Origin of the sequence: Lentzea sp. NBRC 105346, assembly GCF_030269605.1 — a bacterium.
Classification (GTDB): domain Bacteria; phylum Actinomycetota; class Actinomycetes; order Mycobacteriales; family Pseudonocardiaceae; genus Lentzea.
Map to the genome: position 1 here is coordinate 57672 of NZ_BSTQ01000001.1, position 55514 is coordinate 113185.

59 protein-coding genes (2 of these 59 cut by a window edge) are annotated in these 55514 nt (G+C 69.3%); 28 read left to right on the forward strand and 31 right to left on the reverse strand.

Features of this window, described 5'->3' with window-relative positions; translation table 11 throughout:
• The 5 genes from QSK35_RS00190 to QSK35_RS00210 all read right to left on the reverse strand — a co-directional run.
• Window positions 1-720: the start of a choice-of-anchor B family protein gene (locus QSK35_RS00190; protein WP_285741103.1), read on the reverse strand. The gene continues 1155 nt to the left of window position 1, outside the view; 720 of the gene's 1875 nt are visible here — the first part of the coding sequence; it begins with the start codon at window positions 718-720; the stop codon falls past the left edge of the window.
• Between the two features lie 252 nt (window positions 721-972).
• Window positions 973-3210 (reverse strand): heavy metal translocating P-type ATPase, encoded by a 2238-nt coding sequence (locus tag QSK35_RS00195; RefSeq protein WP_285741104.1) that lies wholly within the window; start codon window positions 3208-3210, stop codon window positions 973-975.
• The gene (locus tag QSK35_RS00200) at window positions 3191-4072 is read right to left on the reverse strand and encodes a DUF8832 domain-containing protein (RefSeq protein ID WP_285741105.1); all 882 of its coding nucleotides are present in this window, start codon (window positions 4070-4072) and stop codon (window positions 3191-3193) included. Before QSK35_RS00200 ends, QSK35_RS00195 begins: the two co-directional genes overlap by 20 nt.
• A 20-nt stretch (window positions 4073-4092) precedes the next feature.
• Window positions 4093-4299 (reverse strand): heavy-metal-associated domain-containing protein, encoded by a 207-nt coding sequence (locus QSK35_RS00205; protein ID WP_285741106.1) that lies wholly within the window; start codon window positions 4297-4299, stop codon window positions 4093-4095.
• Between the two features lie 18 nt (window positions 4300-4317).
• Window positions 4318-4599, reverse strand: a complete 282-nt coding sequence (locus QSK35_RS00210; protein ID WP_285741107.1) for a metal-sensitive transcriptional regulator — start codon at window positions 4597-4599, stop codon at window positions 4318-4320.
• A 204-nt stretch (window positions 4600-4803) separates the two neighbouring features.
• Here QSK35_RS00210 and QSK35_RS00215 point away from each other — a divergent pair, with 204 nt between their 5' ends.
• On the forward strand, window positions 4804-5838 hold the full coding sequence (locus QSK35_RS00215) for a hypothetical protein (RefSeq protein ID WP_285741108.1): 1035 nt from the start codon (window positions 4804-4806) through the stop codon (window positions 5836-5838).
• On the opposite strand, the gene QSK35_RS00220 is transcribed toward QSK35_RS00215, so the two are convergent.
• From QSK35_RS00220 to QSK35_RS00235, 4 genes are all read right to left on the reverse strand, one after another.
• Window positions 5810-6742: a M56 family metallopeptidase gene (locus tag QSK35_RS00220; RefSeq protein ID WP_285741109.1), complete on the reverse strand. Its 933-nt coding sequence runs from the start codon at window positions 6740-6742 to the stop codon at window positions 5810-5812. The genes QSK35_RS00215 and QSK35_RS00220 overlap by 29 nt on opposite strands.
• A 2-nt stretch (window positions 6743-6744) precedes the next feature.
• Complete coding sequence (locus QSK35_RS00225) at window positions 6745-7107, reverse strand: BlaI/MecI/CopY family transcriptional regulator (protein ID WP_285741110.1); 363 nt, start codon at window positions 7105-7107, stop codon at window positions 6745-6747.
• A gap of 66 nt (window positions 7108-7173) precedes the next feature.
• Window positions 7174-7770 (reverse strand): DUF305 domain-containing protein, encoded by a 597-nt coding sequence (locus QSK35_RS00230; protein ID WP_285741111.1) that lies wholly within the window; start codon window positions 7768-7770, stop codon window positions 7174-7176.
• A gap of 54 nt (window positions 7771-7824) precedes the next feature.
• Complete coding sequence (locus tag QSK35_RS00235) at window positions 7825-8199, reverse strand: hypothetical protein (protein WP_285741112.1); 375 nt, start codon at window positions 8197-8199, stop codon at window positions 7825-7827.
• Window positions 8200-8439: 240 nt separating this feature from the next.
• Here QSK35_RS00235 and QSK35_RS00240 point away from each other — a divergent pair, with 240 nt between their 5' ends.
• From QSK35_RS00240 to QSK35_RS00275, 8 genes are all read left to right on the forward strand, one after another.
• Window positions 8440-8649 carry a DUF2933 domain-containing protein gene (locus tag QSK35_RS00240; protein ID WP_285741113.1) on the forward strand — a complete coding sequence of 70 codons (210 nt, stop codon included), beginning with the start codon at window positions 8440-8442 and terminating at the stop codon, window positions 8647-8649.
• Between the two features lie 7 nt (window positions 8650-8656).
• The gene (locus QSK35_RS00245; protein ID WP_285741114.1) at window positions 8657-9298 is read left to right on the forward strand and encodes an ABC transporter ATP-binding protein; all 642 of its coding nucleotides are present in this window, start codon (window positions 8657-8659) and stop codon (window positions 9296-9298) included.
• A complete protein-coding gene (locus tag QSK35_RS00250) occupies window positions 9295-10761 on the forward strand; it encodes an ABC transporter permease (protein WP_285741115.1) in 1467 nt (488 codons plus the stop codon). The genes QSK35_RS00245 and QSK35_RS00250 overlap by 4 nt, the downstream gene beginning before the upstream one ends.
• Window positions 10758-13016: a heavy metal translocating P-type ATPase gene (locus tag QSK35_RS00255; protein ID WP_285741116.1), complete on the forward strand. Its 2259-nt coding sequence runs from the start codon at window positions 10758-10760 to the stop codon at window positions 13014-13016. Before QSK35_RS00250 ends, QSK35_RS00255 begins: the two co-directional genes overlap by 4 nt.
• A 143-nt stretch (window positions 13017-13159) precedes the next feature.
• Entirely contained in the window at window positions 13160-14530 is a 1371-nt protein-coding gene (locus QSK35_RS00260; RefSeq protein ID WP_285741117.1) for an LVIVD repeat-containing protein, read from the forward strand.
• A 13-nt stretch (window positions 14531-14543) separates the two neighbouring features.
• Complete coding sequence (locus QSK35_RS00265) at window positions 14544-15929, forward strand: LVIVD repeat-containing protein (protein ID WP_285741118.1); 1386 nt, start codon at window positions 14544-14546, stop codon at window positions 15927-15929.
• 110 nt (window positions 15930-16039) lie between these two features.
• Window positions 16040-17935 (forward strand): LVIVD repeat-containing protein, encoded by a 1896-nt coding sequence (locus QSK35_RS00270; protein WP_285741119.1) that lies wholly within the window; start codon window positions 16040-16042, stop codon window positions 17933-17935.
• 237 nt (window positions 17936-18172) lie between these two features.
• Window positions 18173-19255: a BtrH N-terminal domain-containing protein gene (locus QSK35_RS00275; protein ID WP_285741120.1), complete on the forward strand. Its 1083-nt coding sequence runs from the start codon at window positions 18173-18175 to the stop codon at window positions 19253-19255.
• 19 nt (window positions 19256-19274) lie between these two features.
• Here QSK35_RS00275 and QSK35_RS00280 read toward each other — a convergent pair whose 3' ends face one another.
• Window positions 19275-20210 (reverse strand): DUF1295 domain-containing protein, encoded by a 936-nt coding sequence (locus QSK35_RS00280; protein ID WP_285741121.1) that lies wholly within the window; start codon window positions 20208-20210, stop codon window positions 19275-19277.
• A 61-nt stretch (window positions 20211-20271) separates the two neighbouring features.
• On the opposite strand from QSK35_RS00280, the gene QSK35_RS00285 reads away from it, so the two are divergent.
• Together QSK35_RS00285 and QSK35_RS00290 are read left to right on the forward strand one after the other, a co-directional pair.
• Window positions 20272-20847 (forward strand): QsdR family transcriptional regulator, encoded by a 576-nt coding sequence (locus QSK35_RS00285; RefSeq protein WP_285741122.1) that lies wholly within the window; start codon window positions 20272-20274, stop codon window positions 20845-20847.
• A gap of 32 nt (window positions 20848-20879) precedes the next feature.
• Window positions 20880-23021, forward strand: a complete 2142-nt coding sequence (locus QSK35_RS00290) for a DEAD/DEAH box helicase (protein WP_285741123.1) — start codon at window positions 20880-20882, stop codon at window positions 23019-23021.
• Here the strand turns inward: QSK35_RS00290 and QSK35_RS00295 are convergent.
• Complete coding sequence (locus QSK35_RS00295; RefSeq protein WP_285741124.1) at window positions 23018-23926, reverse strand: LysR family transcriptional regulator; 909 nt, start codon at window positions 23924-23926, stop codon at window positions 23018-23020. The two genes, QSK35_RS00290 and QSK35_RS00295, sit on opposite strands and share 4 nt — an antisense overlap.
• 109 nt (window positions 23927-24035) lie before the next feature.
• Between QSK35_RS00295 and QSK35_RS00300 the strand changes: the two genes are divergently transcribed.
• The 3 genes from QSK35_RS00300 (at window position 24036) to QSK35_RS00310 (ending at window position 26539) form a co-directional block, all read left to right on the forward strand.
• A complete protein-coding gene (locus tag QSK35_RS00300; RefSeq protein ID WP_285741125.1) occupies window positions 24036-25019 on the forward strand; it encodes a TDT family transporter in 984 nt (327 codons plus the stop codon).
• Between the two features lie 188 nt (window positions 25020-25207).
• The gene (locus QSK35_RS00305; protein WP_285741126.1) at window positions 25208-25834 is read left to right on the forward strand and encodes a LysE family translocator; all 627 of its coding nucleotides are present in this window, start codon (window positions 25208-25210) and stop codon (window positions 25832-25834) included.
• An 84-nt stretch (window positions 25835-25918) separates the two neighbouring features.
• The gene (locus tag QSK35_RS00310) at window positions 25919-26539 is read left to right on the forward strand and encodes a DUF6875 domain-containing protein (protein WP_285741127.1); all 621 of its coding nucleotides are present in this window, start codon (window positions 25919-25921) and stop codon (window positions 26537-26539) included.
• 123 nt (window positions 26540-26662) lie between these two features.
• On the opposite strand, the gene QSK35_RS00315 is transcribed toward QSK35_RS00310, so the two are convergent.
• The gene (locus QSK35_RS00315; RefSeq protein ID WP_285741128.1) at window positions 26663-27382 is read right to left on the reverse strand and encodes an SDR family oxidoreductase; all 720 of its coding nucleotides are present in this window, start codon (window positions 27380-27382) and stop codon (window positions 26663-26665) included.
• A gap of 81 nt (window positions 27383-27463) precedes the next feature.
• Between QSK35_RS00315 and QSK35_RS00320 the strand changes: the two genes are divergently transcribed.
• Window positions 27464-28309: a LysR family transcriptional regulator gene (locus QSK35_RS00320; RefSeq protein ID WP_285741129.1), complete on the forward strand. Its 846-nt coding sequence runs from the start codon at window positions 27464-27466 to the stop codon at window positions 28307-28309.
• Between the two features lie 186 nt (window positions 28310-28495).
• Window positions 28496-29539, forward strand: a complete 1044-nt coding sequence (locus tag QSK35_RS00325; protein WP_285741130.1) for a methyltransferase — start codon at window positions 28496-28498, stop codon at window positions 29537-29539.
• 44 nt (window positions 29540-29583) lie between these two features.
• Here the strand turns inward: QSK35_RS00325 and QSK35_RS00330 are convergent, their stop codons facing one another.
• Window positions 29584-30651, reverse strand: coding sequence for a DUF6282 family protein (locus tag QSK35_RS00330; RefSeq protein WP_285741131.1), 1068 nt, complete (start codon window positions 30649-30651; stop codon window positions 29584-29586).
• Window positions 30652-30939: 288 nt separating this feature from the next.
• On the opposite strand from QSK35_RS00330, the gene QSK35_RS00335 reads away from it, so the two are divergent.
• The 3 genes from QSK35_RS00335 to QSK35_RS00345 are packed head-to-tail and all read left to right on the forward strand — an operon-like array spanning window position 30940 to window position 33109.
• Window positions 30940-31344, forward strand: a complete 405-nt coding sequence (locus tag QSK35_RS00335; RefSeq protein WP_285741132.1) for an STAS domain-containing protein — start codon at window positions 30940-30942, stop codon at window positions 31342-31344.
• A complete protein-coding gene (locus tag QSK35_RS00340) occupies window positions 31341-32549 on the forward strand; it encodes a hypothetical protein (protein WP_285741133.1) in 1209 nt (402 codons plus the stop codon). Before QSK35_RS00335 ends, QSK35_RS00340 begins: the two co-directional genes overlap by 4 nt.
• Window positions 32546-33109 carry a hemerythrin domain-containing protein gene (locus QSK35_RS00345; RefSeq protein WP_285741134.1) on the forward strand — a complete coding sequence of 188 codons (564 nt, stop codon included), beginning with the start codon at window positions 32546-32548 and terminating at the stop codon, window positions 33107-33109. Before QSK35_RS00340 ends, QSK35_RS00345 begins: the two co-directional genes overlap by 4 nt.
• A 12-nt stretch (window positions 33110-33121) precedes the next feature.
• On the opposite strand, the gene QSK35_RS00350 is transcribed toward QSK35_RS00345, so the two are convergent.
• From QSK35_RS00350 to groL, 4 genes are all read right to left on the reverse strand, one after another.
• Window positions 33122-33487 carry an STAS domain-containing protein gene (locus QSK35_RS00350; protein ID WP_285741135.1) on the reverse strand — a complete coding sequence of 122 codons (366 nt, stop codon included), beginning with the start codon at window positions 33485-33487 and terminating at the stop codon, window positions 33122-33124.
• 324 nt (window positions 33488-33811) lie between these two features.
• Window positions 33812-34180 carry a hypothetical protein gene (locus QSK35_RS00355; RefSeq protein WP_285741136.1) on the reverse strand — a complete coding sequence of 123 codons (369 nt, stop codon included), beginning with the start codon at window positions 34178-34180 and terminating at the stop codon, window positions 33812-33814.
• A 355-nt stretch (window positions 34181-34535) separates the two neighbouring features.
• A complete protein-coding gene (locus QSK35_RS00360; RefSeq protein ID WP_285741137.1) occupies window positions 34536-34952 on the reverse strand; it encodes an Hsp20/alpha crystallin family protein in 417 nt (138 codons plus the stop codon).
• Window positions 34953-35072: 120 nt separating this feature from the next.
• Window positions 35073-36689 carry a chaperonin GroEL gene (groL, locus tag QSK35_RS00365; RefSeq protein ID WP_285741138.1) on the reverse strand — a complete coding sequence of 539 codons (1617 nt, stop codon included), beginning with the start codon at window positions 36687-36689 and terminating at the stop codon, window positions 35073-35075.
• A 310-nt stretch (window positions 36690-36999) separates the two neighbouring features.
• Between groL and QSK35_RS00370 the strand changes: the two genes are divergently transcribed.
• The 3 genes from QSK35_RS00370 (at window position 37000) to QSK35_RS00380 (ending at window position 38867) form a co-directional block, all read left to right on the forward strand.
• Entirely contained in the window at window positions 37000-37455 is a 456-nt protein-coding gene (locus QSK35_RS00370) for an Hsp20/alpha crystallin family protein (RefSeq protein WP_285741139.1), read from the forward strand.
• Between the two features lie 73 nt (window positions 37456-37528).
• Window positions 37529-38386, forward strand: coding sequence for a coiled-coil domain-containing protein (locus tag QSK35_RS00375; RefSeq protein WP_285741140.1), 858 nt, complete (start codon window positions 37529-37531; stop codon window positions 38384-38386).
• Window positions 38352-38867, forward strand: a complete 516-nt coding sequence (locus QSK35_RS00380) for a YflT domain-containing protein (RefSeq protein WP_285741141.1) — start codon at window positions 38352-38354, stop codon at window positions 38865-38867. The genes QSK35_RS00375 and QSK35_RS00380 overlap by 35 nt, the downstream gene beginning before the upstream one ends.
• On the opposite strand, the gene QSK35_RS00385 is transcribed toward QSK35_RS00380, so the two are convergent.
• Window positions 38845-39180, reverse strand: coding sequence for a MerR family transcriptional regulator (locus QSK35_RS00385; RefSeq protein ID WP_285741142.1), 336 nt, complete (start codon window positions 39178-39180; stop codon window positions 38845-38847). The two genes, QSK35_RS00380 and QSK35_RS00385, sit on opposite strands and share 23 nt — an antisense overlap.
• A gap of 128 nt (window positions 39181-39308) precedes the next feature.
• Here QSK35_RS00385 and QSK35_RS00390 point away from each other — a divergent pair, with 128 nt between their 5' ends.
• From QSK35_RS00390 to QSK35_RS00410, 5 genes are all read left to right on the forward strand, one after another.
• The gene (locus QSK35_RS00390) at window positions 39309-39647 is read left to right on the forward strand and encodes a hypothetical protein (protein ID WP_285741143.1); all 339 of its coding nucleotides are present in this window, start codon (window positions 39309-39311) and stop codon (window positions 39645-39647) included.
• A gap of 281 nt (window positions 39648-39928) precedes the next feature.
• Complete coding sequence (locus QSK35_RS00395) at window positions 39929-40144, forward strand: Rv3202a family protein (protein ID WP_285741144.1); 216 nt, start codon at window positions 39929-39931, stop codon at window positions 40142-40144.
• Window positions 40141-40491: a hypothetical protein gene (locus tag QSK35_RS00400; RefSeq protein WP_285741145.1), complete on the forward strand. Its 351-nt coding sequence runs from the start codon at window positions 40141-40143 to the stop codon at window positions 40489-40491. The genes QSK35_RS00395 and QSK35_RS00400 overlap by 4 nt, the downstream gene beginning before the upstream one ends.
• A gap of 7 nt (window positions 40492-40498) precedes the next feature.
• Window positions 40499-40840, forward strand: coding sequence for a J domain-containing protein (locus QSK35_RS00405; RefSeq protein ID WP_285741146.1), 342 nt, complete (start codon window positions 40499-40501; stop codon window positions 40838-40840).
• A gap of 345 nt (window positions 40841-41185) precedes the next feature.
• Window positions 41186-41851 carry a CBS domain-containing protein gene (locus QSK35_RS00410; protein WP_285741147.1) on the forward strand — a complete coding sequence of 222 codons (666 nt, stop codon included), beginning with the start codon at window positions 41186-41188 and terminating at the stop codon, window positions 41849-41851.
• 17 nt (window positions 41852-41868) lie between these two features.
• Here QSK35_RS00410 and QSK35_RS00415 read toward each other — a convergent pair whose 3' ends face one another.
• From QSK35_RS00415 to QSK35_RS00470, 12 genes are all read right to left on the reverse strand, one after another.
• Window positions 41869-42237, reverse strand: coding sequence for an ArsR/SmtB family transcription factor (locus QSK35_RS00415; protein ID WP_285741148.1), 369 nt, complete (start codon window positions 42235-42237; stop codon window positions 41869-41871).
• Between the two features lie 173 nt (window positions 42238-42410).
• The gene (locus QSK35_RS00420; protein WP_285741149.1) at window positions 42411-44228 is read right to left on the reverse strand and encodes a phosphoenolpyruvate carboxykinase (GTP); all 1818 of its coding nucleotides are present in this window, start codon (window positions 44226-44228) and stop codon (window positions 42411-42413) included.
• Complete coding sequence (locus QSK35_RS00425) at window positions 44225-44989, reverse strand: hypothetical protein (RefSeq protein ID WP_285741150.1); 765 nt, start codon at window positions 44987-44989, stop codon at window positions 44225-44227. Before QSK35_RS00425 ends, QSK35_RS00420 begins: the two co-directional genes overlap by 4 nt.
• The gene (locus tag QSK35_RS00430) at window positions 44986-45186 is read right to left on the reverse strand and encodes a hypothetical protein (protein ID WP_285741151.1); all 201 of its coding nucleotides are present in this window, start codon (window positions 45184-45186) and stop codon (window positions 44986-44988) included. Before QSK35_RS00430 ends, QSK35_RS00425 begins: the two co-directional genes overlap by 4 nt.
• A gap of 99 nt (window positions 45187-45285) precedes the next feature.
• Complete coding sequence (locus tag QSK35_RS00435) at window positions 45286-46767, reverse strand: hydrogenase large subunit (protein ID WP_285741152.1); 1482 nt, start codon at window positions 46765-46767, stop codon at window positions 45286-45288.
• Window positions 46764-48218: a proton-conducting transporter transmembrane domain-containing protein gene (locus QSK35_RS00440; protein ID WP_285741153.1), complete on the reverse strand. Its 1455-nt coding sequence runs from the start codon at window positions 48216-48218 to the stop codon at window positions 46764-46766. The genes QSK35_RS00435 and QSK35_RS00440 overlap by 4 nt, the downstream gene beginning before the upstream one ends.
• Window positions 48218-48880, reverse strand: a complete 663-nt coding sequence (locus QSK35_RS00445) for a hypothetical protein (RefSeq protein WP_285741154.1) — start codon at window positions 48878-48880, stop codon at window positions 48218-48220. The genes QSK35_RS00440 and QSK35_RS00445 overlap by 1 nt, the downstream gene beginning before the upstream one ends.
• A gap of 25 nt (window positions 48881-48905) precedes the next feature.
• Complete coding sequence (locus tag QSK35_RS00450) at window positions 48906-49853, reverse strand: respiratory chain complex I subunit 1 family protein (RefSeq protein WP_285741155.1); 948 nt, start codon at window positions 49851-49853, stop codon at window positions 48906-48908.
• Window positions 49850-51856 carry a proton-conducting transporter transmembrane domain-containing protein gene (locus tag QSK35_RS00455; RefSeq protein ID WP_285741156.1) on the reverse strand — a complete coding sequence of 669 codons (2007 nt, stop codon included), beginning with the start codon at window positions 51854-51856 and terminating at the stop codon, window positions 49850-49852. Before QSK35_RS00455 ends, QSK35_RS00450 begins: the two co-directional genes overlap by 4 nt.
• Complete coding sequence (locus QSK35_RS00460) at window positions 51853-52299, reverse strand: NADH-quinone oxidoreductase subunit B family protein (RefSeq protein WP_285741157.1); 447 nt, start codon at window positions 52297-52299, stop codon at window positions 51853-51855. The genes QSK35_RS00455 and QSK35_RS00460 overlap by 4 nt, the downstream gene beginning before the upstream one ends.
• An 89-nt stretch (window positions 52300-52388) precedes the next feature.
• The gene (locus QSK35_RS00465; RefSeq protein ID WP_285741158.1) at window positions 52389-52739 is read right to left on the reverse strand and encodes an ArsR/SmtB family transcription factor; all 351 of its coding nucleotides are present in this window, start codon (window positions 52737-52739) and stop codon (window positions 52389-52391) included.
• Between the two features lie 247 nt (window positions 52740-52986).
• A complete protein-coding gene (locus QSK35_RS00470; RefSeq protein ID WP_285741159.1) occupies window positions 52987-53592 on the reverse strand; it encodes a hypothetical protein in 606 nt (201 codons plus the stop codon).
• 108 nt (window positions 53593-53700) lie between these two features.
• Here QSK35_RS00470 and QSK35_RS00475 point away from each other — a divergent pair, with 108 nt between their 5' ends.
• Entirely contained in the window at window positions 53701-54819 is a 1119-nt protein-coding gene (locus tag QSK35_RS00475) for a lycopene cyclase family protein (RefSeq protein ID WP_285741160.1), read from the forward strand.
• Here the strand turns inward: QSK35_RS00475 and QSK35_RS00480 are convergent.
• Window positions 54809-55514, reverse strand: partial view of an ABC transporter permease subunit gene (locus QSK35_RS00480; RefSeq protein ID WP_285741161.1) — the 3' portion only. Its footprint extends 95 nt past the window's final position; the window shows 706 of its 801 coding nt (coding positions 96-801); its start codon lies beyond the right edge, outside the window; the stop codon is at window positions 54809-54811. The two genes, QSK35_RS00475 and QSK35_RS00480, sit on opposite strands and share 11 nt — an antisense overlap.

Genomic DNA, 55514 nt, shown 5'->3' on the forward strand with positions numbered 1-55514 from the left:
GCTGCCGACCAGGATCTCCTTGCCCTGATAACGGGTGTCCGGCCCGTGGTAGACCACGGCCGTCGAGTCGTGCGAGTAGCCGTCGCCGCTGACGCAGCCGACGAACGCCGGCGCGAGGCGGTTCGCGAGGTTGTACATGCGCGGGCCGCCGGAGCACGTGCTCGAACCGTTGACGTACAGGTATCCGGTCTGGGCGTTGACCGAGACCGTGTGGGCCCTGGTGAACGCGGTGTCGCGGGCGTCCGCGCTGAACGTCACCGGCGGGGACGTCACGGTACGCAGCTTGGTGAGGTCGAAGATCTGCAGGCCGTGGCTGCCGTTGTTGTCGGAGATGATGTAGGCGGTGTTGTTGTGCACGGTGAGCTCACGCCAGCTCGACGTGCCGGTGGCGCTGGGCAGGTTGCCGAGGTAGACGGGGCTCGTCGGCGTGGTGATGTCGACGAACGACGTGCCGGTCGAACGGGCGACCAGCGCGTATTCCTTGCCGTTGGACGGGTCGGTCCAGCCCCAGCCGCCGCTGCCCGAACCTCCGCCCATCGCGGACAGCGGCAGGTTCGACTGCAGATCGATGTTGCGACACGGGTAGCTGCCCGCCATGCCGTTGACGCAGGGGGTCGCGGCGGCGGCTACCGGGGCTGCCGCGCTCGACGTGGCGAAGGGTGCGGCGGCCAGGGTGAGAGCGATTGCAGCGAGCGCCGCCAGGACGGATCTCTTCAACATGATCGGTTCTCCCATGCAGGGTTGGTCGAACGTCACGAGATGCGGTTGTAAGGGATGCAACGTCTCATGTGGATTTGACCCGCGGTAGCAACGATGTGCGGGTCTGCGAGCGGCAACCGGGTGATCCCATGTGTCGCACTGGATCGGATGGAGCAGCGGCACTACTGCGTCAGGTCGTACTAATCCGAATAGTGGATCTACCGCGGGATGAAAAGAGATGGCGGGCCACGTGATCACGTGGCCCGCCGAAGGTCAGCCGGTCGAGCTGCGGAAGCCGCGCAGCCGCAGGCTGTTGCTCACCACGAAGACCGACGAGAACGCCATCGCGGCGCCCGCGATCATCGGGTTCAGCAGGCCGACCGCGGCCAGGGGGAGCGCCGCCACGTTGTAGGCGAACGCCCAGAACAGGTTGCCCTTGATCGTGGCCAGCGTCCGGCGCGACAGCCGGATCGCGTCCACCGCGGCTCGCAGGTCGCCGCGGACCAGGGTGAGATCGCTGGCCTCGATGGCGACGTCGGTGCCGGTGCCCATGGCGAGCCCCAGGTCGGCCTGGGCGAGTGCGGCCGCGTCGTTGACCCCGTCACCGACCATCGCGACGACTCGTCCTTCGTCCTGCAGCCGCTTGACCACGTCGACCTTGTCCGCGGGCAGCACCTCGGCGATGACCTCCTCGATGCCGACCTCGGCGGCCACGGCACGAGCCGCGGCCTCGTTGTCGCCGGTCAGCAGGACCGGGCGCAACCCGAGGGAACGCAGTCCGGCGATCGCCTCGGCCGAGGTGGCCTTGACGGTGTCGGACACGACCAACACGCCGCGCGCCCGGCCGTCCCACGCGACCAGCACGGCGGTCCGGCCCTGCTGCTCGGCCTCCTGCTTCGCCGTGGCGAGCTCGGAGCCGAGGTGAACACTCCACTCGGTCATCAGCCGCTCCCGGCCGACCAGCACCGCGTGGTCGTCCACGATCCCCTGCACGCCCAGGCCTTCCAGGTTCTGGAACTCCGAGACGGCGGGCAGTTCACCGGCCCGCTCGGTCGCGCCGGCGGCGATCGCCTTGGCGATCGGGTGCTCCGAGGCGTGCTCCAGCGCTCCGGCCAGGCGCAGCACCTCGAGTTCGTCCTCGCTCTCGGCGGCGTGCACGCTGATCAGGCTCATGTGGCCCGTGGTCACGGTGCCCGTCTTGTCGAGTACCACGGTGTCGATCCCGCGCGTGGACTCGAGGACTTCCGGGCCCTTGATGAGGATGCCGAGCTGCGCGCCGCGTCCCGTGCCGACGAGCAACGCGGTCGGCGTCGCCAGTCCCAGCGCGCACGGGCACGCGATGATCAGCACCGCGACCGCCGCGGTGAACGCCGCCGTCGCACCGGTTCCCGCGCCGAGCCAGAAGGCGAGCGTGCCGACGGCGAGCGCGATGACGATCGGCACGAACACCGCGGACACCCGGTCGGCGAGGCGCTGGATCTCCGCCTTGCCGTTCTGGGCCTCCTCGACCAGCTTCGCCATCTGGGCGAGCTGTGTGTCGGCACCGACGCGCGTGGCGCGCACGACCAGCCGGCCGCCCGCGTTCACCGTCGCGCCGACCACGGCGTCACCCGTCGTCACCTCGACCGGCACCGACTCGCCGGTGAGCATGCTCGCGTCGACGGCCGAGCTGCCCTCCTCGACGACGCCGTCGGTGGCGATCTTCTCGCCCGGACGCACCACGAACCGGTCGCCGGCCTTCAGGTCGTCGACGCCGATCCGGACCTCACGACCGTCGCGCAGCACCGCGACGTCCTTCGCGCCGAGCTCCAGCAGTGCTCGCAGCGCGGCACCGGCCCGGCGCTTGGAACGCGCCTCGAAGTAGCGGCCCGCCAGGATGAACGTGGTCACGCCCGCGGCGACCTCGAGGTAGATGTTGCCGCCACCGGACATCCGCTGGACGGTCAGGTCGAAGCCGTGCGTCATGCCCGGCGTGCCGGCGGTCCCGAGGAACAGCGCGTACAGCGACCACAGGAACGCCGCTCCGACACCGATCGAGATCAGCGTGTCCATGGTCGCGGCGCCGTGGCGGAGGTTGGTCCACGCGGCGTGGTGGAACGGCCACGCGCCCCACACCACGACGGGTGCGGCCAGCGTGAGTGAGAGCCACTGCCAGTAGGTGAACTGCAGCGCCGGGATCATGGCCAGCGCGACCACCGGAACCGACAGCACGGCGGAGACGATCAGCCGCTGCCGCAACGAGCGGGTCGGGTCCTCCTCGGTGTCGTGAACCGGGGGAGCGGGCAGCTCGGCGGTGTAACCCGTGGCCTCGACGACCTTCACCAGGTCGTCGGGCGACAGGCCGTCCGGGTAGTCGACCCGTGCCTTCTCCGTCGCGTAGTTCACCGTGGCGGTCACACCGTCGAGCTTGTTGAGCTTGCGCTCGATGCGCGCGGCACAGGAGGCACACGTCATGCCACCGATCGACAGTTCGATGTGGCTGGTGCGGGCGTCAGCCGCCGTGTCCGGCATGACCTTCCTCCTTGGTCGTCGTGGTGGCGGCGCCGGTGGTGGCGAGGGTGAAGTCCGCCGTGCGGACCTTTCCCTCGTGCTGGAAGTCGAGGAACAGCCGATACGTCCCGGACGTGGGCACCTCGACGACGAACTTCACCTCCGGGCCGCTGCCCGGTGCGTCCTGCGGATGCACGTGCAGGTACGCCAGATCGGTGGACCGCAGCGCGACCAGATGACCGTTGGCCCCCAAGTACTTCTGCAGGTCGGTCACCGGTCGGCCGTCCTTGGTCACCGTCGCGGTCACGGTGGACTCGGCGCCGGCCTTGAGGTCACCGGTGATCGTCACCGCGTAGCCGTCCACAATGGATGAACGCTGGTCCGTTGCGTACTGCCGGGGTTCGTACAACCCCGGCACCTGGATGTTGGCACCGAGTGTCGTCTTGGGACCGCCCTCGGCGCGGAAGTCGGTGAAGACGCGGTAGCTTCCGGCGGCGGACAGCGTCAGGGGAGTGCTCCACGTGCCGTCGGCGGCCATGGTGGGATGCAGGTGCTGGTAGCCGGAGCCGTCGCGGCGGACGAGTACGAGGTGCAGCTTCTTCTCGTGCTCCACGGCGAAGGTGGTCACCGGTGATCCGTCCGGTCCGGTGATCCGGAACCGGATCTCCGGCGTGGCCGAGAGGATCTGCAGGGTGTAGCCGTTCTCCGACACGGACAAGCCCGGCGGAAGCGCGGCTGCCTCCCCGCTGTGTGCCATCGCGCCGGGATCGCTCGACGGTGTTCCGTCGCCGAGCGGGCCGACGGCGGCACCGGCCGCCCAGGCCCCGCCGAAGACGATCACCAGTGCGAGGGCGTAGGCGGCGACCTTGTGGCCGGTCTTCATGATGCTCTCCCCGAGGGTCTTCAGCCGGCGAGGTGGTAGCCGGCCTCGGCGACGGCCGCACGGACCGCGTCCTCGGCGACGGGCTCGTCGCTGGTGATCGTGACCTTGCCGGTGGGCAGGTCGACGTCGACGCTCTGGACACCACTGATCCGGCTGACCTCCTCGGTCACCGAGCCGGCGCAGTGTCCGCAGGTCATGCCCTGGACGGTGTAGGTGGTCTCGGCCATCGGGATCTTCTCCTTGAACTAAGAGCGGACCAGGCGGGCGATGGCGTTGCTGGCTTCGGCGATCTTCTCGTCGGCCGCGTCGCCACCGTCGCTGATGGCCTGGCTCACGCAGTGCTTGAGGTGTTCGTCGAGCAGGCCGAGCGAGACGGCCTGGAGTGCGCGCGTGGCGGCGGAGATCTGGGTGAGGACGTCGATGCAGTAGTCGTCGTTCTCGATCATCCGCTGCAGTCCGCGGACCTGGCCTTCGATGCGGCGCAGCCGGCGCAGGTGGGCGTCCTTGTTCTCGGTGTAGCCGTGCACTTCTCGCTCCTGTCGATCGGTCCGCCGCGCGGCCGATCGCGACTGACCGGGGGAACGGCGGGCTCTTGTTGCATTTATACCCCAGGGGGGTAGGGGTTTACCAGTGGTCTGCCGCACAGTGCGGGGCTTGTTTCGACATACCCAGCCGGGGTATACGTGGATACCCCTACGCCGTATCTGAGGATCGGCGGGAAGGAGGATCCCATGTCAACGTCGGAGAAGGTGCAGGTCGGTGGACGGCACCGCGATCTCGTCACCGGTGTTCTGGGGATCTGGCTCGTCGGCGCGGTACTCAGCGACGGGTGGGCGCATTTCAACGTGCCCGGCCTGGAGAGCTTCTTCACGCCGTGGCACGGGGCGCTCTACGCCGGTCTCGCGGTGACGGCCGGCTGGATCGGGCTGATGGTGTGGCGGACCCGCGCCGCCGGACGCCCGGTTCTCGGCGACCTGCCGCGCGGCTACGCGGGAGGAGCGCTCGGGGTGCTGCTGTTCGGCGTGGGCGGTGTCGCCGACCTGCTCTGGCACGAGGTCTTCGGCATCGAGGTCGCGGTCGACGCGCTGGTGAGTCCCAGCCATCTGCTGCTCGGGGCCGGTGGCCTGCTCATTCTCGGCAGCCCGATGCGTGCGCAAGGAGTTCTCGGTTCGATTCGGCGGTGGACGCCCACCGCGGTGCTGTCGCTCGTGCTGTCCACGGCACTCGTCGCGTTCTTCATGCTCTACACCTCGCCGTTCCCGATGCCGGCGGCGGTCCAGTCGTTCGTGCCCACGCCGGAGGGCACGCCGGGCCACCTGGAGGCCGAGTTGCCGGTCGTCGCGGCGCTGTCCGGCTACCTGGCGACGACGGTGCTGTTCGCCATGCCCCTGCTGCTGATGGTGCGCGGCCGGGCCGGCGTTCCCGCCGGGGCGACGGTGCTGGTCGGGACGATCGCCTGGTTGTCCGTGGGCGTCGTCGGCTTTCCGGCGACCGCGGTGGCCGGTGCCGTGGGTGCCACCGCCGGGGCGGTCATCGCGGACTTCGCCCGGTCACGACTGTCCGGTCACCACGGGGAACGGTGGTTCCTGCCGGTCGTCGCGGGTGGCACGGCACTGCTCGTGTGGGCCGGTCAGCTCGCCGGGCTGGCGATCGCCGACGCAGTGCGCTGGCCGGTGTCGCTGTGGTCCGGTGTCGTCGTGCTCGCCGGATTCGCCGGTGCGGCCGTCGGACTCCTCGCTAGCCGGACGGGCAGGTCAGCAGCATGACCGCGAACAACGCTCCGAACGCCGCGGTGCCGGGCAGGACCAGCGCCGTTGCTCCAGCCAGTCCGCAGGTCAACACCCTGCGTGCCGGGCCGGGCGCGTGAGGTCGCTTCCGCAGCTGGATCAGCCTGTGCTCGACCGCGTCTCCGCTCATCGCCAGCGCGGTGCCCGGAGCGCCGTGCGCGGAAACGCGGACCAACGCTCCCGTCACGGCCTCCACACCGTGGGCGCGCGCGGCCGTCAGGTCCGCCGCCATCTCGACGAACTCCCGGATCGCCGCTGCCGCCCGCTTGAACAGCGGCAGGAACGGCAGCGTGGCGGCCACGGCGTCGGCGATCGTGATCAGCTGGTGGTGCCGTCCGTCGAGGTGTGCGTGTTCGTGGGCGAGAACGGCGTCGACCTGCGCCGGGGTGAGGTGGCGGCGCAGTCCCTCGGTGGCGACCACGACTCCGGGTTTGCCCGCGAGGCTGAACGCGAACGGGTGGTCGTGCTCCAGCCACAACGTCGTGTGCGCACCGGCCTCGCGTCGTCCCGCGACACGAAGCACCGCCAGGTGTTCCTGGCGGGCCGCCGCCCGGCGCCGCGCACTGTGGACACCGACGATGGCCAGGCGCACCAGCAGGCCCGTCAGCAGCGCGATGCCCACGAGACCGCTCATTGCCTCAATGCCCGGAGTGGTGCCGTGCTGCAGCGACTGCCAGCAGTCGTGGACGGCGGTCAGCACGGCGAGCCCAAGTCCGTGATCGGGCAGGAGGAGCAGGAGCATCGCGACCGCGGAGGTGGCCATCACCGCGAGGACCGAGACGAGCCAGGCGACCAGTGCGACGACGGGGTCGGAGAGGCGCAGGAGGTAACGCGGCGCCAGTGCGCCGACCACGCCGCACCCGAGCAACAGGGCCAGCGCCACGGTCACTTCTTCGAGGCCTTCCTGCGCAGAGCCTTGCGCAGCAACTCCGACTCCTCCCGCGTGCCCGACTGCACGAAGTGCATCAGGGCGGCTTGCGGGTCACCGGAGGCGCTGAGCACCTCGCGCAGGGCGTTTGCCGCGGCCTCCGCGCGGCTGAGCGTCGGCTCGTAGAGGTAGGCCTTGCCGTCGAGCTCGCGGCTCACCCAGTTCTTGCGGTGCAGGTTGTCCAGCACCGTCATCACCGTCGTGTACGCCAGCGCCTTGCCCGTGTCCAGCCGTTCCAGCACCTGCCGGACCCTGAGCGGCTCGCCGGCGTGCCAGAGCACGTCCATCACCGCGGCTTCCAGCTCGCCCAGTCCACGCATGTGGCAAGGCTACGCGACCACCCGCGCCGGGCGAGCGGTGAAGCCTCACCGCTCGCCCGGCGGAGATCAGGACGACTTCAGCATTCCCTGCATCTCGGTGATCTCCTTCTGCTGGGCGTCCACGATGTCCTGCGCCAGCTTCTTGGCGTCGGAGCTGCCACCCTTCTGCAGCTCGATCTTCGCCATCTCGACGGCGCCCTCGTGATGCTTGATCATCATCTCGAGCCACACCTTGTCGAACTCGGCGCCCTTGGCCTGCTGGAGCTTGGCCATCTCCTCGGCGCTCATCATGCCCGCCATACCGGGCATCGAGCTGTGGTCCATACCGGGCATCGACGTGGGCGCACCCCACGCCTTGAGCCACTCGTTCATCTTCTGGATCTCGGGATCCTGCGCCCCCTCGATCCGCTTGGCGAGGTCGAGGACCTTCGCGTTCGTGCTGCGGCTCGGCACCAGCTTGGCCATGTCGAGCGCCTGCTGGTGGTGCGGCACCATGCCCTGCGCGAACGTGACATCGTCGGTGTTGTGGCCTGCGGCCTGGCCGGCGCTCGTGGCCGCCGGAGCGGTCGTCGTGCTGTGGTCCATGCCCGCCATGTCGTTGCCGCTACACGCGGTGAGCGCGACCGCGGCGAACGCGACGATCCCGATGAGGGACTTCTTCATGCTGAACTTTCCTTGTCTGTGTTGGGGAACTGTGATCGCCTGCGACCGGGTGGATCACAACCTCAACACGCACAAGGAACCGAGCAGGGCACGACCACCGATGGGCGGCGGACGGGCGGGAGCGCGCGGCCGGGAACTCGATGATCGCCATCGATCGGCGAGCGGCCGAGCGGAACGCAGCAGCAACCAGGTCAGCAGCAACGCCGAGGCGAAGGCACAGAGCACTGCGACGCACAGGTGCAGCATGTCGTGCGCCGGCGGCGGAGCGGGATCGTGTTCGGGCACATGCGGCTCATGTGCCGCGGCGACCATGCCGTGGCCGGGAGGCATGTCGCCGTTCATCGCGACGTGGTGCATCCCCACGACCCCGAGGAACAGCACGCACAGCAGCAGCCACTGGGTGACCGTGCGGCGCGTGCTGTTCGGCATGCAACTACCGTACCTAGTAGATCCCATCACCCCCTTCTACGGGTGCGGGACGTCGACCGGTTCAATTCCCTGGGTGACCGCGCCCGGCGCAGAACCGCCGTCGAACACATCGGCCCGGCCGGAGGGGACCTTGGCCCGGACCGGGCAGGACCTTCGGATTCCGGCGGTCCCGACGACATGCCCTGATGACGACCAGGGCGGGCGTCGATGCTCGAAGCAGGCCAAGGAAATGAGGACGAGATGAAGCGCCAACACTTCGGGCTGTACGCGATCGCCCTCGCGATCCTGATCGTCGGCCTCACGTTCGCCGGAGTTCCCCTTCAGACGATGTTGTTCAGCTTGCTCGTGCTGGCCTGCCCGCTGATGATGATCTTCATGATGGGTGGGCACGGTGATGGCGGCGGATCCGATGAACAGCACCGCGACCACCACACGACCGGCCGGTCGTGAGGGCGCCATGACCACCACCGAACTACCCGTGCGGACCGCCGTGCTGGATGCGTCCGGTATCGAGAAGAGCTACCGCCGTGGCCTGCGGAATCGGCAGAACGTCTTGCGGGGTGCGGATATCACGCTGCTGCCGGGTGAGGTCGTCGGGCTGGTCGGGGAGAACGGCTCGGGCAAGTCGACGTTGATGAAGGTCCTCGTCGGTGCCCTGCGGCCGGACGCGGGCACGGTGTCGATCACGGGCAGACTCGGGTACTGCCCGCAGGAGCCGGTCTACTACGAGCGGCTCACGTGTGACGAGCACTTCGAGCTGTTCGGCCGGGCCTACCGCATGAGCCCGGAAGCCGAGCGGAGGGCGCGACGCGAGTTGTACGGGGCGCTGGGCTTCGAACGGTATGCCGGCACGCGTGCCGACCGGTTGTCCGGCGGCACGCTGGCCAAGCTGAACCTCGGACTGGCGTTGCTGGCCGACCCGGAGGTGCTGCTGCTCGACGAGCCGTACGCGGGGTTCGACTGGGACACCTACCTCAAGTTCTGGCTGCTGGTGGCCCAGCGTCGTGAACAGGGCCGCAGCGTGCTGATCATCAGCCACTTCGTGGCCGACGAGGAACGCTTCGACCGCATCGTGCACCTGAAGGACGGCCGGACATGACGACGCTGCTGTTCGCGCGCCGGTTCCTCGCCGACTACGCCCGCAACCCGGTCAACCCGCTGGTGCTCGTCCTGGTACCCGTTGTGTTCGTCGTGGTCGCGGCCGGATCGATGGCCGAGGCGGCGAAACTGCTCGGCGGCACCGGCCCGTCGGTGGAGACGGCGTCGGCGGGCTGGGCGGCCGGGTTCCTGGCCGGTATCGCGATGTACTTCCAGCTGAGGTCGGCACGTGCGGCGGACCGGAGGCTTGTGCTCGCGGGTCTGCCCGCGGCTCGGCTGGTCACGGCCCGTGCGGGGACCGGCCTCGTGCTCGCCGCGCTGGTGTCCGCCGCGGCGCTGGTCGCCCTGGTGTTGCGCACGGGTGTCGACGATGCCTGGCGGGTCACCGCGGGCACGCTGATGTTCGCGGGCATCTACCTGGCGATCGGGGCGGTGGTCGGCGTGGTGGTTGCCAACCCGGTCAACGGCACGGTCGTGATCCTCTTCATCTGGATCGTCGACGTGTTCTTCGGGCCCGCTCTCGGCTCGCCGGACCGGCTCGCCACCCGCTGGCTGCCCACGCACTTCGTCACGCTGTGGATGGTCGATCTGCCGTCCCGGCACGGTGGCCGGCTCGGCGACCTCGGCTGGGCCCTGGTGTGGCTGGCCGGCGCGCTCGTGGCCGCGTGGCTCGTGCTCGTCGCCACCAGCCGTGTGGCGCACGGCCATCGGATGCGGGCGGGACAGTTCACCACCGCGCTGCGCATGGGATTGCGCGACTACCGGCGCAACCCGGTGCTGTGGGCGTTGCTGGTGATCGTGCCGGTCGTGTTCATCTGGCTGTCGAAAGTCATCACTCCGGACGAACCCACGGTGTTGTCCCTTGTGGACGATGGCCGCAAGTCCGCGTTCTCCTTCTGGCTGCCGGACGTGCACGCCGGCACCATGACCCCGATCGCGATCGCCTCGCTCGCCGCCCTCGCGGGCCTGTTCGTGGTGCTCGACGCCCGGTCGGGCGACCGGCGGCTCACCCTGGCCGGGTTCCGCACCGGAACGCTGCTGTTGGCACGGCTGAGCGTGATCGGTTTCGCAGCGCTGCTGGTGACCGCGGCGTCCCTGGCCGTCACCGTCACCGTGTTCGACGCGCGGCAGTGGGGCGTCTACGCGGCGGGCAACGTGCTGCTCGCCGCCACCTACGCCCTGATCGGCGTGTGCATCGGGCCGGTCTTCGGCCGCCTGTCCGGTGTGCTCATCGCGTTCCTCGTGCCGTTTCTGGATGTGGGCATCGCGCAAAGCCCGATGCTGCGCGCCGAACCGCCGGACTGGGCCCGGTTCCTGCCCGGTTACGGCGCCGACCGCGTGCTGCTGGACGGCGGGCTGACCGCTGGTTTCGACGAGACCGCGGCGTTGCTGCTCGGGCTCGGCTGGGTGCTCGTGCTCGGTGTGCTGGCGACCTGGTTGTTCGGATTGAGGGAGCGGCGATGAACTCCGTGGTGCTGGACGTCAGCGGGCTGCACTACGCGACGGAACAGAACGTCGTCGACGCCAGGCTCGGCAGGCGACCCGGTGTGCACCACGTCGAGGTCAACGCGGCCGCGCAGACCGCGACCGTGCACTTCGATCCCGCCGTCACCTCCGTGGCGGACCTGCGCCAGTGGGTGATCGACTGCGGCTACCACTGCGCGGGTCAGTCCGTGCCGCACCACATCTGCGATCCCACCGCGGAACCCGGCGCGGAGCACTCGGCGCATGAGGCGATGGCGCACCACGGCCACGACCACGCGTCGATGGCCACCGACATGCGCAACCGGTTCCTGGTGGCGCTGTTGTTCTCGGTGCCGATCGTATTGTGGTCGCCGATCGGCACCGAGGTGTTCGGGCTGCACCTGCCCACGCCGTTCGGGATGCGGGCGGACGTGTGGTCGTTGCTGCTGAGCCTGCCGGTGGTCCTGTACTCCTGCTGGATCTTCTTCGCCGGGGCGTGGCGTGCACTGCGGGCGCGGACGCTCGACATGATGGTGCTCGTCGCGGTCGCGATCGGCGCCGGCTGGCTGTACTCGGTGGTGATCACGCTGACCGGCGGGGGAGAGGTCTTCTACGAGGCCGCGACCGTGCTGGCCGCGTTCGTCCTCTTGGGACACTGGTTCGAGATGCGGGCGCGCGGTGGTGCCAACGACGCGATCCGCACGCTGCTCGACCTGGCTCCGCCCAAGGCGGTCGTGCTGCGCGACGGCGAACCCGTCGAGGTGCCCACGGCCGAAGTGGTCGTCGGCGACCTGTTGCTGGTCCGTCCGGACGCGAAGATCGCGGTGGACGGCGTTGTCGAGGACGGCGAGTCCGAGGTCGACGAGTCGATGGTCACCGGCGAAAGCCTCCCGGTGCACAAGGCGCCCGGCTCCACCGTCGTCGGCGCCACGATCAACGCGAACGGCACTCTGCGTGTGCGGGCGACCAAGGTGGGCGCGGACACCGCGTTGGCGCAGATCGTCCAACTGGTGCAGGAGGCGCAGAACTCCAAGGCGCCTGGGCAACGCCTCGCCGACCGAGCCGCGTTCTGGCTGGTACTGGTCGCACTCGTCGGCGGGGGAGTGACACTCGCCGCATGGATGCTGTCCGGCGCCTCGTTCGCGACCGCGATGCTGTTCGCCATCACGGTCGTCGTGATCACCTGTCCGGACGCTCTGGGCCTCGCCACCCCGACCGCGATCATGGTCGGCACCGGGCTCGGCGCGAAGCGCGGTGTGTTGTTCAAGAACGCCATGGCGCTCGAAACGTCCGCGCGCATCGAGGTCGTGGTGATGGACAAGACCGGCACGCTCACCAAGGGCGAGCCCGAGGTCACCGATGTGATCGCCGACAGGTTCGGGGAAACCGAGTTGCTGCGCTTGGTCGCCGCGGTCGAACGCGAGTCCGAGCACCCACTGGCCGAGGCGATCGTCCGTCGTGCGGGCGACCTCGACGGCCTGCGGGCCGAGCGGTTCGAGAACGTGCCGGGCCACGGCGCGATCGCGCACGTGGGCGGGCGGCGGGTCGTGGTCGGCAACCGCCGGCTCCTGGAACGCGAAGGCATCGATCCCGGCGCGCTGGCGTCCCGCCGCGACGAGCTCGCCGCGACCGGCCGCACCGCGGTCCTGGCCGCCGTCGACGGCGTCGCGGCAGGCGTCATCGGTATCGCCGACGCGCCGAGGGAGACCTCCGTCGCCGCGGTCGAGGCGCTGCACGACCTCGGGATCGAAGTGGTGATGCTGACCGGCGACAACCAGGCGACCGCGGATCGCATCGCCGCCCGGCTGGGCATCGACACCGTGATCGCCGAGGTGCTGCCCGGCGACAAGGCGGCGAAGGTCGCGGAGCTGCAGTCCGGTGGCCGGCGCGTCGCCATGGTCGGCGACGGCGTCAACGACGCACCCGCGCTGGCGCAAGCCGACCTCGGCATCGCCATCGGAGCCGGGACCGACGTGGCCATCGAGACCGCCGACGTCGTGCTGATGCGCTCCGACCCGCTCGACGTGCCGATCGCGTTGCGCATCGGCCGCGGCACGCTGCGCAAGATGCGCCAGAACCTGGGCTGGGCGATCGGCTACAACACCATCGCGCTGCCCATCGCCGCCGGCGTGTTCCAGCCCGCCTTCGGGCTGATGCTCCGGCCGGAGATCGCCGCCCTGTCGATGTCCGGCTCGAGCGTCATCGTCGCCGTCAACGCAGTGGCCCTCAAGCGACTGCGTCTGCCGACTCGTTGACCGGTCAATTGCCCACGCACAAAAACTTCCTAAGCAAGATAGTAGGCCATTGGGGTGACGCGCGTCACACTGTTGGGGCGCGACTCGATGACTCCTAGCGGGGGCGGCAACGGCGCTGTCCCTTCCGAAGGGAGTGGCCTGCTGTGAACCGATTACGGCGGCTGACCACCGTCGCTCTTCTCGTGGCGGGTGTGCTGGCGACCCCGGCGACCGCCCTCGCACACGACCCCGACGAGGGCGCGACCCATCCACCGACCGGCGGCGGCGCGCCGGATCTGCACAGCGAGAACATGACCTTGGTGCGGAACCTGCCCAAGGTGGACAACGCCGTCCAGTCCGATCTCGCGTTCGAAGGGAAATACGCGTACGCCGGTACCTACACCGGCTTCCGCGTGATCGACATCTCCGGCCCGGCCGCCGCGCATCAGGTCGCGTTCAAGCCGTGCAACGGCGCGCAGGGCGATGTCTCCGTCTACGAAGGTCTGTTGTTCTCCTCTGTGGACACGCCGCAGAGCAAGCCGGAGTGCGACAGCGTCAACACACCGGCGACCAACCCGGCGGCGTGGGAGGGCATTCGCGTCTTCGACGTCCGCGATCCCACCGACATCAAGCACATCGCGTCCGTGCGCACCGACTGCGGTTCGCATACCCACACCCTGGCGCCCGCGGGCAAGGGCAGCCTGTTCATCTACGTCTCGTCGTATGCGGCCACGACGACGTCTGTCGGACCGCACTGCCAGCAGTTCCACGACAGGATCTCGGTCATCCACGTGCCACTGCAGAACCCGGAGAAGGCCGCGGTGGTGGCCACGCCGGCGACCGTCGGCGTGCCGGTGTTCGACCCGGCCCGGCTCGAGTTCAGCAACCCGGTGCTGCAGCCCACCAAGGGATGTCACGACATCACGGTGTTCGCGCCGCTGAACCTCGCGGCCGCGGCGTGCCTGAGCGTCGGTCAGCTCTGGGACATCACCGATCGGTCGCAGCCCAGGGTGTTGCGCACCCTGACCACGCCGCAGGTGCAGGCGTGGCACTCGGCCCAGTTCACCTGGGACGGCAAGCGCGTGACGTTCGGTGACGAGGCCGGCGGCGGCGCTCTGGCGCGGTGTCGCGCGGAGGACCCGCCGACGAAGGGTGCAGTGTGGACTTACGACGTCGCGACCGGAGCGGAGCTGGGGCACTACAAGCTGCCGCGCGACGAAGCGGGCGCGTGCACGATGCACAACTTCAGCTTCGTGCCGGGCGTCGGCCGCGACATTCTCGTCTCCGCCGCCTACACCGGTGGAACGACGGTGGCCGACCTGACGGATCCGGCGAATCCCGTCGAGATCGGCTTCTACCGGGCGGGCGACCCGATCGCCGCGGACACGTGGTCGAGCTACTGGCACAACGGTTTCATCTACGCCAACGACATCACGCGTGGCTTCGACGTGTTCCGGATCGACCACCCGGCGGTCGCGGGAGCCGCGCCGCTCGGCCGCGACAACCCGCAGACCCAGGAACGACTCTTCCCGTAGACAAGGGGTTCCCGTGTCCCGAAGAATCCTCAGGACGGTCGGTGCGCTCGTCGCGGCCGGCGTCCTCGTCACCCCGGCGACCGCGTTCGCCGACCACGCAACGAATCCGCACTCGGAGAACATGCACGCCAAGGGGCACAGTCCGCACCCTGCGACGTTCCTCGGCGAGCCGGACGGAGTCCGGCACATCAACTCCGACATCGCGTTCCGCGGCAACCTGGCGTTCAACGGCAACTACGACGGGTTCCGCATCGTCGACATCTCCGATCCCGACAATCCCACGGAGATCTTCCACCAGCACTGCAACGGCGACCAGGGCGACATCGTGGTGTGGGACAACATCCTGCTCCGCTCGTGGAACTCCAAGAAGGCCGTGCCGCGCGACTGCGACGGGCGCACCGTTCCGGCGGGCTGGGAAGGCGTGCACGTCTTCGACATCAGCGACCTCACCAACCCCGAGCTGATCGCCTCGGTCGAACTGCCCTGCGGCTCGCACACCCTGACCGCGGCCCCGGACCGGGCGGCCGGTCGGTTGATCGTGTACAGCAACAACTCCAGCAGCTCCGGCTGCGGCACCAGCCACGACCTCGCGACGGAGAACCTCGAGGGCGACTTCATCGACGTCATCGAGGTGCCCTTCGCGCACCCGGAGAACGCGAACCTGCTGCGGCGGGAACCGCTGGCCGGTCCGATCACCAACGTGCGCACCGGATGCCACGACATGGGCGTCATCCTCGGCAGCGTCAACCTGGCCGCCTGCGCCAGTGCGGACGCGACCAACGTCTTCGACGTCGGCGACAACGCGCATCCCGGTGGCAGCCTCGCGGATCCGGTGTTCCTCTACACCGTCAGCGAGCCGGGTGTCGGCCAGGCGGGCACCAACGGACGCTGGCACTCGGCGACGTTCAGCTGGGACGGCAGGATCCTGATCCTGGGCTGGGAACCCGGCGGTGGCGCCGACACCGAGTGCCAGAGCACCGATCCGGACGTCGACAAGAGCATGTTCTTCTACGACGCGCACACCGGCGCCAAGCTCGGCCAGTGGGTGCTGCCCAGAGGGCAGGACGGTGTCGCGGAGAACTGCACCATCCACAACTACAACATCGTGCCGCTGCGCAACGGCCGCTACATCGCGGTCGGCGGGCACTACCAGGCAGGCACATGGGTCACCGAGTTCACCGACCCGGCCAACCCGGTGACGGTCGGCTGGTCCGACCCGCCCGCGATCAGCCCGCCGGACCTCGGTGGGGCCTGGTCGTCCTACTGGTACAACAACTTCATCTACGAGTCCAGCATCACCGAGGGGCTCAACGTGTTCCGGCTCAGCGACCCCGCCGTCGGCGGCGCCATCAGGCTGGACCACCTCAACCCGCAGACGCAGGAGTTCTCCCTGCCGTGACAGCCGGCCGCTGGGACCCGCGAGGGCCCCAGCGCGCGGTTTTCGCTGGTAACCCCGGATATATCGGGGGCGATTACTTCTGAGGGGGGTCTCAACGAGGAGACAGACCCATGAGGACCAAACGCGTAGTCACCGCGCTGGCGGCGGCAGCACTCGCCGCGGCGATGGGGACACCGGGCGTAGTGGTGGCCCACCCCGGCCAGCACGGCCCGCTCGACGGACACTTGCTCGGTCCCGGCGCGTGGGGCGACCTGACGTTCCTGGGCAAGGCCGACCTGACCAACACCGACGACCTGATCGCCGACGTCGCGATCGACCCGCGCGCGACGTACGCCTATCTGGCGAACTGGGGCAAGGCCACTTGCGACACCAACCGCGAGAACGGCGACCCCGACGCGGGCGCCTACGTCGTCGACATCACCGACATGACGAACCCGAAGCAGGTCGGGTTCATCCCGCACTCCCAGGACAGCCGGCCGGGCGAGGGCATGCAGGCCGTGCACATCGACACCAAGTTCTACGACGGCACGATGCTCGTGATGAACAACGAGCACTGCGGCAAGAACGGCCGGGGCGGTGTCTCGCTGTACGACGTCAGCGACCCGCGCAAGCCGGTCAAGCTCTCCGAGCACTTCGGCGACCGCGCCAACCTCTCGCTCGGCGACGCCAACGACATCCACAGCGCGTTCGCCTGGGACACCGGCAGCAAGGCGTACGTGGTGCTCACCGACAACTTCGAGCAGGGCGGGCCGGACGTCGACATCCTCGACATCACCAACCCGAAGCGGCCGCGGCTGATCCGGGAGATCGACGTCGACGCCGAGTTCCCCGGCCTCACCCAGACCAACCTCGGGCTCGTCCAGGTTTTCCTGCACGACATGGTCGTCAAGCGGATCAACGGCCACTGGGTCATGCTGCTGTCCTACTGGGACGGTGGCTACGTTCAGCTCAACGTCGACGACCCGACGCATCCGACGCTGATCGGTGACACCGACTACACCAACCCGGACCCGGAGTTCCTTGCGCGGACGGGCATCCAGCGCGTTCCCGAGGGCAACGGGCACCAGAACGAGTTCACCGCCGACAACCAGTTCTTCATCGGCACCGACGAGGACTTCGCGCCGTACGGAGCGACGAACTTCGCGATCGCCAGTGGACCGAACGCCGGACCGTACCCCTCGGTCCCGGTGCCCGGCTCCACGCCGATCGTCGTCCTCAACGACGACAAGCTCAACGGACCGGTCGTCTACGGCGGCTACGGCTGCCCGGACTCGGCGGCGATCCCGACGCCCGCCTCGGTCCCCGGCTACTTGGCCTCGCTGCAGCCCGGTGAGGAGAAGATCGTGGTGCTGCAACGAGGACCGACCGGTGATCCGAACGCACCGGAACCGGCCTGCTTCCCCGGCGACAAGGCCCACCAGGCCGTGCTCGCCGGATGGGACGGCGTGGTCTTCGTCCAGCGGCACGGCGGAACCGAGAACCCGCCGTTCTGCGGATCCGGAGCCTTCGTCGACGCCGTCGTCGGCGTGTGCACGAACCACGAGGCGTACCACAAGATGTTCGGCACGCCCGTCAGCTTCACCTACCCCGACGGTCCGGCGATCGGCACCGTCGGTGCGCGGATCGAAGCGACCGCGGCCTTCGACGGCTGGGGTTACGTGCACCTGTTCAGCAACCAGGCCGACGCGAACAAGAAGTTCGCCGAGCTGGACACCTTCGCCATTCCGGAGGCCATGGACCCGGCGTACGCGGTCGGGTTCGGTGACCTGACCGTGCACGAGGTCGCCACCGACCCGAACAACCCGAACCGCGCGTACCTGTCGTACTACGCGGGCGGCATGCGGTCCCTGACGATCGTGGGCACGGCGTTGACGGAAACCGGCGGATACCTCGCCCCCAACGGCAACGACTTCTGGGGCGTCGAGGCGTTCACCCGCAACGGCAAGACCTACGTCGCGGGCAGCGACCGCGACGACGGTCTCTACCTGTTCGCCACTGGGCCGTAGCCGGCGATCCCGTGAGGCCCTGTCGCACTTTCGGCGACAGGGCCTCGCTCATTAAGATGATTCCCGGCGAGTTCCACGCCCAACCTCCTGACCGGGTGCCCACGCCGCCCGGCTGACGCGGAGGCAAAGGGGACCTTGTGAGCCTCGGAGCGCAAGGCCGGCATGCCCACCTTTGGCTGTCGCGGCATCGAGGTGCGTGGGATCTTGGGCCACAGCGGCAGCCGGGAGTGAACGGCCATGACCCTACGCAAGCAGCTCAAGTCCCAGGTACGCGCCCGGATGGCGAAGACCGGTGAGCGCTACACCACCGCACTGGCCCACCTGACCGGCGACGCCCCGGTCGCCGGCTGGACGTTGCGCGGTGGCACGGACCCCGACGCGGCCGGTCTGTACGCGATGCTCTCGGCGGGGGGATTCACCGGACTTTCCGAGGCCTTGCTGTTCGGCATCGGCGGCGGGATCGGGGCCGGGTACATCCTGTGGGAGTTCAAGCACGACAACAGCAGGCATGTGACCCTGGGATTCCACAACAGCTGGCAGTACGTCGGCCGGCGCACCACAAAGGTGCTGGACCGGCTGGGAGTGGCCGGTTCCTGGCATCGGTCGGCTCCTCGGGCCGCCGCCGAGTACCTGACGTCGCAGCTGGACGCCGGGAACGCCGTGATGTTGTGGCCGGACCGGTACCACGTCGGGTACTGGGATCTGCCCTCGTCGCTCGACGGGCACGGCGGGCATCCCGTTGTCGCCTATGCCGCTGCCGGGTCTCGGGTCTACCTGGACGACCGGAACCTGGCACCGCTCACCGTCGACCGGGCCGACCTTGATCGGGCCTGTGCTCGGGTCACGTCGTGGAAGAACATGTCCCTGGTGATCACCGATTCCGGGCGGCCCCTGCACGTTTCCTCCGCTGTGCGGGAAGGACTGCGGGACGTGGTCGCGCATCTGTCCGCGGCCTCTGACTCCTTCTCGTTGCCCGCATGGCGGAAGTGGTCGCGGATGATGACCGACACGCGTGCGGCCAAGGGGTGGCCACAGGTCTTCGCGGACGGGCGGGGACTGGATCTCGCCCTGCGGAGTGTGCGGGAAGGGGTAGACGGGCGGATCGGGATCACCGGCGGGAATCTCCGGCCGCTGTTCGCCGAGTTCCTCTCCCAGATCGGCTTGGGGGAGTTGGCTCCCCGGTGGTTGGAGATCGCCTCGATGTGGCATGCGCTGGGGGAGATGAGCTCCTTCGCGGACATGGGGGCGCAGTTGGCCGCACTGTATGAGGCGGAGACCTCCGCGGTCCGGGAACTGGCGGCAGCCGTCGAGCGATGGTGACCGACGCACGCCGCATGTGCTACTCCGCATCCACCCCAAGGGGTTTGACGGGACCGGGGAAGAACATGTTGGTGGTGGCCTGGTAGCGCGCGTAGTCGGGGCGTTTGCGAACGCTGTAGTACTCGGCGGGGCGGGCGCCGGTGTGCTTGGTCAGCGTGACGTACAGCGTCCACGAAGCGAGGAACAGGCCCAGGGCCAGCAGCGCCAACACCACCGGCGTGGTGTCGTGGAACCGGGCCGGCAGTGACGGCAGCGCGAGCAGAACCAGTGCGTTCCACTGCATCCATTGGAAGAAGTAGTTCGGGTGCCGGCTGTAGCGCCACAGCCCGCGATCACAGGTACCGCGTTCCCCGCGGGCGGCGAACCGCTGCTTCTGGCGGTCGGCCACCGACTCCAGCACGTACGACCCGGCCCACAGGGTCAGTGCGATCGCGGTCCAGACGGACAGCCGTCGCTGGGGATCGGCGGCGACGATGAACGCGGGGACGGCCAGCACCGACGCGTTCGCCAGCCCCTGCAACCAGATCTCGTACTGGACGGACCACGTCTCGCTGCGGAACCCCTGCCGCTCCCAGCGTCGCCGCTGATACCGGTACCGGGGCAGTTCGACCTTGGGGGCGCCGGGTGTCCACCAGCCGTGCCTGGTCGCCAGCACCAGGCTCCACAGTCCCATCCGCGCGCCCATGGCGAGGTAGGCGACCGCGGCCGCGACGGTCACCGCGCTGAGCCGGTCGGCCGTGAGCACGGTGACCACGCCGATGCCCACCAGGCCCCACGGCCAGGCAACGTCGACGTAGGACACATGCCGCGTGAGGTACCCCGGAACGGCCGCCAGCAGGGTGAACAACACGACCTGAGTCCCCAGGTTCCACCAGGCCGGCCCGGCGGTGGCCGGGGCCAGCAGCAACGCGACTCCGACCAGGGCGAAGGGCAGCATTCCCCAGACTCGCCGCATGCCGTTCTCCTCGCACCTGGTGAGACATTCCGCCCGAATGTCTCCGTGAGACAATTTATACATGCTGTCTCACGTCGCGGCCAACGTGAACCTGACCACCGAGCCCGAGGTGGATCCGGTCATCGCCCTCGCGCTCCGGCAGTTCCTTCGCGAGAGCCGCATCGACATGGGCGACCTCGCCACCGCGGCCGGTATCGGCCGGGCCACCCTCTATCGCCGGTACGGCGATCGCGACCGGGTCCTGGGCGAGGTCCTGTGGGCCATCACCCACCGAGCGTGGGCGCGCCTCTGGCAGGCCAGCAGACAGGAAGGCATGGCCAGGGTGATCGCGGTTCTGGATCAGGCGATGCGTGACACCGTCGCCTCGCCGGCCCTGCGCGCCCTGCTCGAACGCGACCCCGAAACCGCGCTGCGGGTGCTGACCTCCCAGCAGGGGGTGGTGCAGTACCGCCTGGTGGCCGGACTGGCCGACCTCATCCGCGCCGAACGCGACGACGAGACGTCGGAAATCCCGGTGACCAAGCTGGCCTACGCCGTGGTCCGGCTGGCCGAGTCCTTTTGCTACTCCGACGTCATCACCGGCGCCCCACCGGACATCGACACCGCCACCGACATCATCCGGAAACTCCTCGCCTAGCATCACGTGCTCCGGCTGACGAAAGGACACGGGTGGACGACTCGTCGAAGGTCGGTAGGCATGCTCGCGCGGTGCTGGCCGCCGCGAAGGCGTTCCGCGCCGAGGCGGCAGAGGTGCACGCGGAACCGGATCGGCTGCTCGCGCTCGCCGCCGCCAAGTACCAGGCGGTCCGGGACTCGCTGGTGGCCGACAAGCTTCGCGCCATGCCGGTGGACAAACTCCGGGACACCAAGGCGAACCTGCGGCTGAGCAAGCTGAAGGCCGCCGGGTACCGGACCGTCGCCGACATCGCCAAGGCGCGCCCGGAACAGCTCGACGGCGTGCCCGGAATCGGCAGGCAGTCCGCCGAGCAGATCGTGCGGGTCGCCCGCGCCGTCGTCGACGGCGTCGCGCGCGACACGACGGTCCGGCTGAACCCCGACCGCGCCGACCGCGCCCAGACCGAGTTGCTGCAGCTGATGTCCAAGCTGCGCAGGGCGAACCAGCTCGTCGGCCCGCTGCGCGAGCCGCTCGCAGACGCGCTGGACAGGATCGACGCCGACGTGCGCCTCGCATCCCGGGCCTGGAGCCGGGTGCGGATGTTCTTCTCCTCGCGGAAGAACCGGCAGGCCGCCATCGACTCGCTCGACCGGCTCGAGACCCTGCTGGCCAGTCGCGACGTGGCGGCGTTGCGCGCGGTGGGCACGCAGCTGCGCGTGCCGGACCTGGATCACCGCGCGCTGTGGCGTGACTACGAGCTCGACGCGGCCGCCTACAACACGCTCCTCGCCGACCTCGCCGGTGCGGACGCGATGCCGGATCGCAGTGCCGCCAAGGGTTTCGTCCCGGCCGACATCGAGCACGAGGTCGACGCGACCACACTGGACACCAGACTGCTGAAGGTGTCGCTGCGCGGCTATCAGGTGTTCGGGGCCAAGTTCGCGCTGGCCCGCAAACGCGTCATCATCGGCGACGAGATGGGACTGGGCAAGACGATCGAGGCGATCGCGGTGATGGCGAGCCTCGCCGCCGGTGGGCGGCGCGGATTCCTGGTGGTCTGCCCGGCGAGCGTCGTCGTCAACTGGGTCAACGAGATCGCCAGGCATAGCGACCTCGTGCCGCACCGGATGCACGGCGCGGGCCGCGACGGCGCGGTCGGCGAGTGGCTGGCGCAGGGCGGTGTCGGCGTGACGACGTTCGGCACGTTGCCGAAACTGGTGCTGCCCAAGAGGTTCCGCCCGGCGCTGGTCGTGGTCGACGAGGCGCACTACGTGAAGAACCCGGACACGCAGCGCTCACAGGCGGTCAACACGATCGTGCAGCGCGCGGAGCGGGTGGTACTGCTCACCGGCACGCCGATGGAGAACCGCGTCGAGGAGTTCCGCAATCTGGTCGCCTATCTCCAGCCGGGCGTCGCGGCCCGCACGGGCGCCATCGACGCCGTGGTGGGAGCGAAGGCCTTCCGCCGCGTTGTCGCACCGGTGTACCTGCGGCGCAACCAGGAGGACGTGCTGGGGGAGTTGCCGGAACTGCTGGAGATGGAGGACTGGGTCGAGTTCGGCAAGCAGGACCGAGGCGCGTACCTCGACGCGGTGCGCGAGGGGAACCTGATGGCGATGCGCCGCGCCGCCTACGCGCCGGGCACGCCCCGCGGCTCGGCGAAGCTGGAGCGGTTGCTGGAGATCATCGAGGAGTCGAAGGACAACGGCTGGAAGGTCGTGGTGTTCTCGTATTTCCACGACGTGCTGGACGTGGTCGCGAACCACGTCGAAGTCTTCGGTCCCCTGACCGGCGCGACGCCGGCGCGGGGCCGTCAACAACTGGTGGACGAGTTCACGGCGTGCGAGGGCCACGCGGTGCTGGTGGCCCAGATCGAGGCGGGCGGCGTGGGCCTCAACATCCAGGCCGCGTCCGTGGTGATCATCGCCGAGCCGCAGTGGAAACCGAGCACGGAGGACCAGGCGATCGCCCGTTGTCACCGGATGGGCCAGGTCCGCAAGGTCCACGTGCACCGGTTGCTGGTCAAGGACAGCGTGGACGCGCGGGTGCGGGAGATCCGCGACCACAAGACCCTGCTTTTCGACCACTACGCGCGTGAAAGCGACACGAAGCACTCGCACGCGAGCGCATTGGACTCAGCGGTGTCGGTGGAGCAGCGCGTGGTGCAGGCGGAGCAGCAGCGCCTTGGTCTCTAGGATCGGCGCGTCGCGATGGTCAGCAGATCGGAGGCAGGCCCTCGAGGTGTCCTGCCCGCCGGCCAGACCGCCCGCAACGCCCGGTGCAGGTCGAGGTCGCTCACCTCGACGCGGACCAAGGTGCGGGTCGCGAGATCGGCCTCGACGGCATGCATGCTCAGCACCGCGGGCCCGATGCCACCGGTTGCGGCCGCCTTGATCGCGGTCGTCGACGACATCTCCAGCAACGGTTCGGCGCTGCTGCTGATCCCCGCCGATGTGAGCGCGTGCTCCCAGGCCTGCCGCGTGCCCGAGCCCGGCTCCCTGCTCACCAGCGGGGTCGCGGCGGCCCGCACGGCGGTGACGCGGCGGCGCTTGGCCCAGGGATGCCCTGGCGCGACGACCAGCACCAGCTCGTCCGTGGCCACGACGCGGCCGGTCAGGCCCGCCGGCACGTCGGTCGACTCGATGAAGCCGAGATCGGCCTTGTGCGCCAGCACCTGCTCGGCGACGTGCACCGAGTTGCCCGCAGTCAGCACGGTCGCGGTGTCCGGACTGACGGTCCGCAGCGCGATCAGCCACGTGGGCAGCAGGTACTCGGCCACGGTGAGGCTCGCGGCGATCCTGAGCTGGCTCTGGCGGTCCGCGCGCAGGCTGGTCATGCCGGCGTCGAGGTCGGCCGCCCGCGCGAGCACCGGCGCCGCCCACCCCGCCACGAGCTGACCGGCCGTGGTGAGGCGGGCGCCGCGGGAGGTGCGTTCGAGGAGTGTCACGCCCGCGCGGGCTTCGAGGGTGCGCAGGCGTTCGCTCGCCGAGGGCTGGGACATGCCGTGTGCCGCGGCCGCCCGGCCGATGCTGCCCAGCTCGGCCACGCTCAGCAGCAGGTCGAAGCCGGTCAAGTCGGTGACCCGGGACGGCAGAGGCATAGGGACAGCCTATGGGTTCATCGGCGATCGATGCCTACCGAGGTCTCCCGAGCGGGAGGATGGTCATGTCGTGACCGCTCTCGCACCTCATCCACACCGTGCCCCCGAGGTGCGACGAGCGGCGCCCTTCGGCCCGAACCTCTTCGCATCCGTCATGGGCACCGGCATCGTCGGCACCGCCGGGGCCGCGATGCCCGGCCTGCACACGCCCGCCACCTTCGTGTGGGCGCTGGACGCGGCGCTGCTCGTATTCCTCGTCGTGGCGGTCGCGCGGCGCTGGACGTGGGCGACGGTGCGTTCGCAGCTCGCGGATCCGGTAATGGCCCAGTTCTGGGGCGCGCCACCGATGGCGTTGATGACCGTCGGCACCGGCACGCTGCTGCTCGGCTCCGACTGGATCGGCCTGCCCGCCGCACTCGCCGTCGACTGGACACTGTGGACTCTCGGTACCGCGCTCGGCCTCGCGACCTCGGTGCTGGTGCCGCTGAGGATGATCGGCAGTGGCGAACGCGCGTTCGGCGGCTGGCTGATGCCCGTGGTGCCACCGATGGTCTCGGCCGCATCGGGTGCCTTGCTCGCTCAGCACCTGCCGGACGGCTCGTTCCGGCAGGCGATGGTGCTCGGCTGCTACGCGCTGTTCGGTGTGAGCCTGTTCGCGACGATGGTGATCGTGCCGCAGATCTGGCAGCGGCTCGTCCAGCACGGCCTGGGCGCGGCCTCGACCGTGCCGACGCTGTGGATCGTGCTCGGGCCGCTGGGCCAGTCGATCACCGCCGCCAACCTGCTCGCCGGTGTGCCCGTGCTGCCCGGTCAGACCGCGTTCGGCATTCTCTACGGCACGGTAACTTGGGGATTCGCGCTGCTGTGGGTGGCGATCGCGGCGACCGTGACCGTGCGAACCGTGCGGCGAGGGCTGCCGTTCGCGTTGACGTGGTGGAGCTTCGTGTTCCCGCTCGGCACGTTGGTGACGGGCACGAGCGCGCTGGCGGCACGTGTTCCGTCGGCGATGTTCACCGGCGTGGCCGTGGTGCTGTACGGCGCGCTAGTGGCGGCGTGGGTCACGGTGGCCGTGCGCACGCTGTTTCAGCGGTAGAGGTTCTGTATCTCGATCCGCTTCGCACAACCCATTGCGGACAAGGGGATCCTGCCGTCCAGCAAACTCGATTCGTTGGGGTGCAGCCGAATCCTGGTTCCGATGGAACCCATGTGTATCCTGGCAATGAACAAGCGGAGGGGGTGCGGCGCGTCCGGCCGTACCGCAGCGTTCAGGGGGAATATCCCATGTCCAATGGGATTGCGCTCGGCGCGGTCATGGGGCTCGGTGCCGGAGTGAGTCCGGGACCGTTGCTCACGCTGGTGATACTGGCGTCCGCGAAGGGCGGTTTCGCGGCGGGGTGGCGAGTCGCCGTCGCGCCGCTGCTCACCGACGTGGTGATCATTGTGCTGACGCTCACGGTGCTCGCGAACCTGCCCGTGGGCGTGGTCGGGTTGATCGGGCTGCTGGGTGCCTGCCTGGTGGCGGTCATCGGCGTGCAGACGGCGATGTCCAGCAGGACCGTGGAGCTGACCTCACCGGACGGCGGTGCGACGGAAGGCGTCTTCCGCCAGGCGGCGCTGGTGAACTTCCTGAGTCCGCACCCCTGGCTGTTCTGGGCGACCATCGGTGGCCCGGTCGTGCTGACGTCCTGGCACGAGGCTCCGGGCGGCGCGGTCGCCTTCGTCGCCTGTTTCTACGTCCTGCTGGTGGGGAGCAAGACGGTTTTGGCCGGACTGGTCGGCGGTGGCCGGCGCTGGCTCAACAGGAAGGCGTACCGGACCACGGTGTTCTGCTGCGGGCTGGCGATGGTGGTGTTCGCCGTCGTGCTCGCGGTCGACTCCTTCTCGGTGGCGAAGACCTTGCTCGAGTGACGATGCACGAACAACTTTGGGGGAGATATGGAAACGGCTCGGCTCGACAGCTCGGAGTTACCTTGGCCGCCCTGGTCGGTGGCCATGCGGAAGGACCTCGCGGTGCTGCCGGGCACGGTGGACCAGGACATCCGCCGCGTGCTCATGTGGCTCGACGACTACGTCAGCGCACCGCATCCCGATCTCGGAAGGTCGGGTGACGTGTGCCCGTTCGTCCGCGTGGCGCGGATGCGGCGGCACGCCACGCTGGCACTGCGCTACGACGTCGAGGGCGGTTCCGGCGACGAGGTCGCCGAGGCCGTCCGCGAGGAGATGGGGGAGTTCTCACAGCAGGTCCCGGCGCAGACGACCACGCGGATCGTGGTTTTCCCCGCGATCCCGGACCAGTGCTGGGAAGTCGTCGACGAGGTGTACAGCGAGCTCAAGGACGAGGCGGTCGGCCAGGGACTGATGATCGGCCAGTTCCACCCGCGATGCCGGGAACCCGCGGTACGCAACCCGGCGTTCCCGGTGTCCCGGTCACCGCTGCCGCTGTTCGCGCTGCGCTGGATGGCCGTGCACGACATCCTGTTCCTCGGCGACCGGAAGCACTGGTTCGACCGGTACCGGGCGCGATTCGGCACCCAGCACCAGAACGGGCGGGTCTCGGACCCGCTGTTGCGCGAGCGGTACGCCGAGGCGCTGCGCCGGTACGACTACCGCTGATCGCCGGATCCGGGTTCGCCGGACATTGGACTGTCCACAATGAACAATCCAATGTAGACCGTGTCGATCATGCGGCTGAGCGGACGTGACCTTCTCGCCCGCAGGCACGCAGCGTCGCCGCCGCTACCACGGCACCACGTCATCGTCCTGGAAGAAGCCGCCGCTGGGACCGTCGTCGGGCAGGGTGGCCAGGTGGACGGCGATGGCCGCCCCCTGCTGAGGGGTGCGGTGCCCGCGGAAGCCGTTGAGGTCGGTGGCGCAGTAGCCGGGGCAGCCCGCGTTGACCAGGATGCCGGTTCCTGCGAGCTCGCGGGCGTACTGGACGGTGACCGCGTTGAGGTAGGTCTTGGTCGGCGAGTAGGCGATGGAGATCGGGCCGGCCTGCTCGCCACCCGCGCTCTGCCGCGTGAGTGAGCCGACCGAACTCGACACGTTCACGATTCGGGGCGACGCCGAGCGGCGCAGCAGCGGCAGGAGGGCGTTGGTCACCCGGACCACGCCGAAGACGTTGGTCTCCACCGCGGTCCGCATCCCCTCCAGGTCGGCCGTGCTGGGCTGCTGCGACTCTCCGCCGACCACCCCGGCGTTGTTCACCAGCACGTCGAGCCCGCCCCGCTCTTCGACAAGCCGGGCCGCCGCCGCAACGCTGGCGTCGTCGGTCACATCCAGCGGCACCGCGAAGGCGTCCACGCCGCCCGCCTGCAACTTCTCCACGGCGACCCGCAGCCGCTCGGGGTCCCGGGCGCCTACGCCGACGCTCCAGCCAAGTGCGCCCAGGCCCGCTGCGATCTCGTACCCGATTCCCTTGTTGGCGCCGGTCACCAGCGCCGTCGTTGTCTGCATGCCTCGATCGTGGGTCTGGAATGGGCCGCACGGCCAAGACCGTTTGGATGGCCGGTGATACCTCCCGGGTATCGTGGCTGGATGGAGACGCGGGAGTTGCGGTACTTCGTGGCGGTCGCCGAGGAACTGCACTTCGGGCGGGCCGCGGAGCGGCTGGGGATCGCCCAGCCGCCGCTGTCCCGCGCGATCCAGCGGCTGGAACGCCGCCTCGGGGTGGAGTTGCTGCACCGCGACAACCGGTCGGTGGAGCTGACCGCGGCCGGAGCCGTGCTGTTGGCCGAGGGCCGGGCCGCATTGGACGCCGTGGAGGCCGCCGGCCGCCGCACCCGCCGGGCCGGTACCGGCACCGGGTCGGCCGCCCTGGTCCTGGTGACCAAGGCGGGCGCGTCCGGTGAACTGCTGGCCAAGCTGCTCGACGCCTACGCCGCGGAACCCGGCGCGGTCGAGATCGATGTGCAACTGTGCGGAATCGGCGAGCAGGAGGGCATGCTCCGCGATGGACGAGCCGACGTCGCGCTGTTGTACCTGCCGTTCGACTCCGCCACCGGCTTCGACACCGAGGTGCTGCGCTCCGAGGGGCAGATCGCGGTGCTCCCCGCCGGACATCCCCTCAGCCTCGAGACCTCACTGCGTACCTCCGACGTCACCGGGCTGCCCGGCCTGCCGCCACCGCGCTGGCCCCGCCGGGACGGCACCTATCCCGACGGCCCCGGGCCGAAGGTCAGGGACCACACCCAGCTCCTGCAGCTGATCATGCTCGGGCGCACCACCGCGATCATGCCCGAGTCGTTGCGCAACCAGCTGGGCGAGAAGCTGGTCGCGGTACCTGTGGTGGACGCGCCCAAGGTGACCACGGTCATCGCCTGGCCGCCGCACAGCCGGTCGCGGGCACTGGCCCGGCTCGTCGAGGTGGCGACCCGGCTCTGAGGCTGATCGTTCACCTCGCTGAAACTCTCTAAAACCTGTTCCGGAACATTTGCCGCGAATTATTCGAAAGAAGACCTCTCGGCGCGCGGCGTGGTAGCGTCCGGAAGATCGACGCCGAAAGCTCGAATTTACAATTCCACTCGAATTGTCGTAGATCAACGCAGTCCCCCAAAGAGAGGAACAACGTTGAGATCGACCGGCCTCACAATGGACGGCCTGACCCCGATTCTGTTCGGCCATGCCGCGTTCCAGTACCTCAACGCGGGGTGCGAGCTGGGCCTTTTCGAGCTGTTGCACAAGAAGTCGAACCTCTGCCGCGAAGACATCGGCCAGGAGCTGCAGCTGGCCGAACGGGCCACGGACACGCTGCTGCTCGGCACGACGTCGCTGAAGCTCACCACGGTCGAGGACCGCCGGTACCGCAACGCCTCGGTGCTGGACCAGCTCATGGAGGACGACCAGTGGGACATCTTCACGAGCGTCGTCGCCTTCGAGGCGCACATCGTCTACGAGGCCCAGGCCGACTTTGTCGAGTCGCTGCGGAAGAACACCAACATCGGGTTGCGCCGGGTACGGGGCGTCGGCCGGGACCTCTATCACCGGTTCGTCGAGAACCCGCAGCTGGAGCGCGTGTTCTACCGGTACATGCGGTCGTGGTCGGAGCTCTCGAATCCGTTTCTGCTCGCCAACGCCGACTTCGCGTCGTCGCGGAAGGTGCTTGACGCCGGCGGCGGCGACGGGGTGAACGCGATCGCGCTGGCATACGCCCATCCGCACCTCGAGGTGACCGTGATGGAGATCCCGGCGACCGGGCCGATCGCGCGCAAGCGGATCGAGGACAACGGGCTCGCCGGCCGCGTGACAGTGCACGGCGGCGACATGTTCCGCGACGAGTTCCCGGCCGATGTGGACACGGTGCTGTTCTCGCACCAGCTGGTGATCTGGGAGCCGGAACAGAACATCCACCTGCTGAGCAAGGCGTACGAGGTGCTTCCCGAGGGCGGCCGGGTGATCATCTTCAGCTCGATGTCGAGCGATGAGGGGGACGGCCCGCTGATGGCCGCGCTGGACAGCGTCTACTTCGCCACGCTGCCCGCCGAAGGCGGAATGATCTACGCCTGGCACCAGTACGAGTCCTGGCTGCGGACAGCGGGCTTCGACCAGACGAAGATCAGGCGCGTTGCCGGCGAGGGGTGGACGCCCCACGGGATCGTCATCGCGACGAAGTGACGAAGTAGCGAGGTGCGGTGCGCGAGCGCACCGCACCCTTGCCCTCAGTCCACCGCGTTCATGATCTTGGACGGGTTGATGGAGCTGGTCTCGTGCACCTCGTCGTCGGTCAGCCCGAACGCTCGCATGTGAGCTCGCAGGAGCCGCAGCGCCTCGACGGTGTTGGGGAACAGCGGCTCGCCCGCGTCGCTGGACAGCGTGACGTGGTGGGTGCCGAGTGCCTGGATGGTGCGGCACATCTCGGCCGGGTCCACGCCGAGCAGCGGCGAGATCTCGTCGTAGGTGAAGTTCATGTAGATGCCCGCCGAGGTCAGCTCGCGCATCTCCTCCAGTGACAGGTCGAGGAACGGGCTGAACGGATGGTCGACGATCGCCTTGGTGATGCCGAGGTCCCGCACCAGCTCGGCCATCTCCCAGATCTCGGGGTGCGTGGCGTGCGCGAACGAGATCATCACGTCGTGGTCGGCGGCCATCCGGAAGATCTCGCGGTACTCCGGTTTGAGCCTGCCGCGCTCGTCGAGCGTGTAGTGGCCGACCTTCAGGGCCTTCTCCCACGGCAGCGGGTCGGCCCACCCGTCGGGCTCCTCACCCCACCACGACCGCATACCGCCGACCTTGCTCAACGTGTTGGCGCTGCTGAACACCGGCATCCACACCGCGGAAATCCCGTCAGCGAACTGCTTGCGCGCCTGCTCCACCATGGACAGGCCCCGCGTGTCGGTGACGATCCAGCCGGCCCACAGCCGGGTCGGCGGCACGCCGACCTCGTCGCACCAGTCGCGCAGCCGGTCTTCCACCTCGCGCACGGCGGCCGCCGGGCCGCCGAGGTCATCGCGGTGACGCCAGATGATGCTCTTGAACAGCAAGCCTTTGATACCGCTCGCCGACGCGAGCTTGGCGATCGCGAGCCCGTCCTGCTGACCTTCGTGCGCATGGCAGTGCAGGTCGACCGCCCCTTCCACGCCGAACACCGCGGGCGGCACGAGCACTTCGCCCCGATATCCCCCCATCCGGGCCCGGTAGGACGACAGATAACGATCGTGCGGCGCGTTGTTGCGGCGCCGCAGTTTCGCCTCTGCCAGGTATGCGCTCTCCTCGTCGAATGAATCCAACAGTCCCCTCCACGAGCGACTTCTGAGGTCCCCATCGGCGCTTCCTGCGCCCGGAAACGACTCACAAATTCGCTGTGCCGGCGAATTCAAGCGAGCCGCGCCGAAATGAGCGTATTGGGGGCTGTGCGTCACCAGGGCTGGTACACCGAGAGCAACTTGTGGTGCCGCGTGGAGCAATGCGATGGAGGCGATGTGTCCGCCTGGTGCGGAATGCCGCGCGTTCGGTTTACCGCCACCGTCGCTCGGGGATGCCGTTGCAGCCAAGCCCTTGAGCGGAAAGGCACAACGATGACGACCGACGCGCAGAGCATCCGGTGCCACAGACATGAGCCCGGTGTCGTGGTGATCGCCCTGGCCGGCCAGGCGGGCCCGTCCGACTTCGTGGCGCTGGCGAGTCGTCTGAAGGAACACGTCGATCAGCGCCTGGCAACCGTCGTGCTCGACCTGTCAGAAGTCACGGTTCTCCACTCGGACGGGATGCGGGCCTTGGCGGGCATGAGGCGCTGGGTTGGGCGCAGGCGCCTCGCGCTGGAGCTCGTGATCGACAGCTACGCGGTGGCGAAGACGGTGCAGATCAACGATCCCGACGCGCTGACATGTGCCTGGCCTTCGCTCGGTCACGCGCTCGCGACGATCTGCGGCCCGGCCACCGGTTTTCCCTCAGCAGCCCTGACGAGAGGAACGACGTCATGACGTTCAACCCGCTGGAACAGCGCGGGATCCCACTCGACCGCCAGCTGCGCAACTGGCGTGAGCTCAACGTCGAACCCACCGACCCCGACCACGCCGACCCGTACACGCGGTGCCGGATCATCGCGTTGAACGGCATCGAGGTGGAAGCGCTGCTGTTCAGCCACCAGTTCGCCAGGCATTGCGCGGACCTGGACGTCAAGCGGCAGCTCGCCGAGGTTCGTTACATCGAGCAGCAGCAACAGAAAGTCGTGAACTGGTTGTTGCCCGCTCCCGCGTCGGCGCTGGAGACCACGATCGCCTACGAACAGGTCGCCGTGGACCTCACGGCCTGGGTCGCGCGGATGGAGCCCGATCCGTACCTGAAGCAGGCCTACCAGTTCGGCGTGCTGGAGGACTTCGACCACCTCTACCGGTACGCCAACCTCTACGAGATGATCCAGCGCCGCAAGGCGGAGCGCATCGTCGACGGGCTGACCGAGGTCATCCCCGGCCGTCCCACCAAGTACCACCACCGCCATCCGCACGACAACGTGCGCGAGCCGTACGACAAGACGACCGCGGCGCCGATCTCGAAGCTGCACGCGCTGACCATCATGTCGGCCGAGCAGCAGACGATGAACTTCTACATGAACGTCGGACCCGAGTACATGGAACCGATCGCACGTCAGCTCTACCAGGAGATCGGCCTCATCGAGGAGGAGCACGTCACCCACTACGAGTCCCTTGTGGACCCCGGCGAGACCTGGTGGGAACGGCTGGTGAACCACGAGTACAACGAGTGCTACCTGTACCACTCGTTCATGGAGACCGAGTCCGACCCGAGGATCCGGGCGATCTGGGAGCTTCACCTGAACATGGAGCTGGAGCACCTGCACGTGGCGTGTGACCTGATGCGCGCCCACGACGACCGGGAACCGGAGGAAGTGCTCGCGCCGGAGCTGCCCGCGCCGGTCACCTTCGAGCCCAACAAGGCCTACCTCCGCGAGCTGCTGGACACGCAGATCGACCTCACCACCCTCGGCACCGGGTACGTCCGCGAGGCACACGAACGCTTCGAACGCATGCAGGAGAACATCCACGGCGGAGCCGAGCCGCCCAGCGAGCAGGTGATCGACCTGCACCGCGAGCAGTACGGCACGGACTACCGGCTGGAGACCGAGGGCGAGCACCCGGCGCCCGAACTGAGGCAGCAGGTGAAGCGATGACCGAGGACGTGATCCAGCTGCTGCTCGGACAGCACGGGCAGATCCGCGACCTCTTCACTCGCGTGCAGGAGGCGGACGGCCGGGACCGGCGAGACGCGTTCGCGGAGCTGGTGCGGCTGCTCGCCGTGCACGAGACCGCGGAAGAGCAGGTCGTGCACCCGCTCGCACGGCGCGCGATCGACGCCGGCGCACCGCTCGTGGACGACCGGCTCGCCGAGGAGCGGCAGGCCAAGGAACTGTTGAGCCGTCTGGAGTCGATGGGAGCGGACCACGAGGACTTCCTGCCACTCCTGGCGGAACTACGTGCGTCGGTGCTGCTGCACGCCCATCACGAGGAACAGTACGAGTTCCCCTATCTGCGGCACAGCTGCAATGAGAAGGAGCTGCGCGGCCTCGCCGTGATGGTGCGGGCCGCTGAACGCGTGGCCCCCACGCATCCCCATCCCGGTGTGGAGACCGGCGTCGAGAACCTCGCCGCGGGTCCCGCGCTGGCTCTGTTCGATCGGGTGAAGGACGCGGTCAGCAAGGCGATCTCGACCGACGACCGGACGGCCGGTTGACTCTCATTGCGCTCATGACCCGCGCAGAGCGCTGCCGAGGTCTCGACGCAGATCCAGGAGCCGGTCAACGCCGGTGAGGGTGAGCACCCGGTTCACCACACCATGCTCCGGCACGACCACGGCCAGCCTGGTGCCCAGCCGTTCGGCTGCGGCCTGGCCATCGAGCAACACGTGCAGACCCGCGGAACCGAAGAACGTCACCCCGGTGAGATCCAGAACGAACGTTTTCGGGCGGACCGCGAGCCGGTCCATGATCTCGCCGATGACCAGGTGTTCAGTGGTCATGTCGATCTCGCCTTCGATCGAGATGACCGAGATGCGGGGATCGGCGCTGAGCATCTGGACCGAGACCCGCTTCGGATTGGGACTGCCTTGCATGGCTGTCGCTCTTCCCTGCCGCGCGCAGTGCCTGCCGGACGTCGTTCGACGCCGACTTCACTCCGATCGCGTGGGCGGGCAACGCCTGTCTGACATCCCTGCGAACGAAAAGCAGCCAACCAGTCGTCCCTGACTGATCGCGGTGGAACAACAACTCCTACGCTCCGGCCACGTCCAGACGGGCTTCCCCTGATCGCCCGCGCGTAAACCTGATCATCGGCGGCCGCTGTCGATGGTCATCCATCGGGGAAGTGGTTGTCGACGATCTCCTCGGCGATCCGGTCGATCTGCTCGCGCGTACGGGCGACGCCGAGGCGTTGCCGGTCAGTAGAGGTAGACATCGACCACCAACGCCGCGATGCCGGCGAGGAAGGAGACAACGGCGACGCGCCTGCCCGAGTCGCTGCCCTGCGGTCCAAGGCCGAGCAGCACGGCGGCCGTGGCGATGGCGAACACGCCGCTGCCGGTGTCCTGCCAGCTGACCGGGAACCACCGGATCGGCGCGTCGGTGAAGAAACCCGGCGCGTGCACCGCGTTGAGAATCGCGTTCCACGCCGCGGGCCCGAGGCCGGCCGCGATGCCCGCGGTCAGAATCACCCCGACGTGTCGCTTGGGCACCAGCAGGGCGACCAGGACGACGGCCAGCACCGCCGAGAGCCCGGCTCCGTACGCGATGGTCGACCAGCTGAGCATGTGGAGCTCCTTCTGTCTGGCGACGCAACCCTGGTCACATCTTGCCGCTCCGGTCGTGAGGGAGCCGTGATGCAGGACTCGGGCGGGTGCGGGAACGGTGTGCGGTTCGGCTCGGTCGGCATCCAGGTGGTCGCGTGACGTCGTGAGTGTGTCCGTCGACGGCAACCGGGAGCCGGGAGCGGATGCGGCCGGCGGAAACGACCGGGCCGGTCGCCACCTCGGCGGCGACCGGCCCGAACCGGCGGTGTACCTGCCACTAACGGCGGCATACGCGTCTTCCCGACGCAGGGCGGCTCACTTCACGATGGCCGCGTTCCTGACTCGCGCCGCCGCGAGCGCGGGCCGGTCCTCGCCGTCAGGCGGTGATCGCCTGCTTTTCCCCACTGGCAATGGCGATCTTGCGGGGCTTGGCCTGCTCCGCGATCGGGATGCGCAGCGTCAGCACGCCGGCGTCGTAGCCGGCCTGGATCTTGCCGGTGTCCAGGTTGTCGCCGAGGTACAGCTGGCGGTTGAACGTGCCGGACGGCCGCTCGCTGACCACCATCTCCACGTTGTCCGCGACGGTGGTGCGCTGCGCCTTGACGGTGAGGACGTTGCCCTGCACGTCGACGTCGATGGAGTCGGCGCTCACACCGGGCAGGTCGAAGTGCACCACGAGCTGGTTGCTGTCGCGGTAGGCGTCGATGGGCAGTGCCGATCGGAATGAGGCGTTCCCGGCGAGCCGCTGGGTCAGCTGGTCCAGCAGCTGGAACGGGTCGGTGCGCATCAGCATGGCGTTCTTCTCCTTCCCTCTCGTGGACGTTGTTCCGCCTGTGACACCACCAGTAACGCGCCACCCAGGACCACTGTTCCCTATAGCAAACGAGTTCACCTGGATGGCGCACAGGTGGCTTCAGTAGTCCATGCCTTCGGCGGGAGCGGCAGGAGCCTTCTCCTGCTCGGGTTTCTCGGCGACGACGGCCTCGGTGGTGAGGAACAGCGCCGCGATCGAGGCCGCGTTCTGCAGCGCGGAGCGGGTGACCTTGGCCGGGTCGATGACCCCCGCCGCCATCAGGTCCTCGTACTCGCCGCTCAGCGCGTTGAGGCCGTGGCCGGGCGGCAGGGACTTGACCTTGTCGACGACCACTCCGCCCTCGAGACCGGCGTTGACCGCGATCTGCTTGAGCGGCGCCTCGACGGCGACCCGGACGATGTTGGCGCCGATCGCCTCGTCGCCCTCCAGTCCGAGCCCGTCGAAGCAGGTCTTCGCGGCCTGCAGCAGCGTCACACCGCCACCGGCGACGATGCCCTCCTCGACGGCGGCCTTGGCGTTGCGCACCGCGTCCTCGATGCGGTGCTTGCGCTCCTTCAGCTCGACCTCGGTCGCGGCACCCGCCTTGATGACGGCGACGCCACCGGCGAGCTTCGCCAGGCGCTCCTGCAGCTTCTCGCGGTCGTAGTCGGAATCGGTCTTTTCGATCTCGGCGCGGATCTGGCTGATCCGTCCCTGGATCGCCTCGGCGTCACCGCTGCCCTCGACGATGGTCGTGTCGTCCTTCGTGACGACGACCTTGCGCGCCTTGCCCAGCAGCGAGATGTCGGCGTTCTCCAGCTTCAGCCCGACGTCCTCGCTGATGACCTGGCCACCGGTCAGGATCGCGATGTCCTGCAGCATCGCCTTGCGGCGGTCACCGAAGCCCGGAGCCTTGACGGCGACGGACTTGAACGTGCCACGGATCTTGTTGACGACCAGGGTCGCCAGGGCCTCGCCCTCGACGTCCTCGGCGATGACCAGCAGGGGCTTGCCGGACTGGATCACCTTCTCCAGCAACGGGAGCAGGTCCTTCACCGAACTGATCTTGCCCTGGTGCAGCAGGACGTAGGCGTCCTCCAGCACTGCTTCCTGACGCTCCGGGTCGGTCACGAAGTAGCCGGAGATGTAGCCCTTGTCGAAGCGCATGCCCTCGGTGAGCTCGAGCTCGAGACCGAGGGTGTTGCTCTCCTCGACCGTGATCACGCCGTCCCGGCCGGCCTTGTCCATCGCCTCCGCGATCAGTTCACCGATGGTGGCATCGCCCGCGGAGATCGACGCCGTCGCCGCGATCTGCTCCTTGGTCTCCAGCTCGACGGCGGTCTTGAGCACCTGCTCGGTCACCGCCTCGACGGCCTTCTCGATGCCGCGCTTGAGCCCCAGCGGGTTGGCGCCGGCGGCCACGTTGCGCAGACCCTCGCGCACCAGGGCCTGAGCGAGGACGGTCGCCGTGGTGGTGCCGTCACCCGCGACGTCGTCGGTCTTCTTCGCGACTTCCTTGACGAGCTCGGCCCCGATCTTCTCCCACGGGTCCTCGAGCTCGATCTCCTTCGCGATGGAGACGCCGTCGTTCGTGATCGTCGGCGCGCCCCACTTCTTCTCCAGCACGACATTGCGGCCCTTCGGGCCGAGCGTCACCTTGACTGCGTTCGCGAGGGTGTTCATACCCCGCTCGAGACCGCGGCGGGCGTCCTCGTCGAACGCGATCAACTTCGCCATTCGCGCAGTCCTTCCGAACATCCGAACCACAGGTACCCAGCCGGGCCTGATGCCCGCGACGGAAGACGACTCGACGAACCGCCGAGCAGCCTCACCGGCCCGGCCGTTAGCACTCGATGGGGTTGAGTGCTAACAGTTCTCTGATAGCACCGTCGAGAGCCGAGTGCAACCAGTTCGTCGGGGGTGGCGTCCGGATGACGCACGTCACACCAATGGTTGAGTCCAACCGGCTCAGGTTTGGGAACAATCTAGGACTCAAGTTCGTCGTTCGGGATGAGTGTTCGTTGTGGCTCTCATGGAGGTGAAAGTCATGGCACTGCCTGCTGTGCGATCGTCGGCCCCGCTGGGCCGCTGGGACCCGTTCCGCGAGTTCGAGGACCTCTACGGTCAGCTGGGCAGGTGGATGGAGTCGGTCGCCGGCACCGTCGGTGACCGCGTGCGCGCCTGGGCCCCGCTGGCCGACGTGACCGAGACCGGCGAGGCCTACCTGGTGGAGGTCGAGCTGCCGGGCGTCAAGCGCGACGACATCACGGTCGATCTGGCCGGCACCGAGCTGTCGATCAGCGGTGAGGTCAAGGAGAAGGAACGGCAAGGGCTGTTCCGCCACCGCACCCGGCGCGTCGGGCAGTTCTCCTACCGGGTGACGCTGCCGCAGGACGTCGACGCCGACAAGATCCAGGCCGATCTCGCCGACGGTGTGCTGACCGTCCGCGTGCCCAAGACCGAGGCGGCCAAGCCACGCCGCATCGCGATCAACGGCAAGTAACACCCGCCGCCGTCGGCCGCGGTCTGCCCCGGCCGCGGCCGGCGGCGCTGTCGCACCGGAAGGAGCAGGGGGAGTGGAGTTGTTGCCGCTGCGAACCGACTTCGACGTGCGCTGGCGCGGCTACGACCACGAACAGGTCCAGCACTACGTGCGTGAGGTGGAAGGCGAACTGGCGGTGCTCACCGCCGACCGGGATTCCGCCCTCGCCCGCGCCGAGTCCCTTGCCCGGCAACTGGAAGCCGCCCGCACGGAGAACGCCGAGCTGCGGGCACGCGCCGACCGGATCTGCCGCACCCCGGTCGATCCCGACGCCCTCAGCGAGCGGCTGCGGCGCATGGTCGAGCTCGCCCACGCCGAAGCCGAGGAGATCACCACCCGCGCCCGGATCGCCGCCGAGCAGGACTGGGCGAACGCTCACCGCGCCGCCGACCGGTTGCGCCGGCGCGCCGAACACGTCGTGGCCGAACTCGACCGGCGCCGCGCGGAGGCGGAGACCGAGCACCGCGCGCTGATGGACCGCGCCCACGCCGAGGTCGAGACGATGACCCGGCAGGCCGAACGCCGCCGCCGCGAACTCGACGACCAGGCCGCGCAGGTCCGTCGGCAGGTCGAGTCGGACTTCGAGCAGGCGATGGCACAACGCCGCGCCGAGGCGATGCGCGCACTGGCGGACCAGCAGCGCGCCGCGCAGGCCCGCGCCGACCGGATCGTCCGCGAGGCCACCGAGCACGCGCGCCGCATCGTCGCCGACGCCGAGCACCGCGTCGACCTCCTGGACCGGTGTCGCCGGCGCGTCGCCGAGGAACTCCGTGCCGCACAAGCACTTCTGGCCGACGCCGAGCCGTTGCTGCGGCCGCTGCCCGAGGAAACCATTGTGACGATGGAGGTGATCCACCATGATCAGCGCCCCCGCGAACCCGTTCATTGCTGAGCGCCCGGCCGGGTTGCCCACTCCGCCCACCGGCTGGCCGATCGGCTCCTACGCCACCTACACCGAAGCCCAGCGCGCCGTGGACCACTTGGCGGACAACGACTTCCCGGTCGGGGACGTCACCATCGTCGGCGTCGAGCCGATGGTGGTCGAACGCGTCACCGCCAGGCTCACCTGGCCACGCGTACTCAGTGGCGGCGCGGCGTCCGGCGCCTGGTTCGGCCTGTTCGTCGGGCTGCTGCTCGGCCTGTTCAGCACCGGACCGGTGCTCGCACCGATCGTCATCGGACTGCTCACCGGTGTCGTCTTCGGCACCGCGTTCGCCGCCGCGGGCTATGCCGCGCTGGGAGGCCGCCGCGACTTCGCTTCGACTACCCAGCTCGTGGCCAACCGGTACGACGTCCTGTGCGAGCCCCGCAACGCCGAGAAGGGCCGAGACCTGCTGGCCGCGCTGGCGCTCACCGCAGCTCCGAACGCCTGACCCCGGCGTCCCGGCCCAGTTGCCGGCGCAGCTCGCTGATCTGGTCGTGGGCGGCGGCGAGTTCGTCCTCCAGCCCGATGATGCGGGCCGTCGCGGCGAGCGTGTGGCCCTCGTCGAACAGCACGCGGATCCGGCCCGCGAGCTCGAGCTGGCGCCGGCTGTAGCGGCGGTGCCCGCCGTCGGAGCGTTGCGGGCGCAGCAGGTCCGCGGTGTCCAGGCTGCGCAAGAACGCCTGCTGCACACCGAGCAGCTCGGCGGCCTGCCCGGTGGTGTAGGCCGGGTAGTCCGTGTCGTCGAGGTCGTTGAGGGGCACGGTGGGCGGCTCCTTGAACCCTGAGTACATCCCCTGCTCAAGGCTATCTTCAGCAGTTGCTTGACACAATCTACAGTGCGCGCTATAAGAAAAGTGTCGGTCAGTGACCTGGTGACAGTTGCCTGGGAGTGATCGAGATGGTTGGCGAGAGCGTGGTCCCACACGTCGAACACGGCGGCGAGCCGATGTTCGCGGACGTGGTCGCCGCCGACCTCGACTGGGTGCGGGCGGAGTTCGACGAGATCATGGCCGCGAACTTCCTCGAATCGTTCGTTCCACCGCCTCGCCGGCACCCGCGCGAGCGTCCTCGCCACCCGGCGTCACCGACTGAGAGGGCGACATCGTCCGGCCGGGAGTCCGGTGACCTCGCCCGGACGGCACGCAGAGTCGGCGCGCGGGAGCGCTCTCCTCCGCGCCCGGCATGCGCCACGGTCACCCCTCGACCTGACACCTCGAACGCCATGTAGGAGGTGATAGCGGGCAGGGCACGGCAGCGACCATCGTGGCCGCTCGCCCAGCATCCCGCCGGTTCCCGCCTCGACGCGACAACCGGTCTGCGTCTCGTGACGCGACAAGGGCGACCGCCACGGGCCGGCACCGATCCACTCGGTGCGGCAAGCCGGACCTTGCCGGAGCGATGCACATCTGCAGATCTTCGAGTTGAGCCCGATCACGCCCGCCACGGCCACCGGATGCCGTGGCGGGCATCGGATCGTGCCGGGACGGCAACCGCGAAGGGGGAACACCCGTGATCGACCTGGACAAGCCGTGGAACGACGTGACCGACCAGCTGCGTCCCGCCTGGCCGGAGCTCAACGAGATCGAACCCGACGGTGTGCCCGATCGCGACGACACCGCCGAGCTGGGCGAGGTGCTCGAGGCCGACCCCGCCGATGTCGCCGACCAGCGCCGCGTCGTGCCTCTGCCCGACGACGAACCGGACCCCGCCGGAGTCTGGACATGAGCCGTGCCGACCGGCCGGAACCAGGCGCCGGGGCAGGCTTGAGCACGGTGCTGGAGCAGGCCGCCCACCACGCGGTCGTCGAGTACGCCGACGGGTGCCGCGCGCCCGATCTCGCCACGGCGCGCGCCGACTCGTGGCGGCTGATCCACCCGCTGGGCGCGATCAGCGATTTCACCGCCGCACCGGCGGCCTGCACCGGCGACCGTCCACAACGGCACGAGCCGCACTCCGACGATCACGCCGAACCGGCCCAGCGCGCCTGCCGCGAGGCCGGCACCGCGCTGAGCCACCTCAACGCCCAACTCCTCCCAGGCAGCGGACCTCTCGTCACCTGGCCGCGGAAGTGACCAGACCATGCCGGCGCACCGAGACCCGTCATCACCGGACCCCTACCGCGTACTCGGGGTCCCGCGCGACGCCACCCCTGCCCAGATCCGCGCGGCCTACCGGGCACTTCTCCTCACCCTCCACCCGGACACCCACGCGGAGCCGGCCGACCCGGCACGGCTGGCTCAGGTGGTGGCCGCTCACGCCGAACTGCGCGACGCCGGTCGCCACAACACCCAGAACGCCGCGCCGCCCACCGGCACCCCGCCGGCTGCGAGCGGAGTCCCGATCCCGGTCCGCGTCCGCAGCTCCCGTCGTGAACGGCCGGACATCCGTGTGGGCCCGGTCCGCACCCACCTGAACGGCTGACCGGACACGTAGAGGAGCCCCGCAACGGTGTGCGAACGCCAGCCGTGGTGGCATTTCCCAGAGCGGCCATTGTGGACAGAAGCAGGGCGACTACGGCATCGGCACGGCGCCGGCGGTTGGCGATCTTCAGGTGGTGGCCGGTGTCTTGGGCGTAGCGACCGAACAGATCGTGCCGCGCGGGATCGTGGTGATTCGCCGAGCTTCTTCCCTGGCTTCGCGGATCGCCTTGATGTCGTCGACGGTCACGGGTTCAACGCCTTTCCGTTCGTCGTCTATCACGCTGTTTCAGCAGTTGCTAAACTGACTAAGTCTGCAAGCAGCTCGCACGGACGCGGGAGGCTGGACATGAGCGAACCGAAGACCATCGATGTGATGTGCCGGAACGTCGTCACCGCGGTGCCTGACACGCCGTTCAAGGAACTCGTCGCCACCGTGATCGCTACCGACGTCCGCGACATTCCGGTCATCGACCCCATCGGCCGCCCGCTGGGCGTCGTGTCGGAGGCGGATCTGGCCACCAAACTGGAGTTCCACGGTGGCGCGATCCATCCGCCCTTGCTGGGGGGATCGCGCTGGCGGGCTCAGTGGCACAAGGCCGCCGGTACCCGTGCCGGCGAACTCATGACGGCTCCGGCGGTGGTGGTCACCGGCGAGACCCCGCTGCGCACGGCGCTGCACGTCCTCACTGGCGAGCAGGCGAGCATGCTGTGCGTCGTGAACGAAGCGGGCACATTGGTGGGGGTGCTCAGGCCACATGACACCTTGCGGGTGTTCCTGCGCGGCGATGACTGCATCCGGGCCGACGTCGAGCGGCAGTTGTTCGGCTGCGACCGCCGGTCATGCCGCGTCGCGGTTCACGTGGCCGACGGTGTGGTCACGCTCGAGGGAGCTCTCAGCGTGCGCAGTGCCGCCGAGCGGGCCGAGTGGACCGTGCGTGGTGTCCCCGGTGTGATCGCGGTGCGCAACAACCTCGATTTCGATGTCGACGACCTGATGATCACCGGGTTGTGAGCCTGCGACAGCCGGACTCAGTCCTGCGCTGTGTTGTTGTGATCGACCGGCGCGGTGACGGCCGCGGTGCGCAGGCCTTCGAGCAGTTCCATCTGGCCGGAGATGACGCCGGTGAGGATGCGCCGGGCGACGGCGAGCAGTTCGGCGACGTGCGGGCTGGTCAGTGAGTAGTGGACGTTGGACCCTTCTTTGCGGGTGGTGACCAGGCCTGTGCGGCGCAGGACCGCGAGGTGCTGGGAGAGGTTGGCCGCTTCGATGCCGACTTCCGGCAGCATTTCGGCGACCGAGTGCTCACGCTGGCTGAGCAGCTCGAGTACCCGGATGCGCGCCGGATGGCCGAGTGTCTTGAAGAACTCGGCTTTGAGCTGGTAGAGGGGCCTGCTCACCGCGGTGCCGTCCTGCAGGTCGTCGTCATGATGTTGATCCTCCCTGGTCGGTCCCCGAAGCGCCGAATCGGGATGCGCATCAACGCTGTTCAGCAGTTGCCGACTTTACTTAGTCGCCAATGGTATGCCGTGCCTGCGACCGAGGTGATCGTGGCGGCGACCCGCAGGCGCTCTCAGCCGAGGCGGTGTCTGAGTGCCTCGAGCTCGTCGTGCAGCGCGGTGGGCAGCTTGTCGCCGATCGTGGCGAACCACTGCTCGATCAGCGGGAGCTCGGCGCGCCACTCGTCGAGGTCGACGTCGAGTGCCTGCCACACGTCCTCGAGCGGCGCGTCCAGGCCGTCGAGGTCGAGCGCGTTCACTCCCGGAACCCAGCCGATCGGGGTCTTGAATGCCGTGCCGTCGCCCTCGATGCGCTCGATCGCCCATTTGAGGACACGGGCGTTCTCGCTGAAGCCGGGCCAGAGGAAGCGGCCGTCGTCGGCGCGGCGGAACCAGTTGACGTAGAAGATCTTCGGCAGCTTGGTGGTGTCGGCGTGTTTGCCGGTGTTGATCCAGTGCTGGAAGTAGTCGCCGGCGTGGTAGCCGATGAACGGCAGCATCGCCATCGGGTCGCGGCGCACCACGCCGACCTGGCCGGTCGCCGCGGCCGTGGTCTCCGACGACAGCGTGGCACCCATGAACACCCCGTGCTGCCAGTCGAAGGACTCGGTGACCAGCGGGATGGTGGTGGCGCGGCGGCCGCCGAAGAAGATCGCCGAGATCGGTACCCCGTTCGGGTCGTCCCACTCCGGCGCGGCGATGGGGCACTGGGCGATCGGGGTGCAGTAGCGGGAGTTCGGATGGGACGAGGGATCGTCGGACAACGGCCTCCAGTCCTCACGCCGCCAGGAGGTGAGGTACTCGGGAGGCGTCTCGGAGTAGCCCTCCCACCAGACGTCGCCGTCGTCGGTCAGCGCGACGTTGGTGAAGATCGAGTTGCCCTCGGCCAGCGTGCGCATGGCGTTCGGGTTGGTCTTCCAGCCGGTGCCGGGTGCGACACCGAAGAAGCCGTTCTCCGGGTTCACCGCGTACAGGCGGCCGTCCTCGCCGAAGCGCATCCAGGCGATGTCGTCGCCCAGGGTCTCGACCTTCCAGCCGGGCAGGGCCGGTTCGAGCATGGCGAGGTTGGTCTTGCCGCACGAGCTGGGGAACGCGGCCGCGATGAAGTGGACCTTGTTCTGGGGTGAGGTGAGCTTGAGGATCAGCATGTGCTCGGCCAGCCAGCCCTCCTGGCGGGCGATGACCGAGGCGATGCGCAGGGAGTAGCACTTCTTGCCGAGCAGGGCGTTGCCGCCGTAGCCGGAGCCGTAGCTCCAGATCATCCGTTCCTCGGGGAACTGGGTGATGTACTTGGTCTGGTCGCACGGCCACGGCACGTCGGCCTGCCTGGGCTTGAGCGGCGCACCGACCGAGTGCAGACAGCGCACGAACTCGGCGTCGTCACCGAACAGCGCGAGGGCCTTGGTGCCCATGCGGGTCATGATGTGCATCGACGCGACCACGTACTCGGAGTCGGTGATCTCCACTCCCAGCATGGGTTTCTCGGCGGTGAGCGGACCCATGCAGAACGGGATGACGTACATCGTGCGGCCGGCCATGCTGCCCCGGTAGTGCTCGGTCATGATGACCTTCATGTCCACCGGGTCCATCCAGTTGTTGGTCGGACCGGCGTCGGCCTCGTCGGCCGAGCAGATGTAGGTGCGGTCCTCGACCCTGGCGACGTCGCTCGGGTCTGAGGCACACCAGAACGAGTTGGGTTTCTGCTCCAGCCGCACGAACGTCCCGGCTGCCACGAGCTTGTCGGTCAGGACCTGCCACTCCTGCGGGGATCCGTCGCACCACACCACCTGGTCGGGGGTGGTCAGCGCGGCGACCTCGGATACCCACGCCAGCAGCCCTTGGTGCGTGGTCGGCGCCGGGTGCAGTCCAGGCGTGGTGGCCGTGGTGGTCATCGTGGGTCTCCTTGCGGGTGCCGTGGCGCTGCTGCGGCATCGGCGATCTGCGTGACGAGGGAGGGTTCGGGCCAGCGGGGAAGCTGGTGGCCGGATGGCGTGACCGCCGCGAGTGCCATTGCGCAGGCGTGCTGGACGTCGACGGTCAGCTGGATGAACGAGTCCTGGGTGAGCGCCCGGAGCAGGCCGGGTAAGGCGAGCAGCGGGTCGCGTCCCGGGTCGGGCACGATCACGGCCGGTGTGTCGTGTCGCGGCCAGGCGAACCGGCCGCCGCCGCCCACCAGGTTGATCACGGCGTCCGCGTCGGCGGCGATGCGCCGCAGCGGGAACACCATGGCGTCGCGGGGGTTCCAGGTGGTGATGTCGCCGATTCCGGCCGCCAGCAGCAGCGGGCACAACGCGGGCATCGTCCGGGCGCCCGCGATGACGATCCGGCTGGCCTCGGGTGCGCGACCGATGCGGGACAGGGTGTTGTGCACCGCGGCGGCCAGGGCGATCGCGGTGGTGTCCTGATCGGTGACGACCGGCAGTCCGGTGAGGGAGTCGCGCAGCCGCTGCGCCCGCTCGGGGGCGGTGCGCACCAGGACGACCGCACCGATGTCGGGCGCGAGGTCATGCAGGCCGTAGTCCGACGCGATGACGCGGGTCTCCAGTCCCGCCATGTCCTCGACGACGGACGCATACGTGCGGAGCACGCCGGATGTGGCGCCGACTCCGCCGACCACCGCCACCACGTGCCCGGACCGGTCGTTCGTTCTCACCAGGTGTGCTTCACGGGCTGCGCCGGGCTGACCCAGCCGCTGGTGTCGATGCCGTGACGCTCGGCCACATCGAGCAGGTCGCGGATCCGGGCTCCGTGCAGATGGATCTCGTATTCGTGGCCGGCCTGCTGGGCTTCACCGAGCGTCAGTACCGCCTCGGAGATCTTGTTCCGCAAGGTCGATTCGAACTCGTTCATCGCTCCCGCACTCCCCTCGACTGCAGGTTCCATCATGTGCGCACTTAATAAACTTCGCAAGTGTTGTCCATGCGAGATCGGACACAGCGTGGTGTGCCGCTACAGGTCGTTGCCGGCGTAGGAGAGGTTGAAGCTCTTGTTGGTCAGGGGGAAGTCGGGAACGATCGTGTCGGCCAGGGCGACCGGTAGCGCGGGCCAGTTGAAGAAGCTGGGATCGACGATCTTCACGCGGGTCAGGGTGCCGTCGGGGGCGGTTTCGATCCGGTGCGTGATCATGCCGCGCCAGCCCTCCACGATGCCGACGCCGGATCGGCCACCGCCGCTGGTGATCGGAGCGGTGGCGGTCAAGCGGTCGCCGACCATGTCGGCGAGGCTGGTGATCATGGCGATGGAGGTGGCCATCTCCTCGGCGCGCACCAGGAATCGGGACAGCACGTCGCCGTCCGTGCGGGTGTGCTCGGGGCGGGGGAACTGCGCGGACATGAACGGGTGGTCGTGGCGGGCGTCGATGGTCAGGCCGCTGGCGCGAGCGACCACGCCCACGGTGCCGAGATCGGTGGCTTGCGCGGCGGTGAGCACGGCGGTGCCGGTGAACCGGTCGGTGACCACGGTGTTGGACAGGGCGAGGCCGACCAGTTCGCCCACGTCGGTGCCGATCGCGGCCAGTTCGGCGGGGCCGGGCAGTGCGGCCACCCTGGCGCCGCCAGGGTGGATGGCGCCGCGCAGCAACCGGTGTCCGGTCACGCGGTCGTTGATCCGCAGCAGCTGTTCGCGTACCCGCTGGGCCTGGGCGTTGAGCACGCCGTAGGCGACGTCGTTGCACAGGGCGCCGATGTCGGTGATGTGGTTGTAGAGACGTTCCAGCTCCAGCAGGATCGCCCGGATTCGTTGCGCGGCCGGAGGCACGGTGACCTGGTGGGCGTCTTCGACGGCCAGGCAGAACGCGAGGGTGTGTCCGACGGTGGTGTCGCCACTGACGCGTTCGGCCAGCTCGATCGCGGCCTCGGGACGACGGCCCTGGAACAGCTTTTCGAGTCCTCTGTGGACGAACCAGAGGCGGGCCTTGAGGTTGAGGATGGTCTCGCCGACCACCGAGAACCGGAAGTGGCCTGGGCCGATCATGCCCGCGTGCACCGGCCCGACCGGGATCTCGTACACACCGGGACCTTCCACCGTCCGGAAGGGATACGGGCCGTCGACGTCGCCGAACTGTGGCGGCTCGCCCGCGGCGGCGAGCATCGGATACCAGCCCTGTGGCCAGTGGAAGTGGCGTACCAGTCGCTGGGGGAGCGGGTGGTCGGTGGGCACGATGCCGAACAGGTCGCGCATCTCGCGTTCGAAGCGCCCGGCGGGGAACGACAGGCGCGCCAGGCTCGGCACCTCCGGGTGGTCGCGGTCCAGCGGGACGTGCAGTTCGACCCTTCGGTCGGGCGCGGCCGCGATGAACAGGTACACCGCCCGCAACCCGCCGGCATCGGGTCCGGCGTCGTCGTGCCCGGCCGCCAGGGCGAGCCGGAAGCCCTTTTCCAGCAACGATGTGGCGTGCTCGGGCAGTTCGCCGGCCGTGATCGTCGTGATCATCGTGTCACCACCAGGGTGTGCGTCGCGGAGTTCAGCAGGACCGGCACCGGTCCCGCGGCGATGCCGAGTGCCGCGCACACCATCAAGCCGGCCAGCAGCACGACCGGAACCGGTGAGGCGGCGGGCACCGGATGATCGTGGGCTGCGCCGAGCAGCATCCGGCTGGTGTGGTTGACGAGCGCGGCGCCGATCACCAGCACCAGTACGAGTGCGAGGCCGGTCTGCCATGCCAGTCCGGCGGTGAAGGCGGCGCGGGCGATGCCCAGCTCGCTGGCGAACAGGCTGAACGGGGGCAGTCCGACGAGCGCCAGTACGCCCAGCCCGAAACAGCCGGCGAGGGCGGGGTGGCGGGAGGCCAGGCCGCGGACACCGTCGACGCGGCTGGTGCCGGTGAGCTGCAGGACCTGTCCGGCGCCGAGGAACAGCACCGCTTTGGCCAGACCATGGCCCAGCACGTGCAACAGTGCCGCGGCCAGTGCCGCCGGGCTGCCGAGCGCGGCGCCGAAGGCGACCAGTCCGAGATGCTCGATGCTGGAGTAGGCCAGCATCCGCTTGTAGTCACGGATCCCGATCAGCAGCGCCGCGGCGAGTGCCAGCGACGTCAGCGCCATGACGAGCAGGGCGGCACGGGCGAATCCGGTGCCCAGCGCACCGTCGGCGATCACCTTGACCCGCAGGATCGCGTAGAACGCCACCGACAGCAGCACACCGGACATCAACGCCGACACCGGTGCCGGCGCCTGCGAGTGCGCGTCGGGTAGCCACGCGTGCAGTGGCGCGAGACCGGCCTTGGTGCCGAACCCCAGGATCAGCAGCACCACCGCGATGCGGGTGACACCGGGATCCAGCCCGTCGGCGTGGGCGGCGAGCGCGGCCAGATCCAGCCCGGCCGCACCGGGGGCGTGGGTGGACGCGAAGTTGAGCACGATGGTGCCCAGCAACGCGAGCGCGATCCCGGCCGAGCAGATCACCACGTACTTCCACGCCGCCTCGACCGCGGCGCGGGTGCGGCGCTGGCCGACCAGGAACGCGGTGACGATGGTCGTCGCCTCGATCGCCACCCACACCACGCCGAGGTTCGCCGCCAGCACCGCCAGCGTCATCGCGGCCAGGAACAGCTGCACCAGCAGGCTGTGCCGGGTGCCGGTGCGTGCCGTGGCGCGGCCGGCGTTGATCTCGGTCCGCAGGAAGGCGGGGGTGGCGGCGGTGGCCAGCACCGCGACCGCCGCGATGACCAGCAGCATGTAGGCAGACAGGGCATCGGCCCGCAGCAGTCCGGCCATCGCGGTCCGCGGACCGGACCGGGTCACCCCGGCGGCGAGCGTGACCGCGACCGCGAGCAGCAGGCCGGCGCTGACCGCGCTGACCCACGCGGTGGCGCGCCGCCAGCCGAAGAGGAGGTAGACGAGCGCGCCGAGCAGGGGCAGCACGACGGGAACCAGAAGCATCATCAGTCGCGCAACTCCCGCAGTTCGTCCAGATCGGTGTCGCCGAAGGTCTCCCGCATCCGGGAGGTGAGGATCTGCAGCACCAGCACCGCGAGGAGCACGTCCAGTGACACTCCGAGCTCCACGACGAGGCCGACGCCGGCGGTGGTGAGGAAGCCGACCGCGGTGATCCCGTTGTCCATCAACAGGAACCCGACCAGCTGTGACAATGCTCGCCGCCGGGTCACCAGCACGAAGAACCCGATCAGTACCACCGTGACGCCGACTGGGATCGCCTGCGTCGCCGCGGATGGTGACAGCGCCACGAGCGGCTGTGAGACCGCGTAGGCCAGCAGCGTCAACACCGCTGCGGCCAGCAGCGACGCCGCCACGTTCACCAGCGGCCGGGTCTCCCGTCGCGCTTCGCCCGCACCGGCCAGCGCCCGGCGTAAGAGGTGCGGCAGCACACCGGCGCGCAACACCAGCACACCGACTGCCACCGCCCAGAGCTCGGCCGAGCCCTCGCGGGTGGCCAGCACCGCGACCAGCGCGGCGAGCGCGGCACCCTGCACCGCGAACACCCGGATGATCACGGCTAGTTCCCGGCGCCACAGCACCAGGACCGCGGTCAGCAGCAAGCCACCGCAGGCCAGGTCGAGCAGCTGTACGTACAGGGTCTCGCTCATGGAGATCTCTTTCGGCGCAAGGGTTTCAGGCGAGGAAGTACGAGGCCGCGACGGCCAGCAGTGCCAGCAGGAACGACCCGGCCAGCAGTTCCGGCACCCGGAACAGCCGCAGCTTGGCCAGGAACACCTCACCGGCGGCGAGCACGACACCGAGCAGCCCGACCTTCACGACCAGGGCCAGCACGCCGACCACCAATGCCGCCGGAGTGGCGGCGGTGGCGATGCCCCACGGCAGGAACAGGTTCGCCAGCAGCCCGAGGAACACCGACAGCCGCATCGCCGACGCCAGTTCGATCAGCGCGAGATCCGGGCCCGCGTACTCCAGGACCATCGCCTCGTGCACCATCGTCAGCTCGAGGTGCGTGGACGGGTTGTCCACGGGCAGCCGCCCGGTCTCGGCCACGATGACGACGATCAGGGCGACCGCGGCCAGCAGGCTCGCCGGGGACAGCACCCGCGCCGGGTCGTGCAGGGTCGAGGACACGATCGCGCCGAGGTTGGTCGACCCCACTCGAACCGACAGCGCGAAGATCGCCACGAGCAGCGTCGGCTCCACCAGGGCGAGGATGGTCATCTCCCGGCTCGCGCCCATCCCACCGAAAGCCGTGCCGGTGTCCAGGCCGGCCAGCGCGAGCGCCACCGCTCCCAGCGCCAGCAGCGCCACCACCGCGAACAGATCCGCAACCGGATCGATCGCCGAGTCGGTCGTCACGAACGGCACCACCACCGCGACCACCAGGCTGGTCGCCACCAGCAGCAGCGGCGCGATCCGGAACACCTCGCTCGTGCCGCGCGGCGTGATCGTTTCCTTGCGCAGCAACTTGCGCAGATCCCGCCACGGCTGCCGGACACCGGCGCCGGCCCGGCCTTCCAGCCGCGCCCGGACCTGCCGCATCACTCCGACCAGCAGCGGTGACCCGGCCACGATCAGCACCGGCTGCGCGATCCCGCCGACGACGCCCAACGCACTCATCGCGTCACCGCCAGCAGGAGCAGCAGACCGCACACGGTGTAGAAGCCATAACCGAGGTACCGGTGCACGCTGCCCGTGGCCAGCACGCGTCCTCGTTCCCCGCACGTGGCGACGAACCGGAGCACCGGCTGGTACAGCCGCCGTTCGATCCGGTCCGGCACCTTTCGCCGGTACTCCACGGCGCGCACCAGGTATCGCGACTCCTCGTGGTGGGTCACGTCCACATCCAGTTCGGGCTGCACCACGTCGTCGAACACCCGCTGCAACGGCTCGGCGAACGATGTCGCCGTGTACTCCATCCGCGGTGACATCGGCCCGCCGCCGCAGTCCCACAACCGCGCCTCCCGGCGCACCCGGTGCGTCGCGACCACCCGTACGACACCCGCCAGCGCCACGACAGCCACGATGAGCGCCAGGCCGAGCAGCACCGGCGACAAGGCGCCGGTGACCCCGGTCAGTCGCAACGTCACCGCACCCGACACCGCCGGATCACCCGCGACGCGCGCGGCGGCCTCGATCCCCGGTAGCACCACGGCGGGAGCCAGCGCCAGTACCGCGCACGCCACCGCGGCGATGCCCATTCCGGCCAGCATGGTGACCGGACTCTCGTGCGCACCCGCCGCCGCGGCGCTGCGCGGCTTGGCGAGGAACCCCACCCCGAACGCCTTCACGAACGTCGCCACCGCCAGCCCGGCGGTCAGGGCCACCGCGGCCACCGCCACCGGCATCGCGACCGCCGCCGCCACACCCGACGCGGGCAGGCCGTGGATCAACGCCTGCAGCAGCAACCACTCCGACACGAACGCCGTTCCCGGTGGCAGCGCCGACGCGGCCAGCGCACCCAGGCCGAACGCCGCCGTGGTCACCGGCATCACCGGCCGCAAGCCGCCCAGTTCGTCGAGATCACGAGTACCGGTCGCGTGCAGGACCGATCCCGCCGCGAGGAACAGCAAGGTCTTGAACGCCGCGTGCCCGACCACGTGCAGCAGGGCGGCCACCAGTGCCAGCCCGGCCAGCGTCCGGTTGCCGGAGGAGGCGAACAGCCCGGCCGCGCCGACCCCGACCAGCACCAGCCCCATGTTCTCCGTCGTCGACTGCCCCAGCAGCCGCTTCAGGTCGGTGCTCATCGCCGCCTGCAGGATCCCGTACACCGCGGACACCGCGCCCAGCACGAGCACCAGCAGCCACCACCAGACCGGGCCGCCGCCGAGCAGGTCGAACCCGACCCGCACCAGCCCGTACACGCCGAGGTTCACCATCGCCGCCGACATCAACGCCGACACATGACTCGGTGCCTCCGGATGCGCCCGCGGCAGCCACGCGTGCAGCGGCACGATGCCGGCCTTCGACGCGAACCCCAGCAGCGCCAGCACGAACACCACGCCCGCCACCAACGGCGACAGGTGCCTGGCGGAGTCACGCAGAGCGGAGAACGAGTCGTCTCCGGCCCGTGCGACGAACACCATCAGTCCAATCAGGACCGACAAGAAGCCCAGATGCGTCATCACCGCGTACCAGCGGCCCGCCGACGCCACCTCCGGCCGGCGCCGGTGCTCGGCCACCACCAGCAGCAGTGAGAACAACGCCATCAGTTCCCAGCACACCAGGAACGCGCCCGCACTGGCCGCCGCGGGCACCAGCACCATCGCGACCACGAACAGCGGCAACACCGCCTGCACGCCGCGCGCCCGCAGATCGGGCGCGCGCGTGTAGGAGATTCCGTAGACCCCCACCGCCACGGCGACCGCACCGGTGACCGCGACGAACAACCCGCCCAGCGCGTCCAACGTGAACAACATCCCGGACAGCGGCAACAGCGCGGGCAACGCCACCACGAACGAAACTCCACTCATCGCCGCGCACCCGGCGAGCATCGCCGCCGCACCGCTCAGCACCGTGCCCACACCCACCACCGCCGACCGGGCGGGCACCACCAGGGCCGCCAGCGCGGTCAGCACCCCTATGGCCACCGCGCACGCGAGGCCGGTCGCCGCCAGGTTCATCGGCCCGTCAACTTCCGCAGCCCGTCCACGATCGCCTCCGGCCTGGGCGGGCACCCCGCGATCTCCAGGTCGACCGGCACGATGTCGCCCACCGCGCCGGCCACCCCGTAGGCACCGGCGAACACACCGCAGTTGCGCGCGCAGTCTCCGACCGCCACGACCAGCTTCGGCGCCGGCACCGCCTCGAACGTCCGCCGTAACGGCTCGGCCATGTTCCGGGTCACCACACCGGTCACCAGCAGGGCGTCGGCGTGGCGCGGTGACGCCACCAGCCGCGCCCCATACCGCTCGCCGTCGTACACCGGGCCGAACGCCGACCCGATCTCCACCTCACAGCCGTTGCACGAACCGGCGTCCACATGCCGGATCTGCACCGACCCGGCCAACGCGGCCGCGGCAGGAGGCTGGTCGGTGGCGGGCGGGAGAGGCGCTGGTTCCGCCACCCGGCCAACAGTGCGGATCTTGCGCCACAACCTCAGCACATCGTGCTCCCGCGATGGATCGAGTCAGACATGAGGGGAAAGGGAGCGGCTCAACCGCTGTGCCGCACCGGAGGGACTGGCGCACGCAGATCGGCGAGCAGCTCCATCTGGCCGGACAACACGCCGGACAGGATCCGGCGCGCGACCACCAGCAGGCCGGCGATCTCTGGGCTGGTCAGCGAGTAGAAGGCGGCGGATCCCGCTTTGCGCGTGGTCACCAGACCGGCGTGGCGCAAGACCGTGAGCTGCTGCGACAGGTGCGCCGGCTCGACCCCCACCTCCGCCACGAGGTCCGCGACCGCGAGCTCCCGCTGACTGAGCAACTCCAGCACCCTGATCCGCACGGGATGACCCAGCGTCTTGAAGAACTCCGCCTTGAGCTGGTACAGCGGCGTGCTCATCTGCGGATCTCCTTCGTCGCCGACACCTGAAGAGTCATACAACAGGTTCAGTAGTTGCTAATCTTAGCAAGTCCGAATAGCTGCAGAGCGTTGGGAAGCGCGTGCCGACGCCCGCGTGGAGCCGGAGCGGCGCGGTACGCACGGTTGATGTGGGGCGAACCCGTCGCCCGCCCGCGCGGACAGGGCCACGAGTCCGCTGAACGTGCTGATCACCGGATGGGCGGTGCGGGCCGGCGCGGTGGTCATGTCAGCTCCGTTTCACGAGACGGGCGAGCGTGGCGCCGGTGATCGCGGCCATCGTGGCCGCCATCAGCAGGCCGCCGAGCGCGCCGATGAGCGCGATCAGTACGGGCGGCTGGCCGGGTTGCCACAGGGGAGTGGTGACCGCCGTGAACACGATCAGGCCCGCACCCCATGCGATCGCGTTGGCCCACACCCACACGTGGGCCCCAGTGACCTGGTGATGCAGGACGAGCCACTGGGCGATGCCGATGGACAGCAGCACGCCGGTTCCGGCGACGGCCGCGATGAGGAGTTGCACCACCAGCGGCAGGGCGGCGAGCCGCGCGCCGTTGCTGACGGCGACCATCGCGACCGCCCACGCGAACCCGGCCGCGAGTGCGGTGACGCCCACCCACTCGGCGGTCTTCAGCTTGGGCAGTACCCGGCGCAGCACAAGAGCTTGTGCGGTCCCGAGGATCGCGCCCTCCGCGATACCCGCCACCACCAGGAGTACCGGTGACGACGTGAGCGCGCCGGCGAGTGCGGGGGCGAGGAAGCCCGCGAACTCGCCTGCCGTCACCCAGCGGAACCAGGCCTTGGTGAGATCGTGGGTCGCCGTCTTGGTTGCCATGTCTTCAAGCTGCGCGAGGGGCGAGATCGAACGCAGAGACGAAGGTCCCCACGTCCACGGTGCGCAGGGCTGTGTCCGGTGAGGACCCCGCCGGTCACAGTGAGGAGCATGACACGCATCGTGATCGTGGGCGGTGGGCTCAGCGGGCTGAGCCTGGCCGCGCAGCTGGCCGCGACGGATCATCGGCACCCGGTGGTGGTGGTCGACGACGGCAGCCGCCCGATCGAGGCCATGACCTGGGCGTCGTGGAGCGATCGGCCGGGGCTGCTGGACGCGGCCGCATCACGGTGGTTCGACCGGATCCGGGTACACGTCAACGGACGTACGAAGGTGTTGCGGCTCGGCGGCTACCGGTACCGGGTGGTGAACGGCGACGACCTGGCCGCGGTCGTGCGCCGGTACACCGGTCCCTTGCGGCACTTCACCTTCCAGCACGGGCACGTCGACCGGGTCGAGGACGATGGCGTGATCGTCGACGGGCGCCACATGCGTGCCACATGGGTGTTCGACAGCGTGATCGGCTCGCCCGAGGAGCCGCCGGTGGACGCGCGGCTGGTCTTTCGCGGCTGGCACGTGCGCAGCGAGCGGCCGGCGTTCGACGCGGAGATCCCCACGTTGTTCGACTTCCGCACGCCTCAGGTCCACGGCGCGAGCTTCGTGTACGTGCTGCCGAAGGACGAACATCACGCGCTGGTGGAGCACACGTCGTTCACGGCCCCGGATGCGCCGGAAGACGTGACGGCACAACGGGAAGCGCTGGCCGGGTATCTGACCGAGGTGGCGGGTACAGGTGGCCACGAGATCGAACGCGAGGAGCACGCGGTGCTGCCGTTGCGCTCCCGGCAGGCGGACCGCCGGCATGGCAACGTGCTCACGATCGGCGCCGAGGGCGGGTTGCTGAAGGCGTCGACCGGTTTCGCGTACCAACGCATCCAGCGCGACAGCGCGGCGATCGCCCGCTCCCTGTACGATCACGGCCATCCGTTCGGCCTGCCCGAGCCGCCGGCACGGTTCCGGCTGTTCGACGGGGTGCTGCTCGACGTGATCACGCGCGAGCCCGCGCAGCTGGAACGCGCGTTCGGCGCACTGTTCCGCTATCACACCGCCGAGCCCGCGCTGCGGTTCCTCGACGAGGCCACGTCGGCGCCGCAGGAGTGGCGGCTGTTCGCGGGGATGCCCGCGGCCACCTACCTGGCCGCCGCGCGGCACCGCGTGCTCAGCTCCTGACCTCGCGCCGCTCGAAGGCCGCGACGGCACCGGCGACAAGAAGCCCAGTCACCACCAGAAGCCCGGCCAGGCCGGTCCAGTTGGGGTCGCCGGTGAGCGCGTCGTTCACCGCGGCGTGGTGGAACGGTGACAGCACCCGCCAGGGTTTCAGGCTCTCCGACAACGGGGTCAGGGCGTTGAGCAGGAACGTCAGCAGGGCCAGCCCGACCGGCACGGCGACGGCCAGGCCGGGCCGACCGCTCAGCGCGCCGACGAGCAGCGCGAGAGCACCGAACGGCAGCACCACGACCGCGCTGGCCAAGACGGCGCCGAGCAGGTCGGACACGGGAACGTCCAGGCCGCTGATCGAGCTGCCCACGACCAGCACGGCGCCGAACACGACCGTGATGATCGCGAGGTCCGTCAGCGCGCCGAGGGCCTTGCCGAGCAGCAGCCGGGTGCGCGAGACCGGGTTGGCGAGCAACAGGTCCATGGTGTGGGCGTGTTCCTCGCCCGCGGTGGCCTTGGCCGCGTGGCCGATGGTCACGCCGAGCAGGACGAGCGGTGCGAGGAAGCCGAACACCTCGCCCTGCAGGTAACCGACGCCGCTGCCCGGCGACTGCCGGACGTTGAACACGGCCTTGAACGCCTCGGGGTAGGAGGCGAGGAGCTGCTCGAAGTCGACCGCCGCGGCGCGCACCGTCGGGTAGACCGCG

What these genes read in the sequence shown, in the direction of transcription:
- QSK35_RS00195 (WP_285741104.1), bottom strand. Translation starts at nt 3,210, where the DNA reads ATGCCGGACACGGCGGCTGACGCCCGCACCAGCCACATCGAACTGTCG.
- QSK35_RS00200 (WP_285741105.1), bottom strand. Translation starts at nt 4,072, where the DNA reads ATGAAGACCGGCCACAAGGTCGCCGCCTACGCCCTCGCACTGGTGATC.
- QSK35_RS00205 (WP_285741106.1), bottom strand. Translation starts at nt 4,299, where the DNA reads ATGGCCGAGACCACCTACACCGTCCAGGGCATGACCTGCGGACACTGC.
- QSK35_RS00215 (WP_285741108.1), top strand. Translation starts at nt 4,804, where the DNA reads ATGTCAACGTCGGAGAAGGTGCAGGTCGGTGGACGGCACCGCGATCTC.
- QSK35_RS00225 (WP_285741110.1), bottom strand. Translation starts at nt 7,107, where the DNA reads ATGCGTGGACTGGGCGAGCTGGAAGCCGCGGTGATGGACGTGCTCTGG.
- QSK35_RS00230 (WP_285741111.1), bottom strand. Translation starts at nt 7,770, where the DNA reads ATGAAGAAGTCCCTCATCGGGATCGTCGCGTTCGCCGCGGTCGCGCTC.
- QSK35_RS00235 (WP_285741112.1), bottom strand. Translation starts at nt 8,199, where the DNA reads ATGCCGAACAGCACGCGCCGCACGGTCACCCAGTGGCTGCTGCTGTGC.
- QSK35_RS00240 (WP_285741113.1), top strand. Translation starts at nt 8,440, where the DNA reads ATGAAGCGCCAACACTTCGGGCTGTACGCGATCGCCCTCGCGATCCTG.
- QSK35_RS00245 (WP_285741114.1), top strand. Translation starts at nt 8,657, where the DNA reads ATGACCACCACCGAACTACCCGTGCGGACCGCCGTGCTGGATGCGTCC.
- QSK35_RS00250 (WP_285741115.1), top strand. Translation starts at nt 9,295, where the DNA reads ATGACGACGCTGCTGTTCGCGCGCCGGTTCCTCGCCGACTACGCCCGC.
- QSK35_RS00255 (WP_285741116.1), top strand. Translation starts at nt 10,758, where the DNA reads ATGAACTCCGTGGTGCTGGACGTCAGCGGGCTGCACTACGCGACGGAA.
- QSK35_RS00270 (WP_285741119.1), top strand. Translation starts at nt 16,040, where the DNA reads ATGAGGACCAAACGCGTAGTCACCGCGCTGGCGGCGGCAGCACTCGCC.
- QSK35_RS00275 (WP_285741120.1), top strand. Translation starts at nt 18,173, where the DNA reads ATGACCCTACGCAAGCAGCTCAAGTCCCAGGTACGCGCCCGGATGGCG.
- QSK35_RS00280 (WP_285741121.1), bottom strand. Translation starts at nt 20,210, where the DNA reads ATGCGGCGAGTCTGGGGAATGCTGCCCTTCGCCCTGGTCGGAGTCGCG.
- QSK35_RS00285 (WP_285741122.1), top strand. Translation starts at nt 20,272, where the DNA reads ATGCTGTCTCACGTCGCGGCCAACGTGAACCTGACCACCGAGCCCGAG.
- QSK35_RS00295 (WP_285741124.1), bottom strand. Translation starts at nt 23,926, where the DNA reads ATGCCTCTGCCGTCCCGGGTCACCGACTTGACCGGCTTCGACCTGCTG.
- QSK35_RS00305 (WP_285741126.1), top strand. Translation starts at nt 25,208, where the DNA reads ATGTCCAATGGGATTGCGCTCGGCGCGGTCATGGGGCTCGGTGCCGGA.
- QSK35_RS00310 (WP_285741127.1), top strand. Translation starts at nt 25,919, where the DNA reads ATGCGGAAGGACCTCGCGGTGCTGCCGGGCACGGTGGACCAGGACATC.
- QSK35_RS00315 (WP_285741128.1), bottom strand. Translation starts at nt 27,382, where the DNA reads ATGCAGACAACGACGGCGCTGGTGACCGGCGCCAACAAGGGAATCGGG.
- QSK35_RS00320 (WP_285741129.1), top strand. Translation starts at nt 27,464, where the DNA reads ATGGAGACGCGGGAGTTGCGGTACTTCGTGGCGGTCGCCGAGGAACTG.
- QSK35_RS00335 (WP_285741132.1), top strand. Translation starts at nt 30,940, where the DNA reads ATGACGACCGACGCGCAGAGCATCCGGTGCCACAGACATGAGCCCGGT.
- QSK35_RS00340 (WP_285741133.1), top strand. Translation starts at nt 31,341, where the DNA reads ATGACGTTCAACCCGCTGGAACAGCGCGGGATCCCACTCGACCGCCAG.
- QSK35_RS00345 (WP_285741134.1), top strand. Translation starts at nt 32,546, where the DNA reads ATGACCGAGGACGTGATCCAGCTGCTGCTCGGACAGCACGGGCAGATC.
- QSK35_RS00350 (WP_285741135.1), bottom strand. Translation starts at nt 33,487, where the DNA reads ATGCAAGGCAGTCCCAATCCGAAGCGGGTCTCGGTCCAGATGCTCAGC.
- QSK35_RS00355 (WP_285741136.1), bottom strand. Translation starts at nt 34,180, where the DNA reads ATGCTCAGCTGGTCGACCATCGCGTACGGAGCCGGGCTCTCGGCGGTG.
- QSK35_RS00360 (WP_285741137.1), bottom strand. Translation starts at nt 34,952, where the DNA reads ATGCTGATGCGCACCGACCCGTTCCAGCTGCTGGACCAGCTGACCCAG.
- groL (WP_285741138.1), bottom strand. Translation starts at nt 36,689, where the DNA reads ATGGCGAAGTTGATCGCGTTCGACGAGGACGCCCGCCGCGGTCTCGAG.
- QSK35_RS00370 (WP_285741139.1), top strand. Translation starts at nt 37,000, where the DNA reads ATGGCACTGCCTGCTGTGCGATCGTCGGCCCCGCTGGGCCGCTGGGAC.
- QSK35_RS00380 (WP_285741141.1), top strand. Translation starts at nt 38,352, where the DNA reads ATGATCAGCGCCCCCGCGAACCCGTTCATTGCTGAGCGCCCGGCCGGG.
- QSK35_RS00400 (WP_285741145.1), top strand. Translation starts at nt 40,141, where the DNA reads ATGAGCCGTGCCGACCGGCCGGAACCAGGCGCCGGGGCAGGCTTGAGC.
- QSK35_RS00405 (WP_285741146.1), top strand. Translation starts at nt 40,499, where the DNA reads ATGCCGGCGCACCGAGACCCGTCATCACCGGACCCCTACCGCGTACTC.
- QSK35_RS00410 (WP_285741147.1), top strand. Translation starts at nt 41,186, where the DNA reads ATGAGCGAACCGAAGACCATCGATGTGATGTGCCGGAACGTCGTCACC.
- QSK35_RS00420 (WP_285741149.1), bottom strand. Translation starts at nt 44,228, where the DNA reads ATGACCACCACGGCCACCACGCCTGGACTGCACCCGGCGCCGACCACG.
- QSK35_RS00430 (WP_285741151.1), bottom strand. Translation starts at nt 45,186, where the DNA reads ATGAACGAGTTCGAATCGACCTTGCGGAACAAGATCTCCGAGGCGGTA.
- QSK35_RS00435 (WP_285741152.1), bottom strand. Translation starts at nt 46,767, where the DNA reads ATGATCACGACGATCACGGCCGGCGAACTGCCCGAGCACGCCACATCG.
- QSK35_RS00440 (WP_285741153.1), bottom strand. Translation starts at nt 48,218, where the DNA reads ATGATGCTTCTGGTTCCCGTCGTGCTGCCCCTGCTCGGCGCGCTCGTC.
- QSK35_RS00445 (WP_285741154.1), bottom strand. Translation starts at nt 48,880, where the DNA reads ATGAGCGAGACCCTGTACGTACAGCTGCTCGACCTGGCCTGCGGTGGC.
- QSK35_RS00450 (WP_285741155.1), bottom strand. Translation starts at nt 49,853, where the DNA reads ATGAGTGCGTTGGGCGTCGTCGGCGGGATCGCGCAGCCGGTGCTGATC.
- QSK35_RS00455 (WP_285741156.1), bottom strand. Translation starts at nt 51,856, where the DNA reads ATGAACCTGGCGGCGACCGGCCTCGCGTGCGCGGTGGCCATAGGGGTG.
- QSK35_RS00465 (WP_285741158.1), bottom strand. Translation starts at nt 52,739, where the DNA reads ATGAGCACGCCGCTGTACCAGCTCAAGGCGGAGTTCTTCAAGACGCTG.
- QSK35_RS00470 (WP_285741159.1), bottom strand. Translation starts at nt 53,592, where the DNA reads ATGGCAACCAAGACGGCGACCCACGATCTCACCAAGGCCTGGTTCCGC.
- QSK35_RS00475 (WP_285741160.1), top strand. Translation starts at nt 53,701, where the DNA reads ATGACACGCATCGTGATCGTGGGCGGTGGGCTCAGCGGGCTGAGCCTG.